General features: G+C 69.1%; 54 protein-coding genes (1 of these 54 cut by a window edge). 19 read left to right on the top strand and 35 right to left on the bottom strand.

The window, feature by feature from the left end; all coding sequences use genetic code 11:
* Nucleotides 1-678 carry the 3' portion of a hypothetical protein gene (locus B0I29_RS15550; protein ID WP_111649706.1) on the top strand. 102 nt of this gene lie to the left of the window's left edge, so the window shows 678 of its 780 coding nt (coding positions 103-780); its start codon lies off the left edge, out of view; it ends in the stop codon at nucleotides 676-678.
* Nucleotides 679-792: 114 nt separating this feature from the next.
* On the opposite strand, the gene B0I29_RS15545 is transcribed toward B0I29_RS15550, so the two are convergent.
* From B0I29_RS15545 to B0I29_RS15530, 4 genes are read right to left on the bottom strand one after another with little or no spacing between them, the layout of a single operon-like run.
* Nucleotides 793-1245: a DUF6023 family protein gene (locus B0I29_RS15545; protein WP_111649705.1), complete on the bottom strand. Its 453-nt coding sequence runs from the start codon at nucleotides 1243-1245 to the stop codon at nucleotides 793-795.
* Nucleotides 1242-2309 carry a type III polyketide synthase gene (locus B0I29_RS15540; RefSeq protein WP_111649704.1) on the bottom strand — a complete coding sequence of 356 codons (1068 nt, stop codon included), beginning with the start codon at nucleotides 2307-2309 and terminating at the stop codon, nucleotides 1242-1244. The genes B0I29_RS15545 and B0I29_RS15540 overlap by 4 nt, the downstream gene beginning before the upstream one ends.
* A complete protein-coding gene (locus tag B0I29_RS15535; RefSeq protein WP_111649703.1) occupies nucleotides 2303-3457 on the bottom strand; it encodes an acyl-CoA dehydrogenase family protein in 1155 nt (384 codons plus the stop codon). The genes B0I29_RS15540 and B0I29_RS15535 overlap by 7 nt, the downstream gene beginning before the upstream one ends.
* A complete protein-coding gene (locus B0I29_RS15530; protein ID WP_111649702.1) occupies nucleotides 3447-4157 on the bottom strand; it encodes a methyltransferase domain-containing protein in 711 nt (236 codons plus the stop codon). Before B0I29_RS15530 ends, B0I29_RS15535 begins: the two co-directional genes overlap by 11 nt.
* Nucleotides 4158-4204: 47 nt before the next feature.
* On the opposite strand from B0I29_RS15530, the gene B0I29_RS15525 reads away from it, so the two are divergent.
* From B0I29_RS15525 to disA, 4 genes are all read left to right on the top strand, one after another.
* A complete protein-coding gene (locus tag B0I29_RS15525) occupies nucleotides 4205-5035 on the top strand; it encodes a UbiA family prenyltransferase (protein WP_111649701.1) in 831 nt (276 codons plus the stop codon).
* Nucleotides 5036-5138: 103 nt separating this feature from the next.
* A complete protein-coding gene (locus B0I29_RS15520) occupies nucleotides 5139-5876 on the top strand; it encodes a hypothetical protein (protein ID WP_111649700.1) in 738 nt (245 codons plus the stop codon).
* Between the two features lie 35 nt (nucleotides 5877-5911).
* Nucleotides 5912-7336, top strand: coding sequence for a DNA repair protein RadA (radA, locus tag B0I29_RS15515; RefSeq protein ID WP_111649699.1), 1425 nt, complete (start codon nucleotides 5912-5914; stop codon nucleotides 7334-7336).
* A gap of 83 nt (nucleotides 7337-7419) precedes the next feature.
* Nucleotides 7420-8592 (top strand): DNA integrity scanning diadenylate cyclase DisA, encoded by a 1173-nt coding sequence (gene disA / locus B0I29_RS15510; RefSeq protein WP_111649698.1) that lies wholly within the window; start codon nucleotides 7420-7422, stop codon nucleotides 8590-8592.
* 42 nt (nucleotides 8593-8634) lie between these two features.
* On the opposite strand, the gene B0I29_RS15505 is transcribed toward disA, so the two are convergent.
* The 4 genes from B0I29_RS15505 to B0I29_RS15490 form a co-directional block, all read right to left on the bottom strand.
* Entirely contained in the window at nucleotides 8635-9147 is a 513-nt protein-coding gene (locus B0I29_RS15505; protein WP_111649697.1) for a 2'-5' RNA ligase family protein, read from the bottom strand.
* A gap of 5 nt (nucleotides 9148-9152) precedes the next feature.
* Entirely contained in the window at nucleotides 9153-9920 is a 768-nt protein-coding gene (locus B0I29_RS15500) for an adhesin (RefSeq protein WP_111649696.1), read from the bottom strand.
* An 82-nt stretch (nucleotides 9921-10002) separates the two neighbouring features.
* On the bottom strand, nucleotides 10003-10533 hold the full coding sequence (def, locus tag B0I29_RS15495) for a peptide deformylase (protein ID WP_111649695.1): 531 nt from the start codon (nucleotides 10531-10533) through the stop codon (nucleotides 10003-10005).
* Nucleotides 10530-11030 (bottom strand): glycine cleavage system transcriptional repressor, encoded by a 501-nt coding sequence (locus tag B0I29_RS15490; protein ID WP_111649694.1) that lies wholly within the window; start codon nucleotides 11028-11030, stop codon nucleotides 10530-10532. The genes def and B0I29_RS15490 overlap by 4 nt, the downstream gene beginning before the upstream one ends.
* A 20-nt stretch (nucleotides 11031-11050) precedes the next feature.
* Here B0I29_RS15490 and B0I29_RS15485 point away from each other — a divergent pair, with 20 nt between their 5' ends.
* Entirely contained in the window at nucleotides 11051-11950 is a 900-nt protein-coding gene (locus B0I29_RS15485; protein WP_111649693.1) for an HhH-GPD family protein, read from the top strand.
* Between the two features lie 65 nt (nucleotides 11951-12015).
* Here B0I29_RS15485 and B0I29_RS15480 read toward each other — a convergent pair whose 3' ends face one another.
* From B0I29_RS15480 to B0I29_RS15440, 9 genes are all read right to left on the bottom strand, one after another.
* The gene (locus B0I29_RS15480; protein WP_111649692.1) at nucleotides 12016-14538 is read right to left on the bottom strand and encodes an ATP-dependent Clp protease ATP-binding subunit; all 2523 of its coding nucleotides are present in this window, start codon (nucleotides 14536-14538) and stop codon (nucleotides 12016-12018) included.
* 330 nt (nucleotides 14539-14868) lie between these two features.
* Entirely contained in the window at nucleotides 14869-15225 is a 357-nt protein-coding gene (locus B0I29_RS15475) for a histone-like nucleoid-structuring protein Lsr2 (RefSeq protein ID WP_111649691.1), read from the bottom strand.
* Between the two features lie 103 nt (nucleotides 15226-15328).
* Nucleotides 15329-16837, bottom strand: coding sequence for a lysine--tRNA ligase (gene lysS, locus B0I29_RS15470; RefSeq protein WP_111649690.1), 1509 nt, complete (start codon nucleotides 16835-16837; stop codon nucleotides 15329-15331).
* 56 nt (nucleotides 16838-16893) lie between these two features.
* Nucleotides 16894-17652 carry a type III pantothenate kinase gene (locus tag B0I29_RS15465; protein ID WP_111649689.1) on the bottom strand — a complete coding sequence of 253 codons (759 nt, stop codon included), beginning with the start codon at nucleotides 17650-17652 and terminating at the stop codon, nucleotides 16894-16896.
* Nucleotides 17653-17708: 56 nt separating this feature from the next.
* Entirely contained in the window at nucleotides 17709-18566 is an 858-nt protein-coding gene (gene nadC / locus B0I29_RS15460) for a carboxylating nicotinate-nucleotide diphosphorylase (protein WP_111649688.1), read from the bottom strand.
* Nucleotides 18563-20209: an L-aspartate oxidase gene (locus B0I29_RS15455; protein WP_111649687.1), complete on the bottom strand. Its 1647-nt coding sequence runs from the start codon at nucleotides 20207-20209 to the stop codon at nucleotides 18563-18565. Before B0I29_RS15455 ends, nadC begins: the two co-directional genes overlap by 4 nt.
* A 62-nt stretch (nucleotides 20210-20271) precedes the next feature.
* Complete coding sequence (locus tag B0I29_RS15450) at nucleotides 20272-21198, bottom strand: septum formation family protein (RefSeq protein WP_111649686.1); 927 nt, start codon at nucleotides 21196-21198, stop codon at nucleotides 20272-20274.
* A gap of 89 nt (nucleotides 21199-21287) precedes the next feature.
* Nucleotides 21288-22133, bottom strand: coding sequence for a pantoate--beta-alanine ligase (panC, locus tag B0I29_RS15445; protein ID WP_111649685.1), 846 nt, complete (start codon nucleotides 22131-22133; stop codon nucleotides 21288-21290).
* Nucleotides 22130-22987 (bottom strand): Rossmann-like and DUF2520 domain-containing protein, encoded by an 858-nt coding sequence (locus tag B0I29_RS15440; RefSeq protein ID WP_111649684.1) that lies wholly within the window; start codon nucleotides 22985-22987, stop codon nucleotides 22130-22132. Before B0I29_RS15440 ends, panC begins: the two co-directional genes overlap by 4 nt.
* Before the next feature lie 138 nt (nucleotides 22988-23125).
* On the opposite strand from B0I29_RS15440, the gene B0I29_RS15435 reads away from it, so the two are divergent.
* Both B0I29_RS15435 and B0I29_RS15430 read left to right on the top strand, forming a co-directional pair.
* Nucleotides 23126-24106, top strand: coding sequence for an SAM-dependent methyltransferase (locus B0I29_RS15435; RefSeq protein WP_111649683.1), 981 nt, complete (start codon nucleotides 23126-23128; stop codon nucleotides 24104-24106).
* Nucleotides 24107-24123: 17 nt separating this feature from the next.
* Nucleotides 24124-25248, top strand: coding sequence for an NADH-quinone oxidoreductase subunit D (locus B0I29_RS15430; RefSeq protein WP_111649939.1), 1125 nt, complete (start codon nucleotides 24124-24126; stop codon nucleotides 25246-25248).
* Between the two features lie 75 nt (nucleotides 25249-25323).
* On the opposite strand, the gene B0I29_RS15425 is transcribed toward B0I29_RS15430, so the two are convergent.
* The 8 genes from B0I29_RS15425 to folP all read right to left on the bottom strand — a co-directional run bounded on the left by B0I29_RS15425 (nucleotide 25324) and on the right by folP (nucleotide 31623).
* A complete protein-coding gene (locus tag B0I29_RS15425; RefSeq protein ID WP_111649682.1) occupies nucleotides 25324-27042 on the bottom strand; it encodes a hypothetical protein in 1719 nt (572 codons plus the stop codon).
* Between the two features lie 122 nt (nucleotides 27043-27164).
* Complete coding sequence (locus tag B0I29_RS15420; protein WP_111649681.1) at nucleotides 27165-27656, bottom strand: hypothetical protein; 492 nt, start codon at nucleotides 27654-27656, stop codon at nucleotides 27165-27167.
* Nucleotides 27657-27700: 44 nt separating this feature from the next.
* Nucleotides 27701-27982: a hypothetical protein gene (locus tag B0I29_RS15415; RefSeq protein WP_111649680.1), complete on the bottom strand. Its 282-nt coding sequence runs from the start codon at nucleotides 27980-27982 to the stop codon at nucleotides 27701-27703.
* Nucleotides 27983-27996: 14 nt separating this feature from the next.
* Nucleotides 27997-29226, bottom strand: coding sequence for an ABC transporter permease (locus B0I29_RS15410; RefSeq protein WP_111649679.1), 1230 nt, complete (start codon nucleotides 29224-29226; stop codon nucleotides 27997-27999).
* A 126-nt stretch (nucleotides 29227-29352) separates the two neighbouring features.
* Nucleotides 29353-29871, bottom strand: a complete 519-nt coding sequence (locus B0I29_RS15405; RefSeq protein WP_111649678.1) for a DUF3180 domain-containing protein — start codon at nucleotides 29869-29871, stop codon at nucleotides 29353-29355.
* Nucleotides 29868-30395, bottom strand: a complete 528-nt coding sequence (gene folK / locus B0I29_RS15400) for a 2-amino-4-hydroxy-6-hydroxymethyldihydropteridine diphosphokinase (protein WP_111649677.1) — start codon at nucleotides 30393-30395, stop codon at nucleotides 29868-29870. Before folK ends, B0I29_RS15405 begins: the two co-directional genes overlap by 4 nt.
* Entirely contained in the window at nucleotides 30392-30784 is a 393-nt protein-coding gene (gene folB / locus B0I29_RS15395) for a dihydroneopterin aldolase (protein WP_111649676.1), read from the bottom strand. The genes folK and folB overlap by 4 nt, the downstream gene beginning before the upstream one ends.
* A complete protein-coding gene (gene folP / locus B0I29_RS15390) occupies nucleotides 30781-31623 on the bottom strand; it encodes a dihydropteroate synthase (protein ID WP_111649675.1) in 843 nt (280 codons plus the stop codon). Before folP ends, folB begins: the two co-directional genes overlap by 4 nt.
* Nucleotides 31624-31968: 345 nt before the next feature.
* On the opposite strand from folP, the gene B0I29_RS15385 reads away from it, so the two are divergent.
* From B0I29_RS15385 to B0I29_RS15355, 7 genes are all read left to right on the top strand, one after another.
* Nucleotides 31969-32232 (top strand): hypothetical protein, encoded by a 264-nt coding sequence (locus tag B0I29_RS15385; RefSeq protein WP_111649674.1) that lies wholly within the window; start codon nucleotides 31969-31971, stop codon nucleotides 32230-32232.
* Between the two features lies 1 nt (nucleotide 32233).
* Nucleotides 32234-32596 carry a hypothetical protein gene (locus B0I29_RS15380; RefSeq protein WP_111649673.1) on the top strand — a complete coding sequence of 121 codons (363 nt, stop codon included), beginning with the start codon at nucleotides 32234-32236 and terminating at the stop codon, nucleotides 32594-32596.
* 61 nt (nucleotides 32597-32657) lie between these two features.
* A complete protein-coding gene (locus tag B0I29_RS15375) occupies nucleotides 32658-36344 on the top strand; it encodes an ATP-binding protein (protein ID WP_111649672.1) in 3687 nt (1228 codons plus the stop codon).
* Between the two features lies 1 nt (nucleotide 36345).
* Nucleotides 36346-38307: a DMT family transporter gene (locus tag B0I29_RS15370; RefSeq protein ID WP_111649671.1), complete on the top strand. Its 1962-nt coding sequence runs from the start codon at nucleotides 36346-36348 to the stop codon at nucleotides 38305-38307.
* Nucleotides 38308-38311: 4 nt separating this feature from the next.
* Complete coding sequence (locus B0I29_RS15365) at nucleotides 38312-38857, top strand: hypothetical protein (protein ID WP_111649670.1); 546 nt, start codon at nucleotides 38312-38314, stop codon at nucleotides 38855-38857.
* Complete coding sequence (locus B0I29_RS15360; RefSeq protein ID WP_111649669.1) at nucleotides 38854-39969, top strand: M23 family metallopeptidase; 1116 nt, start codon at nucleotides 38854-38856, stop codon at nucleotides 39967-39969. Before B0I29_RS15365 ends, B0I29_RS15360 begins: the two co-directional genes overlap by 4 nt.
* A complete protein-coding gene (locus B0I29_RS15355; protein WP_111649668.1) occupies nucleotides 39966-40568 on the top strand; it encodes a hypothetical protein in 603 nt (200 codons plus the stop codon). The genes B0I29_RS15360 and B0I29_RS15355 overlap by 4 nt, the downstream gene beginning before the upstream one ends.
* A 571-nt stretch (nucleotides 40569-41139) precedes the next feature.
* Here the strand turns inward: B0I29_RS15355 and B0I29_RS15345 are convergent.
* From B0I29_RS15345 to B0I29_RS15330, 4 genes are read right to left on the bottom strand one after another with little or no spacing between them, the layout of a single operon-like run.
* Nucleotides 41140-41424, bottom strand: coding sequence for a hypothetical protein (locus B0I29_RS15345; RefSeq protein WP_111649667.1), 285 nt, complete (start codon nucleotides 41422-41424; stop codon nucleotides 41140-41142).
* A gap of 1 nt (nucleotide 41425) precedes the next feature.
* On the bottom strand, nucleotides 41426-42424 hold the full coding sequence (locus B0I29_RS15340) for a WXG100-like domain-containing protein (protein ID WP_111649666.1): 999 nt from the start codon (nucleotides 42422-42424) through the stop codon (nucleotides 41426-41428).
* Nucleotides 42421-42735 carry a hypothetical protein gene (locus B0I29_RS15335; RefSeq protein WP_146616797.1) on the bottom strand — a complete coding sequence of 105 codons (315 nt, stop codon included), beginning with the start codon at nucleotides 42733-42735 and terminating at the stop codon, nucleotides 42421-42423. Before B0I29_RS15335 ends, B0I29_RS15340 begins: the two co-directional genes overlap by 4 nt.
* A complete protein-coding gene (locus B0I29_RS15330; RefSeq protein WP_146616796.1) occupies nucleotides 42732-43028 on the bottom strand; it encodes a hypothetical protein in 297 nt (98 codons plus the stop codon). Before B0I29_RS15330 ends, B0I29_RS15335 begins: the two co-directional genes overlap by 4 nt.
* Before the next feature lie 168 nt (nucleotides 43029-43196).
* Here B0I29_RS15330 and B0I29_RS15325 point away from each other — a divergent pair, with 168 nt between their 5' ends.
* Genes B0I29_RS15325 through B0I29_RS15315 form a run of 3 tightly spaced genes read left to right on the top strand, consistent with a single transcriptional unit; the run spans nucleotide 43197 to nucleotide 46784 of the window.
* Nucleotides 43197-45824, top strand: a complete 2628-nt coding sequence (locus B0I29_RS15325; protein ID WP_111649663.1) for an FtsK/SpoIIIE domain-containing protein — start codon at nucleotides 43197-43199, stop codon at nucleotides 45822-45824.
* Nucleotides 45821-46507 (top strand): hypothetical protein, encoded by a 687-nt coding sequence (locus B0I29_RS15320; RefSeq protein ID WP_111649662.1) that lies wholly within the window; start codon nucleotides 45821-45823, stop codon nucleotides 46505-46507. The genes B0I29_RS15325 and B0I29_RS15320 overlap by 4 nt, the downstream gene beginning before the upstream one ends.
* 16 nt (nucleotides 46508-46523) lie before the next feature.
* Nucleotides 46524-46784, top strand: a complete 261-nt coding sequence (locus B0I29_RS15315; RefSeq protein ID WP_111649661.1) for a hypothetical protein — start codon at nucleotides 46524-46526, stop codon at nucleotides 46782-46784.
* On the opposite strand, the gene folE is transcribed toward B0I29_RS15315, so the two are convergent.
* The 6 genes from folE to dacB all read right to left on the bottom strand — a co-directional run bounded on the left by folE (nucleotide 46777) and on the right by dacB (nucleotide 53895).
* Nucleotides 46777-47418 (bottom strand): GTP cyclohydrolase I FolE, encoded by a 642-nt coding sequence (gene folE, locus B0I29_RS15310; RefSeq protein WP_111649660.1) that lies wholly within the window; start codon nucleotides 47416-47418, stop codon nucleotides 46777-46779. The genes B0I29_RS15315 and folE overlap by 8 nt on opposite strands.
* A 2-nt stretch (nucleotides 47419-47420) precedes the next feature.
* A complete protein-coding gene (gene ftsH, locus B0I29_RS15305; protein WP_111649659.1) occupies nucleotides 47421-49436 on the bottom strand; it encodes an ATP-dependent zinc metalloprotease FtsH in 2016 nt (671 codons plus the stop codon).
* A gap of 299 nt (nucleotides 49437-49735) precedes the next feature.
* A complete protein-coding gene (gene hpt, locus B0I29_RS15300) occupies nucleotides 49736-50311 on the bottom strand; it encodes a hypoxanthine phosphoribosyltransferase (protein WP_111649658.1) in 576 nt (191 codons plus the stop codon).
* A gap of 64 nt (nucleotides 50312-50375) precedes the next feature.
* Nucleotides 50376-51350 (bottom strand): tRNA lysidine(34) synthetase TilS, encoded by a 975-nt coding sequence (gene tilS / locus B0I29_RS15295; RefSeq protein WP_111649657.1) that lies wholly within the window; start codon nucleotides 51348-51350, stop codon nucleotides 50376-50378.
* Nucleotide 51351: 1 nt separating this feature from the next.
* On the bottom strand, nucleotides 51352-52392 hold the full coding sequence (locus B0I29_RS15290; RefSeq protein ID WP_111649656.1) for a zinc-dependent metalloprotease: 1041 nt from the start codon (nucleotides 52390-52392) through the stop codon (nucleotides 51352-51354).
* Nucleotides 52393-52452: 60 nt separating this feature from the next.
* Entirely contained in the window at nucleotides 52453-53895 is a 1443-nt protein-coding gene (gene dacB, locus B0I29_RS15285) for a D-alanyl-D-alanine carboxypeptidase/D-alanyl-D-alanine endopeptidase (RefSeq protein WP_111649655.1), read from the bottom strand.
* A gap of 1587 nt (nucleotides 53896-55482) precedes the next feature.
* On the opposite strand from dacB, the gene B0I29_RS15275 reads away from it, so the two are divergent.
* Nucleotides 55483-55992 carry an inorganic diphosphatase gene (locus tag B0I29_RS15275; RefSeq protein WP_111649653.1) on the top strand — a complete coding sequence of 170 codons (510 nt, stop codon included), beginning with the start codon at nucleotides 55483-55485 and terminating at the stop codon, nucleotides 55990-55992.
* Nucleotides 55993-56320: the final 328 nt, after the last annotated feature.

The raw sequence follows: 56320 nt of genomic DNA, 5'->3' as shown, positions 1-56320 counted from the left end.
GACCTTTCGGAGCTCTCCGAGGAGGTCGAGGCGGTCCGGGCCGAGCTGAACACGGCTGTGCCCCTCACCGGCTGGCAGCGGTTCGCCCGCCGCCCGGCGGTGCGCCGGCTGAGGCGTCTCGGCGCGCTGACCATCCGCACGCCTGCCTTGATCATTTCGATGGCCGTCCTGGTCACCGTGGCCAGTCTGTTCGCCTCGGCCTGGCCCGGCCCATCGCGCCAACCGGCCACTCAGCGCACGGCGAGCACGTCCGCGACACCGTCCGACAAGTTGCCGGCCTTGGATCTGATCGGGACAAACGGGCAGGCGGTCTCGATTCGTAACCGACTACCCGCGGTAATCATCCTGACCGACGGTTGCGCGTGCGAGAGCCTCGTCACGGACACCATCGCCTCGGTCAAATCGGACACCGCGGTCATCGCCGTCTCGTCCGCAGCGGCCTCGGTCGCGCCGAGCGCCGGTCTGACCTATCTGCCGCAGGCGCAGACCCCGCAGGCGGACGGCAAGTCGGTCAGCTTCCTGCGCGACCCGACGGGCGGTCTGCGGCGGCATTTCCAGATCGGCGCTCCGGACGGCACCGCGGCGGTCCTCATCGCCGACAAGTCCGGGAAGATCGTGCGGCTGCGGGACCGGATCGCGTCGGTCGAGGAGATCCGGCCCGACCTGGCCCGTCTGTAGCCAAACGGCAGAACGCGCGACAACCGCCAGCTCAGACAAATCGACCAAGGTCAACTTCAAGGTCAAGACACTGGGGTACGCGCAAAGCACCCGAGCCCCTAAAAGAGCAGACAGTCACCAGCTGAGCCGCTGAAGCGTGTACCGGAACACCACCGGCCCCGCCTCCTCCACGCTGATCCGCAGGTGGAGCTCGCTCGCCAGCCCGACGCTGAACACCTCAGGCGTCCGCGACCCCGAGCACCGCATCCCCCGGCCGGTCTCGTCGACGCCGAGGCTCACCCGGACCCGGCTGCCGTCCTCACCCGCGCAGACCACCGACACCAGGAACTCGCCGCCGCCGACCTCGGCGACCTCCTCGTGACCATCGCCGTCGGCAAGCGCCAAAGTGCCCGCCATCTGCTGATCCCCGGACTCGGGCAGCAGCTGCTCAGCGGCGAGCCGCCAGCCGAGCAGCCGCTCGTCGGCCGGCTCGCGCGGGGTGGCTCGCCACCACCACGCCGCGCCTGCGATCAGGATCATCGCCGTCAATAGGTGCAATACGGCCCCGCGGCCCCGTTCCGCGCTCACGCTCCGAGAGTAAGGCCCTCCAGAAGAGTGACATAGAGCGTGAGGCCAGGACCAAACGCAAGCATGACGATTCGCCGTGGTGGATCTTTCCGGCGGCGCAGGGCGTCGAGGACGAGAAGCACCGTCGGCGAGGAGCAGTTCCCATAGGAGGCCAGCACGCCCCGCGAGGCCGCCAGCGCCGCGTCGTCGAGCCCCAGCTGCTCCTGCACCACATCGAGGATCTTGGGACCACCCGGGTGGATCGCCCATCCGTCGACGTCGGTCACCCGGAGGCCACGCCGCGCCAGCACGTCGTCGACGAGTTTCCGGACGTGGGCCGCGAGCACCGCCGGTACCTGCGGCGACAGCCCCATCCGGAAACCGGCGTCGGTCACCTCCCACGTCATGTGGTCAGCCGTCGTGGTGTCGGTGACAGCGGCGACTTCAGTTACCGCGTACCCAAGACCGCCGGAGGCGGAAGGGGTGACCACGCACGCGGCCGCCGCGTCCGCGAAGAGCGCGTGCGAGACGATCTGTTGAATGTCGGTGCGGGTGCCTGGCGGCTGCAGGTGCAGGCTGGTCAGCTCCGCGCAGAGGAGCAGCGCCGGCTTGCCGCGGGCCACCACGAAGTCGCTGACCGTCCCGAGGCCCGGCAGAGCCGCGTAACAGCCCATGTGCCCGATGAAGAGCCGCTGCACGCTCGGCGACATGCCCATGTCCCGGGCCAGCAGGATGTCGAGTCCGGGCGTGGCGTAACCGGTGCAGGAGCAGACCGCGAAAAGGCCGAGCTCGTCCGCGGCGATGCCGGCGTCGGCGAGCGCCCGGCCGACCGCCGCCTTGCCGAGCGGGATGGCCTCGACCTGATAGCGGCGCATCCGGCGCTCGGTGGACCAGCCGGAGACGTCCTCCAGCAGTGGGCTGACCACGGCCTGCCGCGTACGCACACCAGAGTTCGTGAAGATCCGTTTCGCCAGAGCCCGGCGGGCGCCGGTGTAGTGCTGAGCGAAGTAGCCCTCCCAGAGGTCCTCCTGCACGGCCGAGGGCGGCAGAGCGATGCCGAGGCCGCTGAGCCACGCGCTCACCATCGCGGGGCCGCGCCGTCGGAGTCGGGGTCGCCGCCGAGCGCTTCCACGCCGAGCCAGTCGGCGCAGACGTCGCTGGTGGCCGGCTGCAGCGAGCCGGCGCGGGCATCCCGATAAAGCCGTTCCAGCGGATGACCGCGCCGCATCGCCGAGGTGCCGGCCGCTTCCAGCATCGACGCGGAGACCTCGGCCGCGGTCGTGCCGGCCAGCAGTTTCGCCCGCCAGACCCAGCGGTTCGTCTCGGTGTCGCCGGGCGCTTCGTCGACACGCCGGGCCGCTTCCCGGACCGCGAGGTGCGCGGCGGAGACGGCGGCGTCGGCCCGGCCGATCCGCGACCGGATCGACGGCAGATGGCCGAGCTCGCGGAGAACGACGTGATCGATGGCCGCGTCCACCGCGGCCCGCGCCACACCGACATAGACCGCGGCATACGAGGCCACCATCCAGTGCGGCGCCAGTTGCACGGCCACCAGCGCCAGCCCTTCCACGCCGCCGAGCAGCGCCGGCGCCGGGACGGTCACGTCGATGTGCAGGTCGTGCGAGCCGGTGGCGCGCATGCCCAGCGCGTCCCAGGTCTCCTCGACGCGCAGCCCGCTGCCGGCCGGGACCAGGAATTGCGAGACCTGGGTGGGATCGCTCGCGCTGCGAGCGGCCACCAGGTACGCGTCAGCGTGCCCAGCCCCCGAACAGAACGTCTTGGACCCGACGATCCGATAACCACCGTCCACGGCCTCGTAGGTGGTGGTCAGCTTCGACAGCCGGGAGCCGGCGCCGCGTTCGCTCATCGCCACCGCGTACCAGCTGCCGCCCGCCGCCGCCTTGAGGTGGTTGTCGCGGGCGTCCAGCGCGTCCTGCGGCAGGCCCAGCGCGCCGGCGAGGACGTCGCTGATCCCGCCCAGCGCGCCGGTCACCGAGGCGTGCATGTTGAAGACCAGCGCGGTGGCACCGTTGCCGCGGGCCAGTTCGTACGCGATCTCGGCGTACTCCGCGAAGCCGGCGCCCGCGCCACCGAGCCGGGACGGGACCATCAGCCCGAAGAACCCGGCGTCGCGCAGGTCGGCGAAGTCGTCGACGGGAAACGTGCCGTCGCGGTCGGTGGCGGCGGCACGAGCGGCGAACCGCGGTGCCAGCCGGCGAGCCTCATCGATCATGGCGCGTACCCACTCCCTGGTAGAGAACCGCGGTGGAGAAGGTCGGGACGATCTTTCCGGCGCTGGGATCGCGCTTCAGCACCAGCCAGCGGAACAGCCCGGAGAGCGTCGGACGCACCCCGCGGATCCGCAAGGTCACGCCGTGCCGGGCGAACTCGGACCTCAGGAGCGGCGGCGGCACGAACAGGGCCGGGTCGTGCAGGCCGACCGGCGCGATGCCGAGCCGTTCCCCGAGCGTCACCGTGATCAGCCGCGAGAGCGCGGTGTCGTTCACCGTGTCGATCACCACGAGACCACCCGGGCGCAGCACCCGGGACAGCTCGGCGACCGTGCCGGGCAGGTCGGTGACGTGTTCGAGGATCTCGCCGGCCACTACGACGTCGGCGCTCCCGGACGCCAGCGGCAGGGCGGTCACGTCACCGCTGACGGCAGCGACGCCCTCTCGCGCGGCGTGCGAAAGAGCCGGGCGGCCCAGGTCGACGCCGACGTGCCGGTAACCCTTGTCGCGGACGTGCGGCGCGAGCAGCCCGCCGCCGCAGCCGGCGTCGAGCAGGACCCGCCCGGGCCCGGCCGCATCCGGGATCAGTGCCGCGCGGGCAGCGGCCAGCCAGTGCAGCAACTCGAAGTCTCCGCCGGGTCGCCACCACTCGCCGGCCAGGTCGTCGTACTGACGGGGGTCATTGCGCTGCATCGACAGCATGCGATCGAGACTGGCACGGGTTCGGCAGATCCACCACACTGCCAGTCATGTCACGCGCCCTCGCCCTGCTCCGGGCGTCGCATCCGGAACCGGGCGGCGCCGTCACCCTGGCGATGGCCCTGCTCGCGCTCGGCGCCGGGCACCGCGGGTGGCGGCTGGTGGCGGTGGTGCTCGCGGTGGCGTTCACCCAGCTCGCGGTGGGGTGGGTCAACGACTGGCTGGATGCGGATCGGGACCGGTGGGCAGGGCGGCGGGACAAACCGGTGGCCGCTGGCGCTGTCTCCGCGCGTACCGTCGGGATCTTTGGTCTTGGCGCAGCGCTCGCGATCCCGCTGCCGGCGCTGGCGCTCGGCGCCGCGCCCATCGTCCTGATCTGTCTGGTCGGGGTGTTCGCCCTGCTCTACGACTGGCCGTTGAAGTCGACGCCGCTCTCGGTGGTGCCCTATCTGGTGGCGTTCGGGTTGCTGCCGGCGTTCGTGGTGGTGTCGCTGCCCGGCAATCCGGCGCCGCCCGCCTGGCTGATCGCGGCGGGCGCGCTGCTCGGCGGCGGCGCGCATTTCGCCAACGTGCTTCCGGACCTCGCCGACGACGCCGCGACCGGCGTGCGGGGCCTGCCGCACCGAATCGGCGCACGAGGTTCGCAAGTGGCCGCCGCGATGCTCCTTCTGGGTGCGACACTCACGCTGGTATTCGGACCACCCGGACGTCCGTCGTGGGCAGGCTGGGCGGCGGCCGCGGCCTCCGTCGTGGTCCTTCCCCTTGGTGTGTACGCGTCGAAGCGCGCGAACGGCCGGCCGGTGGCGCTGTTTCGCGCGGTGATGGTGGTGGCCCTGATCGACGTCGTGTTGCTGGTGCTCAGTGGATCTTCTTTTTGGTGACGCTGGATCTCCACAGGCACCGGATGGATGGGTCGGCGCACGCGGCCGATCGCCGCCCATTAGGCTGATCTAACACCTTGGTGTCTCTATTTGGAGGATCGTGATGCGTCCCCTGGGAACCCGTCGCGCCGGTCTGGTCGCGGGTGCAGCCACGGTCGCTGTGCTGGCGCTGGCCGGGTGTTCGGCCGGTCAGGTCGCCGAAACCGCACTGCTGGACACGCCCATCGGCGGCGTCGACTCGCAGACGGCGGACGGCAGCGTCTACATCCGCAACCTCCAGGTGGAGTACCCGGGGCTCAAGGGCTACAAGGCGGGTGCGAACGCTCCGCTGGAGCTGAGCCTCTACAACCAGACCGACGAAGAGGTCACCGTCTCGATCACGAGCCGCGCGATCGAGCAGAGCCAGGTCGTCTCGGCCAGCCAGGTCGGCGTGGTCAGCGGCGGTGCTCCGGCCGCCGGTGCTTCGTCGGCTCCCGCCGCCGCCGAGTCGGAGCACGCTTCCGAGGACCCGTCGGCACATGCTTCGGCGTCGGCTTCCGAGTCTGCCTCCGAGGTGCCGTCCAAGGCTGCTTCCGCCGCGCCTTCGGTCTCGCCGTCCGCGTCCGTCTCGGTGGCGCCGGCCCAGTTCAAGATCGGTGCGCAGGGTTCCGTCCTGTTCCGCCCGACCGACGTGGCGCAGCTGCAGGTCATCGGCCTCAGCGAGGAGCTGCTGCCGGGCGCCTCGGTCAACCTGGTCTTCGAGTTCAGCAACAACGCCGAGTCGCTTGAGCTCCAGGCGCCGGTCGCCAGCCCGCTGACCCCCGGTCCGCGCGAGGAAGGCAACACCGAAGAGGAGCACTGAGCGGGATTGTCGTACGCCTGGGCTAACTTGTCCGGGTGACAACCTCCCGCGCCTCGGCCAAGGCACCCCGGGCCGCATACGTCTGTGACGCATGCGGCCACCAGCCACCCAAGTGGATGGGGAAGTGCCCGGAGTGCGCCGAGTGGGGCTCGATCATCGAGTCCACCGTCTCCACGCCTCTGGTCTCCGGCCGCGTCGTCAGTTCCCGCATGCCGTCCGAGCCGGCCCGGCCGATCGCCCAGATCAGCGCCGCGCCGGCTCGTGCCGTTCCCACCGGCGTCAGCGAGCTCGACCGGGTCCTCGGCGGTGGCCTGGTCCCCGGTGCGGTGGTGCTGCTCGCCGGCGAGCCCGGTGTCGGCAAGTCCACCCTGCTGCTCGACGTGGCCCAGCAGTGGGCGGCCGGCGCCGGCACCCCGGCGCTGGTGGTCAGCGGTGAGGAGTCGGTGAGCCAGGTCCGGCTGCGGGCCGAGCGCCTCGGCGCCCTGCACGACAAGCTCTACCTCGCGGCCGAAAACGATTTGGGCACGGTGATCGGCCACCTCGACGCGGTCAAGCCCGGCATGCTCATCCTCGACTCGGTGCAGACCTTCGCCGCGCCCGGCACCGAGGGTGTGCCCGGCGGGGTGACCCAGGTCCGCGCGGTCACCGCCGCCCTCGTCTCGATCGCCAAGGAGCGCGGCATCGCCACGGTCCTGGTCGGCCACGTGACCAAGGACGGTCAGGTCGCCGGCCCCCGGGTCCTGGAGCACCTGGTCGACGTCGTCCTTCACTTCGAGGGCGACAAGCACTCGTCGCTGCGCCTGGTCCGCGGGGTGAAAAACCGGTTCGGCGCGGCCGACGAGGTGGGCTGCTTCGAGATGCACGAGGGTGGCATCAGCAGCCTGCCCGACCCGTCCGGCCTCTTCCTCACGCGTTACCTGGAGCCGGTCCCCGGCACCTGCGTCACGGTGGCGATGGAGGGCCGCCGCGCCCTCGTCACCGAGGTCCAGGCGCTGATCGGCGCCGAGGTGCAGGGTTCGCCCCGGCGCACGGTCTCCGGCCTCGACGGCGCCCGCCTCGCCATGGTGCTGGCCGTCCTGGAGCGCCGCACCAAGCAGCTCAAGCTCTCCAACCGCGAGGTCTTCGCGGCCACTGTCGGAGGCATCCGGCTCACCGAGCCCTCGGCCGACCTGGCGATGGCGCTCGCGGTCGCGTCCGGCGGTCTCGATCTGGCGATGCCACCGACCCTGGTGGCGATCGGCGAGGTCGGCCTGACCGGCGAGATCCGCCGGGTCGGTGCGGTCGGCCGGCGGCTGGCCGAGGCGGCCCGGCTCGGCTTCCGGGTCGCGCTGGTCCCACCGGGCTGCGGTCCCGACGCGACCGCCGGCGTGCCCAAGGGCATGCAGGTGATCGAGGTCGGCGACCTCCGCTCGGCGTTGCAGAGCGCGGCCAAAGCGGCCGCCGACCACGGTTCTCGGTGACCCACAGTGACGATTCATCACGCTACGGAGCATTCATCGAACCACGCCTCGTTGGCGTGGATGACAGTCCGTAGAATGTCCAGGTGCCGCTCGACCGCGATGGTTCCAAGCCCGCCGCCAGTGCAACGCCGCGCGTGGGCGTCAACGGCCGCGCTGTGACGCCACCAACCGGCCCCGGCCTCACCGGCGGCGCCAGCGATCCGCTGCGCGCCAACCTGGCCCTGATGGCACCCGGCACCGCACTGCGCGACGGCCTAGAGCGCATTCTGCGTGGCCGCACCGGCGCGCTGATCGTGCTGGGTTATGACTCGGTCGTCGAGAGCATCTGCACCGGCGGCTTCCCGCTCGACGTGGAGTTCTCCGCCACCCGCCTGCGCGAGCTGTGCAAGATGGACGGCGCGGTCGTGATGTCCAGCGACGGCACCCGCATCGTCCGGGCCGCCGTGCACCTGATGCCCGACCCGTCGATCCCCTCCGAGGAGTCCGGCACCCGGCACCGCACCGCCGAGCGGGTGGCGAAACAGTCTGCTTTCCCGGTCATCTCGGTGAGCCAGTCGATGCACATCATCGGCCTTTATGTGAATGGTCAGCGCCACGTCCTCGACGACTCGGCCGCCATCCTCTCCCGGGCCAACCAGGCGCTGGCCACCCTCGAGCGCTACAAACTGCGCCTCGACGAGGTCTCCGGCACCCTCTCCGCCCTGGAGATCGAGGACCTGGTGACCGTGCGGGACGCGGTTGCCGTGGTGCAGCGCCTCGAGATGGTCCGCCGGATCGCCGACGAGATCTCGGGTTACGTCGTGGAGCTCGGCACCGACGGCCGGCTGCTCGCCCTCCAGCTCGACGAGCTGATGGCCGGCGTCGACGCCGACCGCACCCTGGTCATCCGCGACTACCTGCCGGGTGGCCGTAAAGCCCGCACCCTCGACGAGGCCCTGGTCGAGCTCGACCTGCTCACCGCCACCGAGATGATCGACCTGGTCGCCGTGGCGAAAGCGATCGGTTACCCGGGCGCTTCGGACGCGCTGGACTCGGCCGTCTCCCCGCGCGGTTTCCGGCTGCTCGCCAAGGTCCCGCGTCTGCCGGCCCAGATCGTCGACCGCCTGGTCGATCATTTCGGCAGCCTGCAGCGCCTGCTGGGTGCCACGGTCGAGGATTTGCAGGCCGTCGAGGGCGTCGGCGATGCCCGTGCCCGCGGGGTCCGCGAGGGCCTGTCCAGGCTGGCCGAGGCGTCGATTCTCGAGCGTTATGTGTAGTGAAGTAACTCACTGGATTCACTGAGGGTGACGGGTGGGCGGTTACGCGTACCCATGGATGGGTTTGAAGATCTCGTTCGCGTGGTCGGCGATGCCGGCTCCGGTGACCGTTGCGGTGAGCGGGAGCATCTCCAGGCAGCGACGGATCGCCGGCCCCATCATCGGGTTGGGGACGCGCATGGAGATCGTGCAGTGCGGCACCCAGCGGCCGGGGCGGTACTGATCCCAGACCTCGACGCCGCCCGCGCTGAGGCGCTCGTGGACGGTGCGGTGGTGGGCGAGCAGTTCCTCGGTGACGGTGACGCCCAGCCAGAGGACGCGGCCGACGAACTGGCCGACGAAATCCATGCTGAGGGTGAGGCCGGGTACGCCTTCAACGGCCGCGACGACCGCCTCCGGGTCCATCCGATGTGCCGCGGCCAGGGAGACGTGCGGGCGGTGTTTCGTGTTCAGCGAGCCGAGGCTGGGGATGCCTTCGGCTTCGAGCGCCTGCCAGAGCGTGCGGATCCGGCGCGTCGCGTGGACGTCCAGATAGAGCTCAAGTGCCGCGACCAAAGTTGTCAGGCGGCGATGGTCACGACGACCGGGTCGCTGATCAGCTGGCCGAGGCGGCCGCGCAGTTCGTAATCGCCGGCTGCCGGGATCGGGCCGGAGGCGACGTTGTTGGCGCACTGGCTGGACTGGCGGCCGTTCCAGGTGACCATGTACTCGCGCTCGGCGCCCGGTGCGAACGCGCGGACGTCGCCGCCTGTCGCGGCGCTGCACTTGTCGGACGACCAGAATTTCTGGGCGCCCTGCTCGACGTAGAGCTCCTGCGGCTCGGCGCCGACGTCACGGGTGCAGGTACGCGTACCGATGTTCTTGATTTTCAAGCGGATCTCGAGGGGCACACCGCGCTTCACAGTGGTCGTCGCCGGAATCGGCGTCACCGAGATCTCGGAGTCCGCGCAGGCGCCGCCGTCGGCGGGCGCGACGGTTGCGGCGGTGGTGGCTCCGGCGACCGGAGGCGTCGTGGCCGCGGTCGTCGCACCGGGCAGCAGTTCGCCGTCGTCGTCGGCCGGGTCCCGGGTCAGCAGGTCCGCCGGGTCGGGCAGGGCCGGGCCGCCGGGCGGGGCACTGTCCAGGAACGAGGTTGCCGGCGACGGCGACGCGGTGTCCGGTGCCGGTGTCGGATATTGCGACGACGCGTTCTTGGTCTTCGTGTCCTTATCGTCCTCACCGGAGCACGACACGAACAGCACGATTACGCCGAGCAGCACCGCGCCCAGCACTACCGCACGCCGACGCCAATAGACGCCAGGTGAGAGGGGACCAACCGTCGCACGCATGATGCCGCTCACGGTAGACCTGTGCCGCCAGCGCCATGCGCGCGACGCGCCGGTTATGCGACACCAACTCGCGAACCGTTCGTTAGAGATAGACCTTGCGCTGGTAGATGGCGTGCGCACCGGCAACCCGATCGAGGAACAACCTGCCGCCGCAGTGATCGATCTCGTGTTGCAGCGCCCGGGCCTCGAACGCGTCGGTCGTGATGGTCACGGGCTCGCCGGTACCGGGTAGCAGCGCCTCGACCACGACGCGGGCGGCGCGTTTCACGTCGCCGGTCAGGTCCGGCACCGACATGCAGCCCTCCCGGCCCGGCCGCCACCTGCTCGCCTCAATGATCTTGGCGTTGCAGAGGACGAAGGTGCCGTTCGTGGTTACCGCTTTCGGGTGACCTGTCACGTCCACACAGAAGACCTGAACGCCGACGCCCACCTGCGGGGCGGCCAGCCCGACACACCCCGGCGAGACGCGCATCGTGCTGACCAGGTCGGCGGCCAGGGCCACGATCTCCGGGTCGGTCGGGTCGACTTCCTGGCCGATCGAGCTGAGCACGTTCGCGGGGGCGGTGACGACCGGGCGTACCCGGCCTTCCGGCCCGGTCCACTGCACGCTCACAGGATCTCCGACTCGGCCCGTCGCAGCGTCACGTCGACACCCAGCTCGGAACCCGCCACGGCGAGCTGCGCGGCGAGTTGATCGGCGGCGTTGTCCGGCAGGTCCACCTCGGCGACCAGCACGTAGAGCGGGCCGGTGAGCCGGGTCGTGAGGTCGGTGATGTTGCCGCCGGCGGAGGCGACGACGCGGGTGACGGCGGCGACGATGCCGAGGCGGTCGACACCGTGGACGCTGAGGATGTAGGGGTCTCCGGGGTTTCCTCCGGAATTGTCGGGCTCCACCTTGCGGACCGTGGCCACCAGCCCGGTCGGCTCCAAGGCCTGGGCGGCCTGCTCAACCGTCGACCCGTTGCAGATCAGGGTCATGGCGAAGTGCCCACGCAGACGGGTCATCGTCGAATCGGTGAGGTTGGCCCCGACTCCGGCGAGCGCCTCGGTGATGTCCGCGACGATGCCGGCCCGGTCCGGGCCGATGACGGTGATGGCAAGCTCCTGCACCCGCTTACAGTAAACGGGCTATGACTCTCGCCGACGCAGCCATCGCCTGGTACGACACAAATGCCCGAGATCTTCCGTGGCGGACGCCTTCGACCACCCCGTGGGGCGTACTCGTCAGTGAGGTGATGCTCCAGCAGACCCCGGTAATCCGCGTCGAACCGGCGTGGCGTTCCTGGATGACCCGCTGGCCCAACCCCGCGGCACTCGCCGCCGACCCCGCCTCCGAGGCGATCCGCATGTGGGGCCGGCTCGGATATCCCCGCCGCGCCATGCGCCTGCACGCCTGCGCCGGAGCGATCGTGGAACGCCACGGCGGCCGGGTGCCCGACGACCTCGACCAGCTGCTCGCGCTGCCGGGCGTGGGGACGTACACCGCCCGCGCGGTGGCGACTTTCGCTTACGGCCAGCGCCACCCGGTCGTGGACACCAACGTACGCCGAGTCGTCTCCCGCGCCGTCGAAGGCAAACCCGACGCCGGCCCGGCGACGACCACCGCCGACCTGGTGGCGATGGCGTCACTGCTCCCCGAGGACGTGCCGCGGGCCGCCCGGGCGAGCATCGCGTTCATGGAACTGGGCGCGATCGTCTGCACGGCCCGATCCCCGAAATGCGTCGACTGCCCATTCCACGACGTCTGCGCCTGGCGCCTGTCCGGCACCCCGCTGCCGGCCGGCCCGAGCCGCAAACCCCAGCGTTACGCCGGCACCGACCGCCAGGTCCGAGGCCTGATCCTGGAAGTGCTGCGGCACACCACGGGCCCGGTCCCCCGCCAACGCCTGGACCAGGTCTGGACCGACGAGATCCAGCGCACCCGAGCCCTGACCGGCCTCCTGGAAGACGGCCTGGTCGAACCGCTGGGCCCGGACAACTTCGTCCTGGCCGGCGACACCCCACGGGCCGAGGTTCAGCAGCTCTTCTGAAGCGCAAAAAACGGCCCGGCCGCGGAAACTCCGCAGCCGGGCCGTCTCAAAGGCCGAAACTAAAATCACTCCTCGGTGGCAGGCGCCCCGAGGTCAGCCGGCACAGCGTCCGGCACCGACACTCCACGCTCAGCCCCACGGAACACCAGCTTCGACTTCTCGAACTGGGCCGGGTCGCCCTCGCAGTCCACCACGACGATCTGGCCGGGGCGCAGCTCGTTGAAGAGGATCTGCTCGGACAGCGTGTCCTCCAGCTCGCGCTGGATGGTGCGGCGCAGCGGGCGGGCGCCGAGGACCGGGTCGAAGCCCTTGGCCGCCAGGTACCGCTTCGCGTTGTCGGTCAGCTCGAGACCCATGTCCTTGTTCTTCAGCTGGCCCTCGATGCGAGCCGTGAAGATGTCCACGATGTGCAGGATTTCCTTTTCCCGCAGCTGGTGGAAGACGATGGTGTCGTCGATACGGTTCAGGAACTCCGGGCGGAAGTGCTGCTTCAGCTCGTCGTTGACCTTGATCTTCATCCGCTCGTACGAAGACTCCTCGGCCTCGGAGGCCTGGAAGCCCAGCGAAACCGCCTTCGCCACGTCGCGCGTGCCGAGGTTCGTCGTGAGGATGATGACCGTGTTCTTGAAGTCGACGATCCGGCCCTGGCCGTCGGTCAGGCGACCGTCTTCCAGGATCTGGAGCAGCGTGTTGAAGACGTCCGGGTGGGCCTTCTCGATCTCGTCGAAGAGGACCACGGAGAACGGCTTGCGACGGACCTTCTCGGTGAGCTGGCCGCCCTCGTCGTAACCGACGTAGCCGGGAGGGGCACCGACGAGACGGGACACCGTGTACCGGTCGTGGAACTCGGACATGTCGAGCTGGATCAGCGCGTCCTCGGAACCGAAGAGGAACTCGGCGAGCGCCTTGGACAGCTCGGTCTTACCGACACCGGACGGGCCGGCGAAGATGAACGAGCCGGAGGGGCGCTTCGGGTCCTTCAGGCCGGCACGCGTACGCCGGATCGCCTTGGAGACCGCCTGAACCGCGTCCTCCTGGCCGATGACCCGCTTGTGCAGCTCATCTTCCATGCGGAGCAGACGAGAGGTCTCTTCCTCGGTCAGCTTGTAGACCGGGATGCCGGTCCAGTTGCCCAGGACCTCGGCGATCTGCTCGTCGTCGACCTCGGACACCACGTCCAGGTCGCCGGCCTTCCACTCCTTCTCCCGCTGCGCTTTCTGGTTGAGGAGGGTCTTCTCCTTGTCGCGCAGCTGGGCGGCGCGCTCGAAGTCCTGCGCGTCGATCGCGGACTCCTTGTCGCGACGCACCTGGGCGATGCGCTCGTCGAAGTCACGGAGGTCCGGCGGCGCGGTCATCCGGCGGATGCGCATCCGTGCGCCGGCCTCGTCGATCAGGTCGATCGCCTTGTCCGGGAGGAAGCGGTCCGAAATGTACCGGTCGGCCAGCGTCGCGGCCGCGACCAGGGCCGCGTCGGTGATGCTGATCCGGTGGTGCGCCTCGTAACGGTCGCGCAGACCCTTGAGGATCTCGATGGTGTGCGCCAGGGACGGCTCGCCGACCTGGATCGGCTGGAAGCGGCGCTCAAGGGCCGCGTCCTTCTCCAGGTGCTTGCGGTACTCGTCCAGCGTGGTCGCACCGATGGTCTGGAGCTCACCGCGTGCCAGCATCGGCTTGAGGATCGATGCGGCGTCGATCGCGCCCTCGGCGGCGCCGGCGCCGACCAGGGTGTGGATCTCGTCGATGAACAGGATGATGTCGCCGCGGGTGCGGATCTCCTTGAGAACCTTCTTCAGGCGCTCCTCGAAATCACCGCGGTAACGGGAACCGGCCACCAGAGCGCCCAGGTCCAGGGTGTACAGCTGCTTGTCCTTCAGCGTCTCGGGCACCTCGCCCTTGATGATGGACTGCGCCAGACCCTCGACCACGGCGGTCTTGCCGACACCCGGCTCGCCGATCAGCACCGGGTTGTTCTTGGTGCGGCGGGAGAGCACCTGCATGACCCGCTCGATTTCTTTCTCCCGGCCGATGACCGGGTCGAGCTTGCCCTCGCGGGCGGCCTGCGTCAGGTTGCGGCCGAACTGGTCGAGAACCAGCGACGTGGACGGTGCGGCCTCGCCGGTCGCGGCGCCGGCGGCTGCCGGCTCCTTGCCCTGGTAACCCGAGAGCAGCTGGATGACCTGCTGGCGGACCCTGTTCAGGTCGGCGCCGAGCTTGACCAGCACCTGGGCGGCGACGCCCTCGCCCTCGCGGATGAGGCCGAGCAGGATGTGCTCGGTGCCGATGTAGTTGTGGCCGAGCTGAAGCGCCTCGCGCAGCGAGAGCTCCAGAACCTTCTTGGCCCGCGGCGTGAACGGAATGTGCCCGCTCGGCGCCTGCTGGCCCTGGCCGATGATTTCCTCGACCTGCTGCCGGACTCCCTCAAGCGAAATGCCGAGGCTCTCCAGAGCCTTTGCGGCAACGCCTTCGCCCTCGTGGATCAGACCTAGCAGGATGTGTTCGGTTCCGATGTAGTTGTGGTTGAGCATCCGGGCCTCTTCTTGGGCCAGGACGACAACCCGTCGCGCTCGGTCGGTGAACCGCTCGAACATGCCCTCGTGCTCCTCACGTGCCGTGCGCCAATGAACTGGCGGGGCCAGCGCGCGGGCATCGGTGATACCCGTGCTGTGACTACTCTATCGCCGCTGACGGGCTCTGCTGGGCGCTCACAGCCCTTCGGAACGATCCGCGACGTTGATTTAGCCAACTTCGCACGCTCAACGGCTGTTCCCCCACCCGAACGTGTACGCGTACAGCGAAATCGCGACGATCCACAGCCTGTGGAAAACTCACCCTCCGCCTGTGGATAACTTGGGGACAAACACGGAGAGGGCGCACCCCCACCGGGGATGCGCCCTCATCGCCGAGGGACCAGAAATCGGTCAGGCCCGGCCGGGGCCTTTCGCGTGGAACTCCTCCACGATCTCCTGCGGGATCCGGCCCCGGTCGGAGATGTCCTTCCCCGCCTTCTTGGCCCACTCGCGGATCGCCTTGTTCTGCTCGCGGTCGGCAGTGGCGCCGCCACGCCCGCGTGCCGCCCGGCCACCGACGACCACGCCACCGCGGGCGACCCGGCTGCCCGCGTTGAGGTAGGGCTCGAAGACCTCCCGCAATTTCGCGGCGTTCTTCTCTGACAGGTCGATCTCATACTGAATGCCGTCGAGCGCAAACTTCACGGTCTCGTCGGCGTCGCCGTTGTCGAGGTCATCGACCAGCTTGTGAATGATCTGCTTGGCCACGCGCCGTTATCCTCCCGAACACAGGTTCTCTCCCCAGCAATGGGAAGACAATAACGCCAGGGGCGTATCGGCCGTCAATGGCGGGGGCAATAATGCCGAGCGACTACTCCGGCCGGACCAAGGGGAAGAGGATCGTTTCCCGAATGCCAAGGCCGGTGAGCGCCATCAACAGCCGGTCGATTCCCATTCCCATGCCACCGGTCGGCGGCATTCCGTACTCCATGGCACGCAGGAAATCCTCGTCGAGCTGCATCGCCTCGGCGTCGCCGCCGGCCGCGAGCAGCGACTGCGCGTGCAGTCGTTCGCGCTGTACGACCGGGTCGACCAGTTCCGAGTACGCCGTAGCGAGCTCGAATCCGCCGATGTAAAGGTCCCACTTCTCGGTCAGACCCGGGGTGGTCCGGTGCGCCGCGGTGAGCGGTGCCGTCTCCTCCGGGTAGTCGCGGACGAATGTGGGCGCCTGCAACTTGTGTTGCACGAGGTGCTCGAAAAGTTCCTCGGCGAGCTTGCCCGCGATCCACTTCGGATCCACCGAGAGCTGCACCTTTTCCGCGTACCCCTGCAGTGTGGCCAGGTCGGTGCCGACCGTGACCTCCTCGCCGAGCGCGTCGGAGATCGCGCCGAAGAGGGTGATCTCCGCCCACTCGCCGCCCAGGTCGACCTCGGTGCCGTCGGTGTGGGTGACCACGTGCGATCCGGAGACGGCGACCGCGGCCTCCTGAATCCAGTGACGCACCTGCTCCTGCATCACGTTGTAGTCCGCATACGCCTGGTACGCCTCGAGCATGGCGAACTCCGGAGAGTGCGTGGAGTCCATGCCCTCATTCCGGAAGTTGCGGTTGATCTCGAAGACGCGCTCGATGCCACCGACCACGGCACGCTTCAAAAACAGTTCCGGCGCGATCCGCAGATAAAGATCGGTATCCAAAGCGTTGCTGTGAGTCACAAACGGGCGGGCCGCCGCGCCCCCGTGCAGCAACTGCAACATGGGTGTTTCAACCTCGAGGAAATTGCGGCGGAACAGTGACTCGCGCAGGCTCCGGACCACGGTCGAGCGAGTACGAACGACGTCACGCGCCTGCGGCCGGACGATGAGATCCACATAACGCTGCCGAACCCGGGTTTCCTCGGAAAGCGGCTTGTGAGCGACCGGAAGCGGACGCAACGCCTTGGCGCTCATGGTCCAGGAATCCGCGAGCACGGAAAGCTCACCACGACGGCTGGTGATCACTTCACCGGTGACCGCGACCAGGTCGCCGAGATCGACGATCCGCTTCCACTCCTCAAGCGCCTCGGCGCCGACCTTGTCCAGCGAGAGCATCGCCTGGAGCTCGGTGCCGTCGCCGGCGCGCAGGGTGGCGAAGCAGAGCTTGCCGCCGTTCCGCACGAAGATCAGCCGGCCGGTGACCGACACGGTGTCGCCGCTGGCGGTGTCGGTGGGCAGCTCGGCGTACTTCGCGCGGATCTCCGCGAGCTCGGCGGTCCGGGGGACGTTCACCGGGTACGGCGGGACGCCCTCGGCCAGCAGCCGGTCCCGCTTCGCCCGGCGGACCCGCATCTGCTCGGGTACGTCCTCGGCGGGGTCGACAACTGGCGTGTTCTGCTCGGTCACGGCTCGACTTCCTGGTAGCTACTGGTCAGGACCTGAGAAAGCGTACTCAGAGCCCCTCAAACGTTCCGCTCATATACCATCCGCAGCCCGATCAGCGTGATCATCGGCTCGTGGGCGGTGAGCGTGTGGCACTCGTCTTTCACGAGCCAGGCCAGCCCGCCGGTGGCGATCACCGCGTTGACCGGGCCGATCTCCTCGATCATCCGCTCGACGATCCGGTCCACCTGACCGGCGAAACCGAAATAGAGCCCGGCCTGGAGGCATTCCACGGTGTTCTTGCCGATCACCGATTTCGGCTTGGTCGGCTCCACCTTGCGCAGCTGGGCCGCGCGGGCCGCGAGCGCGTCGAACGAGATCTCGATGCCGGGTGCGAACGCGCCGCCGAGGAACTCACCTTTCGCACTGATCAGGTCGAAGTTCGTGGTGGTGCCGAAGTCGACCACGATCGACGGTCCGCCATAGAGCGCGTGCGCCGCGAGCGTGTTGACCACCCGGTCGGAGCCGACCTCCTTGGGATTGTCGATGGCGAGCTGCACACCGGTTTTCACCCCCGGCTCGACGACGACGCTCGGCACCTCGCCGTAGTACCGCTTCAGCATGGTGCGCAGGTTGCGCAGCGCGGCCGGCACGGTCGAGCACGCGGCCACCCCGGTGATCTCCACGGCGTCCCCGGCGAGCAGGCCGCGGAACATCAGGCCCAGCTCGTCGGCGGTCGACGCCGCGTCGGTCTTGATCCGCCAGTTGTGCACAAGCTTGTCGCCGTCGAAGGTGGCCAGCACGGTGTTGGTGTTACCGATGTCAATACAAAGCAGCACGATCTCGGCCCCTAAGAATCAAAATCAAGACCCCTATTTTGTACGGGGTGAGCGTCTCAGCGAGGCCGCAGGTCCAGCGCGATGTCCAGAATCGGCGAGGAGTGGGTGAGCCCGCCGACTGACAGGTAGTCCACTCCGGTCGCGGCGTAGGCCGCAGCGGTCTCCAGAGTCAGGTTCCCGGTCGCCTCGAGCTCGGTCTGCTCACCGACGGCGGCGACCACCTGGACGAGCTGTTCCGGCCGCATGTTGTCGCAGAGCAGGAACGTGGCACCAGCCGCGACGGCCTCCTTGGCCTCGTCCAGGGTGGTCACCTCGACCTGCACCGCCACGTCCGGGAACGCCTCGCGCACCAGCTGGTACGCCGCCGTGATGCTGCCGGCCGCCAGCTTGTGGTTGTCCTTGATCATGGCGACGTCGTAGAGGCCCATCCGCTTGTTGGTGCCACCACCGACCCGGACCGCGTACTTCTCCAGGACCCGCAGGCCCGGCGTGGTCTTGCGGGTGTCCAGAACCGTCGCCTTGGTGCCTTCGAGCTGGTCGGCCCACTTGCGGGTGTGCGTGGCCACCCCGGACATCCGGCTGATCAGGTTCAGCGCGGTGCGCTCGGCGGTCAGCAGGGAACGGGTCGGTCCGGTGATCCGGGCGAGCACGTCGCCGCGGCGTACCCGGTCGCCGTCGCTCGCGACCTGTTCGAAGGTCGCCGTCCCGGAGGAGGTGACAGCGAAGACCTCGGCCGCCACCAGCAGCCCGGCCACCACGCCGTCGGCCCGGGCGACCAGCTCGGCCGTGCCGGTCTGCCCGATCGGGATGGTCGCCTCGCTGGTCACGTCGCGCGGCGGGTCACCGAGGTCCTCGCCCAGCGCGGTGAAGACGATCCGCTGCAGCTCGACGAGATCAATTCCAGGGGTGCTCACGCCATCTCCTCGAACTTCTGGGTCAACAGACCGTCGGTACCGATCGCGTCCAGCAGGTGGCCGCGCCACTCGTCGGCAGCGGTCGGGTGATCCTCACGCCAGTGGCAGCCGCGTGTCTCCCGGCGCGTCTGCGCGTTGGCGACCAGCACCGACGCGACGGTGAGCAGGTTCGTCGCCTCCCAGGCCGCGGTGTTCGGCCGGGAACGGTGCTCGGCGAGGCGGCTCAGCTCCTTGGCCGCCCCGGCGAGCGAGTCGGCGGAGCGCAGCACGCCGGCGCCCCGGGTCATCGCCCGCTGCAGCTCGGCGCGGATCGCCGGGTCGGCCACCCAGCCCGGTCCGGCGCTGTCGCTGACCGGCTCGGCCTGTGCCGGCGGCTCGGTGCCGATGTCGTCGGCGATCCGCTTCGCGAAGACCAGGCCTTCCAGCAGCGAATTGCTGGCCAGCCGGTTGGCGCCGTGCACGCCGGTGCAGGCCACCTCACCGCAGGCGTACAGCCCGGGGATGCTGGTGCGGCCGTGCAGGTCGGTACGGACGCCGCCGGAGGCGTAGTGGGCGGCCGGCGCGACCGGGATCAGCTCGGTGGCTGGGTCGATGCCGGCCGACCGGGTGGACGCCATGATGGTCGGGAACCGGTGCTCCAGGAACTCCTTGCCGAGGTGCCGGGCGTCCAGATAGACGTGGTCGGCCCCGGTGGACCGCAGCACCCGGTAGATGCCCTTGGCGACCACATCACGCGGCGCCAGCTCGGCCAGCTCGTGCTGACCCACCATGAATCGCGTACCGGTCTCGTCGACCAGGTACGCCCCCTCGCCCCGCAGCGCCTCGGAGATCAGCGGCCGCTGGACCGAGTTGACCGTGCCGGAGACGAACGACGTCGGGTGGAACTGCACGAACTCGATGTCGGTCACCTCGGCGCCGGCCCGCAGCGCGAGCGCCACCCCGTCACCGGTGGAGACCGACGGGTTCGTGGTGGACGAGTAGATCTGTCCCATCCCGCCGGTGGCCAGCACCACGGCCCGGGCCAGGATCGCGCCGACACCGTCCTCACTGCCCTCGCCGAGCACGTGCAGGGTGAGACCGCAGGCCCGGCCGTCGGCGGCGCGCAGCAGGTCGAGCACGAGGGCGTGCTCGACCAGGCGGATCCACGGGTCCCGGTGCACGGCCTCGTGCAGGGCGCGCTGCACCTCGGCGCCGGTCGCGTCCCCGCCGGCGTGCACGATCCGGTCGGCGCGGTGCCCGCCCTCGCGGGTCAGCATCAGCGAGCCGTCCGGGTTGCGGTCGAACTCGGCGCCCCGGCGGATCAGCTCCCGGATCCGGGCCGGGCCCTCCTCGACCAGGACGCGGACCGCTTCCGGGTCGCAGAGGCCGACGCCGGCGATCTCCGTGTCGTACGCGTGCGCCTGCGGGGTGTCCAGCGGATCCAGCACGGCGGCGATCCCGCCCTGTGCCCAGCGGGTGGAGCCGTCGTCGATGTTCACCTTGGTCACGACGGTGACGTGCAGGCCCTGCTCGCGCAGGTGCAGCGCGGCGGTGAGGCCGGCGATCCCGGAACCGACCACGACGACGTCGGTGGTCTCGGTCCAGCCCGGTTCGGCAGCGGCGACCCGGCGAGGCAGCGCCGGTAGATCCGCGAGAGGTGACATGTGTCCCAGTACACTCCGCCCGCTCGGATCAGTCGCGGCGGGGGCACCTTCAGTGGTCACGGTTACTTGTACTGGACGGGCAGAGCCTTCGTCCCCTTGCCCTTGAGCGAGCCGGTCAGCTCGGCGCCGTCGAGCCACAGGTAACAGCGGACGTTGTGATCACCCTGCGCCCACACCTCGGCGTTGCCGGGCAGCGAGACCACACCGGTCCGATACCGCAGGTCGGCGTCGTCGGGCACGGCCGCGTACTTCGCCACCAGGGTCCGGCAGCCGTCGTGGAACTCGTCCCAGTTCGTGTCGCCCTTGGGGTACGTCGCGGTGGCCGGAGCGTCCCAGACCCCGACGAACTCGGAGTTGTGCGTCTCCTCGCAGTCGGCGGCCGGCATCGTGTCGATGGCGCCGGCGCCGTCCAGCCCGATGGCGTAACAGGTGAGTTCGAGTCCGGAGGTGTCCGATGCCAGGGCGCCACGCAGGCTGCCCTTGCGCTGCACCAGCGCGCCGTCGTCCTCGATCGAGTCCAGTTCGACCAGCTCACAGCGGTACCAGCGGGATCCGCCGGTCCAGGCAGCCGGTGAGGGGTTCGTGACACCGATCCAGAGCCGGGCCTCGCGCCACGGTCCGCCGACGTACTCGGTGGCCTTCGCGTCGCAGGTCCGATAGGCGGCCCGGCCTCCGGTGGTGGTGCCGGCCGGCGGGGTCTCGGTCTCGGCGGCCGCCTCGGTGTACTCGCCGATGAACACGGTCTCGGTGCGATGCGCCACCGAGCAGTCCGCCTCCTCATAGGTGGACCGCGGGCCGGAGACGGCGAAGTTGGCGAGGTGACACGTCTCGGCGACCGGCAGGAAGCTGGTCGCCGGAGCCATCGCGCCCCAGTTGTTGATCAGGTCGCCGTCGACGTTGCCGCTGCCGCCACAGCCCGCGGCGAGCAGCACGGCCGCGCTCAACGCGGCCATCCCGGACCGTCGCCGGCCACGCCGCCGGTGTCGCATGAACCTGCCTCCCACAACGCCGCCGGTGTCCGATTTATCGATCGTATGACGATCTGTACGGATACCGGCGACGTTCGGGAAAGTTCGCGTTACAAAGGCGCCCCTGTACCCGGTGTCAGCTGGAGTGCGACGTTGTCGATCAGGCGGGTGCTGCCGACCTTCGCGGCCACCAGCAGGCGAGCGGCACCCGACTCGGGCGCGGCACCCAGATCTGTTCCGGTCAGCGCGAGGTAGTCAACGCGTACCCCTGGCTCCTCCGCCAAGATCTTGTGGGCGACGGCCAGGACCGAGTCGGGGTCGCTCCGCGCCGCGCCCTCGCGCAGAGCGCGAGAGAGCGCGAGCGCGGACCGTCGCTGGTCCGGCGAGAGGAATCGGTTCCGGCTCGAAAGAGCAAGACCATCAATCTCCCGTACGGTCGGAACGCCCACGATCTCGACGCCCATATCCAGGTCACGGGCCATCCGGCGGATCAGGGCGAGCTGCTGGAAATCCTTCTCGCCGAAGTACGCGACATTGGCGCGCGTCAGCATCAGCAGCTTCTGGACCACGGTGAGCATGCCGGAGAAATGGCCCGGCCGGCTCTCGCCTTCGAGGATCTCGCCGAGCGGTCCCGGATGCATCGTGATCGACGGCGCGCCACCGGGGTAGACGTCGTCGCGGCTCGGTGCGAAAACGACAGTGACGCCCTCGTCCCGGCAGGCCGCGAGATCGTCGTCGAGGGTGCGCGGGTACTTCTCGAAGTCCTCGTTCGGCCCGAACTGCAGCGGGTTCACGAAGATCGTCACCACCACGAACGCGGACCGCTCGCGCGCCACCCGCATCAGCTGCCGGTGGCCCTCGTGCAGCGCCCCCATGGTCATCACCACCGCGATCTCACCCGGAGCCTTCGCGAGCTCAGCGGCGAGCGCGGCACGGGAGTGTACGAGAACGGTCACGCGGGACTACCCACCTTCGCTCGGTAGAGGATCTCGAGAAGTGCTTCGGCGTCGTGCGGACGCAGCCGGCCGGAAGCGATCGCCCGATCCGCGGTACGCCGGGCCATCGCCAGATAGGCCGGGATCGCCTCGGCGGGCATCCGGCCCAGGTGCTTGGCGACCGTGCCGGCGTCACCCCGGGAGACCGGGCCGGTCAGCGCGGCGTCACCCATCCGCAGGGCGTTGTCGAGGGCCGCGGTCAGCAGCGGCTCCAGCACCCGGCCGGGCTGCTCGACACCTGCCGCGCGCAGCAGGTCGGCGGCCTCGTTCACGAGCGTGACCAGATGGTTCGCGCCGTGCGCCAGCGCCGCGTGATAGAGCGGCCGGGAGTCCTCGGCCACCCACTCCGGCACGCCGCCCAGGTCGGCGACCAGCCGGGTGGCGAACGCCCGGTCCGGGGTCGTCACACCCCAGGCGATGCCGGGCAGCCGGTCCAGGTCGGAGTCCGCGCCGGTGAAGGTCATCGCGGGGTGCAGGGCCATGCCGTTCACATCGCCCAGAACGGCGAGTCCGTGAGCACCGGACGTGTGCGCGACGACCTGGCCGGGACGCAGCGCGCCGGTCGAGTCCAGGCCGGCCACCACGGCGGCCAGGGCATCGTCGGGAACGGCCAGCAGCAACAGATCGGAGGCGGCGCGGGCGACGTCGTCGGCCGGCAGGATCGCGGCGTCCGGAAGCAGGCGGGCCACACGTTCCCGGGAAGCGGCGGAGACCGCCGCGGCGGCGACAACCCGGTGCCCGGCCGCGCTCAGCGCCGCACCGAGTACGGCGCCCACCCGGCCGGCGCCGATGACGCCGACGGTCAAAGCGTTCATCTCTGGATCCAGTCCTCAGCTCGGGGTACCGGTCGAGCGCCAGTATGCGCCGAATTAACACGCCCGTAGCAACAGCGTGTGGCAAACCGCACCGGGCTCATATCGGCCACGCCGCCGGTCGGATTTAGGCTGAGCAGCATGTCCATCGGCTGGCGGCCGGCGATGCGGTCGGCTCTTTACGGAAGTGATGGCTTCTTCGTCCGCGCCGGAAGCGGCCCGGCCGACCACTTCCGCACCAGCGTGCACGCGTCCCCGCTGTTCGCCGGAGCGCTGCTGCGGATCGTCGAGCGGCTCGACGAAGCCCTCGGCCGGCCCACGACGTTCGACCTGGTCGACGTCGGCGCCGGGCGCGGCGAGCTGCTCACCGTCCTGCTCGCGCTGATGCCGTCCGATCTGGCCGCCCGGGTACGCCCGACCGGCGTGGAGATGGCACCCCGGCCGGACAGGCTGGATCCGCGGATCCGCTGGCGTACCGGCGTGCCGGACAGCGTGACCGGCCTGCTGATCGCCACCGAGTGGCTGGACAACGTCCCGCTCGACGTCGTGGAGACCGACGAGCACGGCGACCCGCGCAAGGTGCTTGTGGACCGGCGGACCGGCGCCGAGACGCTGGGCGGCCCGGCCGACGCGGCCGACCGCTTCTGGCTGAACCGCTGGTGGCCCGGCCCCGGCCGGATCGAGATCGGCTGGCCCCGGGACGCCGCCTGGGCCGACGCCGTGGGTTCGGTGCGCCGCGGGGCCGCGCTCTGTGTCGATTACGGTCACCAGCGCTCCGAGCGGCCGCCCCTCGGCACGCTCACCGGTTATCGGGACGGGCGTCAGGTGCCACCTGTCCCGGACGGCAGTTGCGACGTCACGGCGCACGTCGCGATGGATTCGGTGGCGGGTGCGGCCGGTTACGCGTACCAAATGGTCCGTCAGCGCGAAGCGCTGAAAGCGCTCGGGATCGACGGCGGGCGACCACCGCTGGAGCTTGCCCGCACGGACCCGGCGGCGTACATCCGCGCTCTCTCCGCCGCGGGCAGCGCCGCCGAGCTGATCGATCCGTCCGGACTCGGCGCCCATTGGTGGTTGTGGCACGAGATAGGTCTGAAGGTTCGTGGGAGCATCTTTGCGTGAGCGATGACCTGCGGGAGATGACGGTCGGGACCGGCGCCGGGCTCGACACGGCCGACATGGTCCTCAACATCGGGCCGCAACATCCGTCAACGCACGGTGTGCTGCGGCTCAAGCTCAAACTGGACGGCGAGCGGGTCGTCGAGTGCGAGCCGATCGTCGGATACATGCACCGCGGCGCGGAGAAACTGTTCGAGGTCCGCGACTACCGGCAGATCATCATGCTGGCGAACCGGCACGACTGGCTCTCCGCGTTCTCCAACGAGCTCGGCGTCGCCCTCGCCGTCGAACGACTCATGGGCATCGAGGTGCCGGAACGCGCCACCTGGCTGCGGATGGCGCTCGCCGAGCTGAACCGGGCGCTCAACCACCTGATGTTCCTCGGCTCCTACCCCCTGGAGATCGGCGCGATCACGCCGATGTTCTACGCGTTCCGGGAACGGGAAACCCTCCAGGCGGTGATGGAGGAGGTCTCCGGCGGCCGGATCCACTACATGTTCAACCGGGTGGGCGGTCTCAAGGAAGAAGTGCCGGCCGGCTGGACCAAGCGGGTCCGCGAGGCCGTCGCCGCGGTCCGCCGGCGGCTGCCCGACCTCGACCGGCTGATCCGCAAGAACGACATCTTCATGGCCCGGACCGTCGGCGTCGGCGTCCTCACGGCCGCCGACGCAGCCGCCTACGGCGCCTCCGGACCGGTCGCGCGCGCCAGCGGTCTGGATTTTGATGTACGCCGGGACGAGCCCTACCTCTACTACGACCAGCTGGAATTCCCGGTGGTGACCAGGCAGGCCGGCGACTGCCACTCCCGGTTCGAGGTGCTGCTCGACCAGACGTACGTCTCCCTGGATCTCGTGGAGGCCTGCCTGGACCGGGTCGACCGGATCGGCGGCCCGGTCAACGTGCGCCTGCCCAAGGTGGTCAAGGCACCCGAGGGCCATACGTACGCGTGGACCGAGAACCCGCTCGGGGTGAACGGTTATTACCTGGTGTCCCGCGGCGAGAAAACCCCGTGGAGGCTGAAGCTGCGCACGGCGTCGTACGCGAATGTGCAGGCGCTGGCGACGCTGATCCCGGGCTGCCTGGTCCCCGATCTGATCGCGATCCTCGGCTCGATGTTCTTCGTAGTCGGCGACATCGACAAATAGGGGCGGGGAGCGCACGCAGGGGGTGTGTCGAGCCCCTAGGTCGGCACACCCGCTCGATCTTGGGCCGCTGCAGGGTCAGCGGTCGTTGTTGTAGCCGCCGTAGGAGGCGAAGTCGTCGAGGGTGCCTACGTTCGTGTCGTTCGCGGACGGGCGGTGGCGGCGGGCCTTGTATTCGCCGGACGGCTGGTCCTCGTAGCCCTGATCCGGGTATCCCTGGTCCGGATAGGAAGGGTCCTGGTACGACGGGTCCTGGTACGACGGGTCCTGATAGCCCTGGCTGTCGTACCCCTGGCTGTCGTATCCCTGGTCCTCGTAATCCCGGCCGTCGTAACCCTGGCCGTCGTACGCCTGCTCGTCGTAGCCGGTCTGGCTGCCGTACTCGTTCGCCCCGGCGTAACCGCTGGCGGCGCCGAAGTCGTCGTTCGGGGATTCCGGGCGGCCGTACTGGGTTCCGGGGCGGACAGCGGCCGCCGCACGAGGCGGGCCGGACGGCGGAATCGGACCGGACGACAGGGGACCGCCCTGCGGCAGCGGACCCGACGAGTGCGGCCCCTGCGGAATCGGCCCGGACTGCATGGGCCCTGACTGCATTGGCCCGGACTGCATCGGGCTGGCCTGCATCGGACCGGGCGGGACTGAGACGGCGGCGCGCGGTGGGCCGGGCGGCACCGAAGCCGCTGCCCGGGGGCCTCCGGGGCCGGGCGGTACGGAAGCGGCCGCCCGAGGGCCTCCGGGGCCCGGCGGCGGGACAGCGGCGCCACCACGGGGGCGCGGAACCGGGCCGGGCGGCATCGTGTTCGGTCCAGGACCTGGCCCGTTCATCGGACCGCCGTGCGAAGAAGCCCCACCCATCGGGCCGCCGTGCGATGGAGCTCCGCTCATCGGAGCACCCGGCATGCGCTGTCCCGGGATGGGAGCGCCCGGAGCCCCTGACATCGGAACGCTGGGCATGCGCGGTCCTGGGACAGGAGCGCCCTGGGGCGGGCCGGCTACTGCTGCCGAACGGACCACCGAGGCGGACCCGGACGGCACCGACGCCGAACCGGAAGGCACCGAGGCCGAAGCGCGACCGGCGGGCGCGCCGCCGGGCATCCGGGCCGGGGAGACCGGACCAGCCGACCCCGCCGCCGGTCCACGGGAACCGTATTCGTTCTGCTCGTAACCGTCGGCATAACCCTGGCCGTCGCTGTAACCCTGCCCCTGGCCGTCCGCATAGCCCTGGCCATCGTCATAGCCCTGAGCGCCGTCATAGCCCTGAGCGCCCTCGTAACCCTGGGAACCGTCGTAACTCTCATAAGGCTGAGCACCGTCGTACGACTGCCCATCGTCATAAGACTGGGCGCCGCCGCCGTAAACCGGCCCAGCCTCAGACTCGTACCCGGAATTGTCATATCCCGACTGCGGAGCGTAACCGGCATCCGCTGGCGCAACCGCGACCTGAGCTCGGCCGCCCGGATTGCGCGGCTGCAGCGGCGGGCGAGGTGCCTCCGAGACCGCCGGCGCCGCCGCATAGGCGGCGAATTCGGACCGCATCTGCTTGCGGAGGTTCTCCACCTCCTGGGCGACGCGGTCCTCGACATCCATCCTGAGCAGCACCGGATCAGCGCGGATCAGCACAGACGCGCCGACCAGCACCACGCTCACGGCGATCAGCAGCAGCGCGAAACGGATCGAGGTGTTGCCGCCACCGATCAGTACCACTGCGGCCGCCAGCGGCGCGAGGACCACTCCGCCCCAGAGGAGGCCACGGAGCAGCTTCGCGCTGGGTCCCGCTTGCGGGTCGCGTTCCGGCATGGGCGCAGATGTTACCGAGAGTGCGCCCCAGTGAAAACGGCCGAGCGCTCGAACGGCACAAATGACCCATGACCACCGGGCGGTCCGGCTGGTTTCCGTTTGGCGGAAGCCAGCCGGAAGTACTACCTGGTGCCGCGCCAGCCGCCGAGGGTGGCGAGACCGATGATCCAGCCGACGAAGAGGCCGTAGCTGGCGCCGGAACCGGCCGCCTGGAACGCGCCGAGCAGCGACGGGTTGCTGAGGAAGAGGGTGGCGAGGAGCGCGGCGAAACCGCCCGCGAAGATGTACGAGGCCCAGCCGGCGAAGAACTGGCTGATCGTGCCACGGGCCCGGGCCAGCTGAGAGCCGGGCAGCAGGTAGAGGAAGAGCGCGGTCAGCACCACTAGCAGGATCGCCTTGAGGTCGCCGACGATCACGTCGCGCAGCGAGTCGTCGGTGTCGAAGCTCCAGTGCGGCCAGGCGAGCAGCCGGAGCCACCAGCCGCCGGCCGTGTCAGGGTTGGTGTTCTCCAGAGCCCAGTCGCTGTACCAGGGGCTACCGAAGACGAGGACGAGTATCAGCGCGGCGAGTGTGCCCGCACCCGGTGCGGTCTTGTAACGATTCCCGAGAGCCATGGCCCCGCTATTCCCAGCGGGGCCAGGCTCTCAAACGATGAACGTCACTTGCTCAGGTAGTCGATGAATGCGGCCCGCAGCAGCGGTTCTGCCTCGCCGAGGTCGCGGCCCTCGAACTCACGCCAGAGCGCGACCGCCTCGTCGACGGTCGGCCCGATCGAGTTGAGTGCGCCGTCCAGCGAGGCGGCCTCATCGGCGTCCGGCAGGTGCCGCAGCACCGACCAGTAGAACTTGACGTCGTGGCGTTCCCGGGCGAGGGCGAAAGCCCGTTCCCTCAGCACCTCGGTAGGCAGGGCGTCCAGTTCAGCAAAGGTCGGCGAGGTCATGATTCAAAGCATAGTCAGCGCGTTTGACCCCAGGGGCCGTCGTCCCAGCGGTCTGCGGGTGCCGGCTGCGGGTTGCCGGGCTGGTTCCAGGTTTCCGGCCGGTCCGGCGACCAGGTGCCGTTGCTGGCAGCGGCGTTCCACTCCTCGCCGGTGCCGGCCGGAAGCGGCCGGCCGTACGTCTCGACGAGCCGGGTGACGATCAGGCCGGCGGCGAAAACGCTCGCGGCGATCGCGAAGAGCGCGATGTCGAGCTCACGGAGGTCCTCGTAATCGAGGAAGAGCGTCATGGCGGTCACCGCGAACAGCGTGCCGAAGATCCCGCCGCGCCGCCCGTACGCGCTCGTGCCGCCGAGCAGGGCCAGGCCGAGGCCGATGCCGGTCCACTCCAGGCCGGTGCCGGGCACGACCGGGTCGGCCGAGCCGGCGGCCAGGATCGTGCCGGCGCCGACCGCGAAGAGCGTGGAGAGCAGCAGCGCGATGACCACCGGCACCGCGGTCTTGGCGCTGCCACGGCGGGCCGCGTCACCGTACGGCCGGAAGCCGCCGACCCAGCGCCGGATCGGGCCGATCGCGCCGAGGCCGCCGCCGAGCAGGGCCAGCAGCGCGAAAGCGCCGAAGAGGAGGAAGGCCTGCCCGGTCGGGTCCCAGTCGCCCTGCACCACGACCGGCGCCACGCGCAACTGGGAGTAGACGATGACGCCGAGCGCGGCAGCAAGCGTCGCGGCCCAGCCGGGCACGTGCAGCGTGACGACGACGACCGCCACGATCAACGCGCCGGCCGCGCCGATGATCAGCGCCGGGACCAGTGCCTGAAGCAGTCCCTTGTCACTGTTCTCAGCGAACTGGAAAGCGGCGGCCAGCGCGATCGGGCCGATCGCGAGGTTCGGTACGCCGGCCCGGAGGCTGAGCCCCGCGCCGAGAGTGAGCAGACCGATCGCGGCGCCGGTGACCAGCAGGGAGTCGAGGGCGGGACGCTGGAGCGCGGCCGAGTCCTCGCGGAAGAGCAGGAAACCGATGACCCCGGTGGCGACCAGCAGCACCACTTCCCAGCCGAGGTGGACGCCGAGACGGTCGCGGCCGTCCTCCTCCACCGCGGGGAACGAGCCGGTGGTCACCGGTGCGCGCAGCGACTGGTCGAGCGTGTTGCCGGCCGTGTCGTCGTACTGCACCCGGCGCCGGTAGGCGGCAGGGTCCGTCTCGGTCTGGTTGGTTTGTTGGCGGAACGTGGTCTCGTCGTAAGACATGTCCGCGCCTCCTTACGCCTCCGCGAGCGGTTCGAGGCGCACGCTACTCCGGCCTGAAGCCGCCCGCCGCAAAGCATACGGATACGACATGGCCTCAGTTCAGAGCACATGTCGCGTTGATGGATGTCAACGCCGCTCGGTCGGCCGCCCGGAGTCGTCGTCCTCGCGATCGGGCTGTTCCGGCACCCGGCAGGACCGCTCGAGCCAGAGGGCCGCGCCGATCAGCGCGAGCCCGGCGATGAGGCCGCCGGCGGTGGCCGGGATGTCGTCGCGGGCCGCCTTGGTCGGCTCCAGCAGCAGCCAGGTGAGCAGACCGGCGGAAAAGCCCGCGAAGATCGCGCCGACCAGAGAGGACGCTTTCGCCAGCGCGACGTACCGCGCCACGGCGAGCGGCTCGACCGGCAGCGCACCGGGCTTGCGCTGGATGCGCGCGCTGGTGTTCTGCGCGAGCATCGCCTCGGCGACCGCGAGGACCGCCAGGATCAGCGCCGGCGTCCACGGCAGCGAGGGCAGACGCGAGTAGGAGAAGCTGAGCAGCAGCCAGCCCACGGCAGCGGCGGCCAGGCCGGCCACCACGAGAACCGAGATGCTCGTCGGCCGCAGGGACGGGTCGGGACGACGTCCGTCTTGGGGGTTGGCGCTCACTCCATCGACTCTAGCGATAGATCCGGGCGCGGGCTCATCGCGGCGAGGTCGGCCGTGGTCTCCGGCGTGTCCAGCAGGGCCGCGATCGGGCCGTGGCCGGGCAGCACGGCGTCCGGCCGCAGATCGAGCCACGGCCGCAGCACGAAGGCGCGCAGGTGGGCGCGCGGGTGCGGAAGCGTCAGCTCGGCGTCGTCACTGATCACCGGCGTGCCGTCGTCCTGCCGTACCGCGATCACGTCGACGTCGAGCGTGCGCGGCCCGAATCGCCGCTCCGGGTCACGGATCCGGCCTTCGGCCCTCTCGCACGCCTGTGCCCGCTCCAGCCAGTCGCGCGCGGTCGCGCTCCGATCGTTCACGATCAACACCACATTGAGGTACGCGGGCTGCGCCGTGTCTCCCCATGGAGGTGTCTCGTAGACGCCGGAGATCGCCGTGACGTGCGAATCGAGCTGGTTCACGGCGGCGAGCAGGTGTGCCCGACGATCGCCGAGGTTGCTGCCCAGCGAGAGGACGGCCTCGGTCACGAACGGCTCCGGCCGGTTTCGCTCTGCTCCGGGCGGCTCCGGCCCAGGGTGACGCTGACGTCGGCGAACTCGTGCGGGATTGGCGCCTGCGGCTTGTGCACCGTCACCTCGGCGGCCAGCACCCGCTCGTCGGCGAGGCAGACGTCGAGCAGCCGGTCGGCGAGTCGTTCCAGGAGGTTGACCGGCTCGCCGGTGAGCACCTCGACCAGCCGGCCGGCCAGTTCGCCGTAGTGGACGGTGTCGGCCACGTCGTCGGAACGTGCGGCCGGGCCGAGATCGAGGTCGAGACGCACGTCGACGACGAAGTCCTGCCCCTGCTCCCGCTCGAAGTCGTAGACGCCGTGGTTGCCCCGTGCGCGCAGTCCGGTCAGCGTGATCCGCCCGGTCATTTGTCCTCCGTACGCGTACCCAAGAATTTTGGTGAGCCGGTGGCGCGCCAGACCGCGAGCGCGTCCGCGGTCGCGCTCACGTCGTGGACCCTGACCCCCCACGCGCCGGAAGCGACAGCCAGTAAAGAGGTGGCGAGAGTGGCCGCCTCGCGGCCACCGACCGGACGGGGTGTGCCGTCCGGGCCGGCGAGCAGGCGGCCGAGGTAGGTCTTGCGGCTGGCCGCGAAGAGAACCGGGAAGCCGAGGCCGGTCAGCTCGCCGAGGTGCGCGGAGAGCGCCCAGTTGTGCTCGGGGAGCTTCGCGAAGCCGAGACCCGGGTCGAGGATGATCCGGCTCGGGTCGACGCCGGCCGCGATCGCGTCGTCGGCGCGTTCCCGCAGCTCGTCGCGGACCTCGGCCACCACATCGGAGTAGAGCGCGAGCTTCTGCATCTCGCGGGAGTGGCCGCGCCAGTGCATCAGGATCCAGGGGCAGCCGGCGGCGGCGGCGACCGAGGCCATCCGCGGGTCGGCGAGCCCGCCGGAGACGTCGTTGATCACCACAGCACCGGCTTCGAGAGCCGCCTCGGCGACCGCGGCGCGCGAGGTGTCGACACTGACCGGTACGCCCTCGGCGAACAAGCTCCGGATCACCGGAACGACGCGAGCGATCTCGGTCGGCGCGTCCACACGCTCCGCTCCGGGCCGGGTCGACTCGCCACCGACGTCGATGACGTGCGCTCCTTCGCGAAAAAGGCACATGCCGTGTTGAACCGCGGCGTCGATGTCGGTGTATCTCCCACCGTCAGAGAAAGAGTCCGGCGTGACGTTGAGGACGCCCATCACTACCGGGTGATCCATACGGAGCAGTTCAGCACCTGTGAGCTGCGCGTCCAGCGGCGAAGTCGGCACAACAAGAGGGTACGGGGCAGCAGGTTTTCGAACAGGTGTACGATGCCACGTGACTGAAATTCACGCGCTCCTTCACCTTGGGTAACGAAACGGGCGCTTGTTGCTCGCAAGTACGAGCCGTACTCTTCGGATCTGGGCATCATGAAGTGACCGAAGAGAGCAGACGAGCATGGCAGTGCCCGAACGGCTCACTCGACGTGGTGAGCGCGAGGTAGCACCATATGGGCGTTGCCGTACGGCTTCACAACTGCAGCGTGTCCGTACCCCCCTTACCGGACACGGGGAGGTTTACCGATGATCGCCACCGAGCTCACCATCCTGGCGGCTGAGCCATCAGGCAGCATCAACACCGAAGGAATCGTCACCTTCTTCGCGAGCAACATCGCACCGATCCTGCTAGCGGTGCTCGGAGTGATCTTCATCGGCCGCGCCAGCCGCGGCGAGATCTCGAAGGTCCTCACCAGCTCGGCGATCGCGATCGTGGGCCTGGCGTTCATCGCCGGCGCGGCCACGCTCTTCTTCGTCGGCGAATCGATCATCAAGCTGATCTTCAACTGAGATGCGGCTCCGGACCGACGACGACATCTACCGGGCACGCCTGGTCTATCTGGGCCCGCCCGGGTACACCCTGCCCATCCATCTGCCGTACGCGCAGTACGGGATGTTCGTCGCGCTGGTGCCGCTCTTCATGTTTCTCCACTACCTGATCACGCTCGACTTCGACCCGTTCCCGGCCTGGGAGATCGCCCTGGCCATGGTCACGACGTCGTACGTGTTCCGGCATGTCGACCCGGACCGGCCGGCCCGGGTCGTCATCCGCACCGCGCTCACCGACTGGCGCCGCACCCGCGAGCCTGCCGTGGAGCAACGCGATCCGAGACTTGTCGCCACTCGCATCCGCGTCCGGGAGGAGTTGGTATGACCAGTTGGAGTGTTTGCGAACTACCGGCTGTCGCCGCCGCACGCACCACAAGGGTCGGCGCATGACCGGAACTCCTCCGCACGGGCATCCCCGCGCGGACGCCTCGCCCGCGAACAGGCAGAGTAACGGTGTGCACCCGGACAATTACTCCTCGCCCGATTCACTGGACAACTCCGAGGAGCTCGTTGCCGCACCCGGGCACGGCGGCGTCGGTGTCTTCCAGGCGCCGCAGCCGGTCCGGCCGCGCAGCACCGGGGTCGACACCACCATGGACATCGACTCGCCCTTCCTCGACCTGTTCGGCGGCACAGCCACACCGGCGCGCACCGGGAGTACCCGTCCGAGTGATCTTTATGCGGAACCGCTGGATTCCGATCCGGACCGTGGCTTCGGGTTCAACGACCGGGCGGCCACTCCGGTTGCCCCACAGGCCGAACCACTGCCGGCCGTAGATCCACACCCGCCGGTCGCCCACCCGCCCGTCGACCGGCCGTCTTTCGATCGGCCGCCGGTTGACCGGCCGCCGGTTGTTGATCGGCCGCCCGTCACACCGGCTGAAGCTCGGCCGTCTGTGGCGGCGCCTGCCGCCATCCCGCTTCCGCCGGCCGTGACGCCGGAGCCGCATGCCGCGATTTCGCTGCCGGCCGCCGAGACGTCGGCCGCGCCCGTCGTAGGCGATACGCCGGGGTGGGGTGGCTCGCCCTTCACCAGGGCGCCGGCCGGTCCCGAGCCCGACTACTACTCCGAGCCCGAGCCGGCCTCGCAGCCGTTCCCGCCGTCGTTCGACCAGTCGTTCGACCAATCGCCGTTCGACGAATCGCCGCTTGACCAGGCGTCGCTCGACCAGTCGTTCGGGCCACCTTTCGCGCAGGAGCCCACCCGGGCCGAGCCGGTGCCGGACGAGTTCGACTTCAGCGAGTTCGACAACTGGCCGCCGGCCACCGGGTCCGCTGCTGCTCCGGCGGCCGTCACGCCCGCGCCGGAGGTGCCGCGTCCCGCGGCTGTGGAGGCGGTTCCCAGCCCGGCTTTCTGGCAGGCGACCCCTCGGGCTCAGGCGGCGAGCGCTTTACCCGTACCCGTCCCTGAGAAGGCGCCTGCCCGCCGCCCGGAGAAATCTCCCGCGAAGCGGGAGAAAACGGCGAAGCCGGTCAGGCAACGCAAGGATGAGAAGGCAGCGGCGCTGCGGCCGCAGAAGCTGAAGTTCAGCGACCGCGACCCGGCGATGGAGCTGGCGATCAGTGAGATCGCCGGGCATCTGACCTTCACCCAGAGCACCGTGACGGCGTGGTACTACCTGCCCGAGGTGCGCTGGGCCTTCCGGCCCGACGCGGAACGCGAGGCGCTGCTCAGCGCCATCTCCGAGCAGTACGCGGGACTGGCCGGCTTCCGGCTGCACCTGCGCCGCACCACCCGGCCCTTCCCGGCGGACGAGTGGGCCCGCACTGTCGACTCCTTCACCGCGAAGCCGTTGCCCGACGTGCACGGCGGCACCTCGTGGTCCGACCACCTGGTCGCGGCGCAGCGCCACCTGCTGTCGGTCAACCACGCTGAGGGGCAGACGTTCCTCGGCGTCACGTTCGCGCGCCGCTCACTCGGCGACACGTTCTCCGAGCGCATCCTGCGGATGTTCGGCAAGGGCACCTCCGACGGCGAGCGCCGCAAGCTGGGCCGGACCGTCGAGCAGTTCGACGAGGTGCTCAACGCGTTCGGCATGCGCGGCCGCCGGGTCACGCCGCAGGAGCTGGAGTGGCTGCTCTACCGCTCGGTGGCGCTCGGCATGGCGCCGCCCGGGCTGCTCTCCCCCGTCACCAACGGGCACTGGGAAACCGGCGACCTGCTCGCGCTCACCGAGCAGGTCGAGCGCTACCGCACGCCGTACGGTTCGACGGTCAAGCTGGTCAACCGGATGACCGGCGAGGAACGGCACGTCGCCGTCCTCTCCGTCGGCCGGATGGAGCCGTTGGAGATCCCGGAGAAACACGAGCCGTGGATGCACTTCCACGAGCGCCTGCCGTGGCCGATGGAGCTCTCCTCGCGGATCGACATCCTCGGCTCGAACAGCTCCTTCAAGAACCTCGAACACCGGCTCCGGATGATTCGCTCGCAGCAGCTGGATTACGCCGAGCACGGCATCGACGCCCCGCCCGAGCTGGAACGCCTCGCCAAGCGCGCCCTCGTGATCGGCGACGAGATGACCACCGGCCTGCCGGTCGAGTCGGCCCGTGCGCACGGCTGGCACCGGCTCGCGGTCAGCGGCGCCACCCGCGAGGAGTGCTTGGAACGCGCACGGCGGCTCATCCAGCTCTACTCCCGGGAACTGCGGATCTCCCTGCAGCACCCGAAAAGCCAGGACCAGCTCGCTCGCGAGTTCATCCCCGGCGAGCCGATCGCCAACACCGGTTATGTACGCCGGATGCCGGTGAAGCTGCTCGCGGCGGCCCTGCCACAGGCCGCTTCCAACGTCGGCGACCGGCGGGGTGACCTGATCGGGCGTACCGCGGGAACCTGCCGCCGGCCGGTCTTCCTCGACCTGCACTTCCCGATGGAGGTGCGGGAACGCTCCGGCCTCGGCGTGTTCGTCGCCGAGCCCGGAGGTGGCAAGTCGACGCTGATGGGCGCGCTCGGATACCTGAACGCACGCCGTGGCGTCCAGGTGACCCTGCTCGACCCGTCCGGGCCGCTCGCCCGGCTGTGCCAGATGCCGGAGTTGCGGCCTTATAGCCGCGTCTTGAACCTCACCGGCTCGGAACAGGGAACTCTGGCGCCATACGCGCTGATCCCCACGCCGATCCGTTCCGAGTTCCCGACCGGGCCGTCCGGCGACCGCGAATTCGAGATCGCCGTCTCCAACGCCCGGGCCGAACGCCGCATGCTCGTCCAGGACATCTGCTCGATGCTGGTGCCGCCGCAGGTCGCCAAGGAAGCGTCCACCGCGACGCTGCTGCGGCACGCCGTCCGGCAGGTGCCCGCTGAGGAGACCTCAACGCTTGACGACGTTGTGCGTACGCTCCAAAGCTTGGACGACGACGAGGGCAAGGAACTCGCGAACCTGCTCCTCGACACCGCCGAGATGCCGCTGGCGCTGCTCTTCTTCGGCCACCCGCCGCCCCACCTGCTCGGCGCCGACGCGGCCCTCACCGTCATCACCATGGCCGGCCTGCGCCTACCCGACCTCAAGATCGAGCGGGAGTACTGGTCAGCCGAGGAGTCCCTGGCCCTGCCGATGCTGCACACCGCACACCGGCTCGCCGTCCGCCGCTGCTACGGCGGATCCATGTCGTCCCGCAAGATGGTCGGCCTCGACGAGGCGCACTTCATGGAAGGCTGGCGCTCCGGCCGATCCTTCCTGGTCCGCCTCGCCCGCGACTCCCGCAAGTGGAACCTCGCGGCCCTGGTCGCCTCACAGAACCCGCGGGACATCCTCGGCCTGGACGTCCAAAACCTCGTCTCCACCGTCTTCGTCGGCCGGATCGCCGAAGACCAGGAGATCGCCTCCGAAGCACTCCGGCTCCTGCGGGTGCCGGTCCATGACGGGTACGAAGCGACACTCGCCTCGCTCTCCCAGGTGGACACCTCGTCCCAGCACCGGCTGGGCTTCCGCGAGTTCGTGATGCGGGACGTGGACGGGCGGGTCCAAAAGGTCAGAGTCGACGTGTCATACGTCGAAGGGCTGCTTGAACATCTGGACACGACACCGGGGGCGGCACCCCAAGTGGCGCTTCCGCTCCCGTCCGACCTGGAGGTTTGAGATGGTGCGGCGGGGGTTGGCGCTGGTAACGGCGATGATTGTCGTCGCGGTGGCATCGATCGCTTGGGCAGTGGCGGCACCGCAGAGCGCATTCGCGGCGCCGGCTAAGGCACCGGGCGGTCTTTGCAGCACGGAGGAATGGCAGCAAGATCTTTCTGGTTGCGTTAACCGACTCACCGAGGTCACCGGAACGCGGGCTGAATGTTTAACCCCTCCCACACCCAGCACTCCAGATTCCGGGCTGGCTGGTTGGTTCGCGGAACGCCCTGCGTCTTCGACGCAGCCTGGCCCTCAGGGCATTTACAGCCAATACGGGTACGCAGGTTACAGCTACACCACCTACGACCTAGACAGCGGCTGTGCCTCAACTCTTGTCGACCCTGATTACAAGTTTGAGACGACGATAGCCAACGGCGAATTCATGATTGCAACCGCCGTTATTGGTGCGTCGAATGCCCTTCGCGAACGGGCATGGGATCCGACAGAACTCTGGGGATGGGCAAACCCACTCGTAGACCAAGCAACCAAAGCTGTCTACGAGAAAGTATTTAGCGTATTCGGCGTAATAACGTTGGCAGTTATCGGCCTCTACCTTCTATGGCGCTCTCAGCAAGCCGACATGGGGGCCGCCACGACAACAGCTGGCTGGGCAATTCTGATCATGGTTGTTGTAACCGCGATCGCTGCCTGGCCAGTCCGGTCCGCCAACATTGCGGACCAAAGCCTCATTACGACACTAGGTGTTGTTCATGACGCAGTGGGTCCTCGCGCAGTCGACACACCCGCCGAGCAGTGCGACGATCCCACGCCGGGGGCATGCGACGACAACCGACCGCCTGCTGTACGAGCAAGCGATACCGCCACGGAAACCATGCTCTACCGAAACTGGCTTCGGGGGATCCTCGGCTCAGCCGATAGCGAGACCGCACAGAAATACGGTCGCGCGCTTTATGACGCCCGCTCGCTTACGTGGGATGAGGCTCAGAAGATCCGGGATAACCCGGAAACCCGTGAAGGGACCCTGAACGCAAAGCGGGATCAGTGGAAGAAGGTTGCCGAACAGATCAAGGCGGAAGATCCGGAAGCGTACGAGTACCTACAAGGCATTAACGGAATGGATCGCATCGGCGCCGGATTTATCGCAGTCCTGGCAGCAGTCATGTTCGCAATGTTTGACCTCACTGCCTCGATTCTCGTACTTCTTGGATTTCTGATCTTCCGCTGGGCTGTCATCGCCGCCCCAATCCTGGGGACGATTGGCCTCCTACGTCCCGCAAGCTCCGGCATCCGACGACTCGGCAATGCCGTCGTTGCTGCGGTATTCAACATTGCCATTTTTGGAACTGGCGCCGCCATCTACCTCTTTGCTGTAGACCTAATTATGAATACGGCGAGCCTGGCCGGATGGCTCCAGGTCGTCTTGGTCTGGCTCACCGGTGTTGTCGGCTGGCTGCTTCTTCGGCCCTACCGACGCATCACCCAGCTCGGCGGCAAGGACGGCGCCGCAGCGATCGCATCCGGTGGTTCTTGGCATCGACGCTTCTTCCGCGATGTCCGCGAGGCAGCCAAGCTTGAGGTTGCCGAAGGCGGCGGGACCCGCGAACCGACTTTCGGCAAGGATGGACGTCCCGTCTATGTCGAGCAGCGGAACATGCGGCCGGAAGCCCGCTTGGAAGACCCGTCGCACTCTGCAGCGACACAACACGAGATCGCAGGCGGACCCAGCACATCACCGGGCGTCGTAAAACGGCCGGACGGTAGCGAAAGCGTGCGGGACGAGGGTGTCTCCACCGAGCCGGCGCGACACAACCAACCGGCGCAGGCACGCTCGCGCTCGAATTCGGAGTGGGCCGAGCCGGAGGTCGCGGAGCGGCCCGCCTCTTACGCGATCTACCGACCGGAGACCGGTTCGACGACCCAAGAGCCGGCCAGTAGCCCGCGGATACGCTCCGAGGCTCGGTGAGAACGTGGCTGGGCTGATCGAACGCTCCCTCACCGGAATCTTCCGGTCTCGGTGGGGCGTAGCCATCGTGCTTGTCGGCATTGTGTTAGCGGTTGTGGGTATTGGTCGTCTGTTTTCGGATGGACAGACAGCCTCACCAACTCTGAACAGTGATAGCCCGGTACCCGCGATCAGCGCGGATCCGGCTGAAGACGACAGCGTTGTCTCTTCCGAGCCGACGCCGACGCCAAAAACCAGCCCTGGGCGGGCGCAGCCCGAGGCCGTCGCTTATGCGTTCGCCTCAGCGTGGGTGAATCACGGATCAGTCAGCGCGGAGAAATGGCGTGACCGTCTGCTGCCGAACTCCACGAAAGATCTCTCGAACCAGCTCAAGGGCGTCGACCCCGCAGGTGTGCCGGCCGAACGTGTGATCGGCCGGCCTGAGCTGGTGGCGGTCAACGAGACCATGGTGAACGCGATTGTCACCATGGACACTGGAAAGCTGAGCCTCCGGCTGGTCTCACCGGAGGGACACTGGCTGGTCGATGGCATCGACTGGGAGTCGGCGTGAGAGTTCCGCGGCCTCGCAAGATTGTCCTGCTGATCTCCCTGGTCGTGACGTTCGTTCTGCTCTGCTGCGGCGGCACCGTGACAGCTCTGCTACTTGGCGGCGTCGGCGACGATGAGCAGAGCGGCCTGAACTCGGCGTTCGGCTGCGGCAAAGGCGGGCCTGTCGACCCGGATTCGAAGCTGCCGCGGATTAGGCCTTACGGCGCTACTCAGATCCGCAATGCCGCCACGATCATCAACGTTGGCGCTGATCTTCAGATGCCGCCTCGGGCCTGGGTGATCGCGGTGGCTACCGCTATGCAGGAGTCACGGCTTGTCAGCCTCGGGCACCTTGGCGCGCGCAACGACCATGACTCGCAGGGTCTCTTTCAGCAGCGGCCGAGTTCTGGCTGGGGTACGCCGGAGCAGGTGCGGGATCCGGTGTACGCGAGCACCAAATTCTACGAGAAGCTGAAGACGGTTGAGGGCTGGGAGACCATGCCGCTTACTCGGGCGGCGCAGTCAGTGCAGATCAGCGCTTACCCGGACGCCTATGCCAAGCATGAGCCCATCGCTACCCAGATCGTCAACATGCTCGCCGATGGTGCTGCCGCGGCGGCCGGTAGTTCGGTCACGATGATCTGCGCGGCGTCCGGTCAGATCGCGGCCTCAGGCTGGACGATTCCCCTTCGAGCCGGCGTTGGCTCCGGCTTCCGCAGTCCGGAGCGTCCGAACCACCAGGGCGTCGACCTGAGCGTGGACAAGTACACACCGATCGCAGCGGTCGCCAGCGGTGTCGTCTCGATGGTGAAGTGCGATGAGGATTTCAGGGGACGCAAGAGCTGCAATGTGGATGGTTATCCCGGCAAGGGCGGATGCGGTTGGATGGTCGAGATCCAGCACGCCGGGAACGTCATGACGCGTTACTGTCACATGGTGCAGAAGCCCTTCGTTCGGGAGAACCAGCAGGTCGCGGCCGGTGATGTGATCGGCCGGGTCGGCTCCAGCGGCAACTCGTCCGGGCCACACCTGCACTTCGAGGTTCATCTGAACAACGACCGCTCCAGCTCCGGCGCCATTGATCCGGTGCGTTTCATGCGTGAGCAGGGAGCGGCGCTGGGCGGCGAGGGATGAGCGACGGATTCCCGGACCCGTTTGCCATGAATGCGGAATGGGCTTTGGACGCGCCTCGCCCTGTTATCCCTACGCCGGCCACCATGGGTGGGCAGTTGCGTGGGAAACGGGTCGTGATCGGTTCACCGGGGCTCGGCTGGCGGGGTGATTTGCGCGCCGACGAGAAAGTTGTTCAGGGCAGCCGGACTTATGTTCCGGTGATGGCGGAGTCGGAGTGGTACCGCGCCGAGGCCGAACAGACAGAAGTATTCGCCGCGCTCGTGCCGGTCGATCGGGTCTGGGTCGAGGAATATGGAGTGGCTGGCACTACGTCGTCCTCACGACCTAAAGAACCGCAAATGGTCTCCCTCGACGAGCCGCCCCGGCGTCCGCCGGTTGCGGCCACCGAGGCTGATTTCCTCACCGGCCGCCGCGTCGCTCGGCTGCTCGAGGACGGTGGCGAGCAGCGGGATGTCCGCGCGGTGACCGAGCTCTACACCAGCGACAACGGCGAGATCTGCGCACGTATCAGCGAGGAACTCGGCTGGTATCGCTGGGGCTGGGACGGCCGTACACCCCGAACACTCGAGGTCCCGGCAAGTCTCCTTTGGCTTGAATAGCTTACAAGATCTTAGTAGCGCCACATACGCGCCATCCGTCATCGTCTATTACGACGAATGACCATGGCTCCGTTCGCCTACTAACGGAAGTTCCTTTCGAAAATCCGGCGATCGTAAGCTCTGTCGAAACGCTCTTACGGTCACCCGCGTCGGGCGATACGGAGAGCGAGCTCCAACTGACGGACACATTTACATCGAATTTTTCTTCCCTGTCCAAAATCTCGGAGCGCAGGGCCGCTAGCTGCTCAACATTCAAGCCGGCCTTGCAGGTATAGAGTGCCGTTTCTTGCTCGTCTTGGCTCTCAAGATATGCGCGCAAGAAATTGTCGACGACTGCGTCTGGGGCCGTTCGCTCGATCTCCGTAGCGTCGTCGTACAAAACGAAGAAGATGCCGGCTCCGCCCAAGCACAACAACCCCATAACCCCGGCCGTCAGCGCCAGCAGCAACCTAGCCCTCCGGCTCCTCAGCCGCCCGCTCTTCAACCCCGTCCCACCCGGCCGGCTTCCGTCAGATGTCACCACGGTCCCGGCCTCCCACCCTCAGACGGACCCGATCGCATACCCGCGACACTAATCCACCCCCAGAACATGGAAGTCCACAGCGAACCCCCAAAACCTCTGGATCTCCACAATGGCGTCCTTCACCACGGCCAGCTCCTGCGCCGACAGAGCCACCGAGTCGTCCCACACCGGCTCGGCGGGCAGGTAGAACCCGTAAGAAGAGAGCCCTCGATCGACCGCCACGTGCAGAACGTGGCCGGCGAACTCCACCCGCATGGTCTCCCGGTCGACCCCGAGCAGCAGGACCCCGGAATCAGTCCGCGCCGCCTGGCTGCGTACCTCGTGAACTGCCATCTCACGCTCCGACCGGGTCGATGGTGGTGAGCCGGGTGGTCGCCGGGTTCTCGAACAGTGCCCGGCGCTCCACAGCGTTCCAGATGCCGTCGGCGCGCGGGTTGTGGGCGAACGCGGTTACCTCGCCGACCGCGGTTGACGCGTACCTCTCGGAGAGCCGGCTCCAGATGTCCCTGGCCTGCGTCTGGCGTACGGGTGACCCGTCCTCGAAGAGCCGCAGTTCGTCGAAGCCGGCGCCGCCCGGGGTTTTCTCCAGCGTCACTGACGTCACCCCGTCCGTGTTCTTCTCGGCGAATACCCGCATCGGCGTACCGTCACCGGCTCGTCCGGAGTAGAAAGTGGCGCCATTCGCCGGGCTGCGTACGTCGGCCTGCTCGACCTGGCGCATGAGCCGGTGGAATTCGGAGTTCTGTCCGAAGTGCCGGGCGAGCTGTCCGGCGTTGCGGGCGACGGCCTCGCCGCCGGCGTGCTGGAGCAGGTCCGCCGCACGGGTGAACATCTGCGCGATCTCGCCTTCGACCATCTGCAGCGAGCGGTGGATGAGCTCACGACAGGCGAGCCGGGTGGCGGCGACGAAGACGGGTACTTCGGCGAGCGTGGCGCCGGCGGTGACGAACGCGGTGGCGACGGCCTGGCCGACCTGGAACGACAGGATGGTCAGCTGGGCGATGTACGCGGTCTTGAGCGCGACGGTCACGCCCGCCATGGCGATCAGCCCGGCGCCGATCAGCTCGACGGCGGTTGCCGCGTCGGTGAGGCGCCGGCCGGGGCCTTCGCCGCCGTTCCACCATTGTTCGAACGCCTCGACGGAGGCGCCCTCGTTCTCCATCCAGACCCGGCGGGCGGCGGCGTCAGCCTCGGCCAGGTGTGCCCGCAGCCGGGTGCCGTGTTCGATCCAGGCGAGCCCGTCGGCGTGCAGCCGGTCCTCGTCGGCCTGCGGCCAGCTCAGACCGATCCATTCCAGAGGCTCGACCAAAGCGAGTGGCAGCTCGATGGTCATGTCACACCGGCCGAGATCTCAAAAGCGGAGGCCTGATCGGCCTCGGCCACCGCACGCGCCTGCAGGGTCAGGCTGAGTGCCGCGTCACCCATCTGCTGTACGTACGACCCGAGCGCACCAAGCGCATGACCGAGCACCGCCTGGTACGCGACAGCGAACGTGCTGCCGCTCTCGTCGTCTCCCCACGGGTTCCCGGATCCGGCGACGGTGTTCTCCAGCACGGCCACGTCGTCGGCCATCCGCTGGGCGACGCCGGCGAGGGCGCTGCCCGCGGACGCCACGATCTCGGTATCAAAAGCAAGAACGATCATGGCCGGTCCGCCCGCCGGCAGATGTCGTACAGCGCGGTGGAGATCTCGGCGAACCGCCGCTCGGCCATCGCGGAGGCGTCCGCGACCTGCTCCTCGAAGGCCTCGCCACAAGCGAATGGCAAGCTGAGCTGAGCCGACGAGAACGCCGCCATCAGCCCGTCCCGCAGTTCGGAGACAGGCAGCGAAGTCACTCGTGGGTCGAGGGCCAGATCCCAGAGCCGTCCGTCCTCGGCCAGCTCGACCCGGATCCACCCACCGGCCGCCTCGCCCGTAACGACGTAGTTCGCGTCCACTGCCGCCTCCAGATGCACGTGACCCTGTGCAGGTGGATACCCCAACACCACGCTGCGAGTTCAAACGCGCACACAAAGCAAAGGCCAAAACCCGGCACGAAAACTGCGACCGGGTACGCAACGCGGCACTCGTCCGGGCCTGGGATAGGTTTTAACCGCGGACAGGAGGTGGTGGCAGTGGCTGATTCGACTCTGCGGGTCCGGCAGGCCGCTGCTTTGCACCGGCAAGCCGTGGCGACAGTGGACGCGGCCGCTGCGGCGATGGAGGCATACGCTCCCGCCGCGGCCGACCCACGGGAACAGCACCGGATAGCCGATCGCCTGCGCACGTTGGCGTCCCGGCTGGTGCCCGGCTGGCTCGGCGTGACGCTGGACGCGATGACGCCGCGAGGACCACTGGGCGGCGAGCGGATTCCGCAGTTCGTCCGGGTCGGCATCGCCCAGCCGCTGGACGACGTCCGTTTCCCGGCCGTGGTGCCGCTGCTCGGCACCGGCCATCTGACGATCGACGCGACCGCCACCGACCCGCGGGTGTTCGCCCTGCTGCGGTCGCTGCTGGTCCGCCTGCTCGCTTCGGCCCCGGCCGGCTCGCTGCTGGTCCGCGCGGTCGACGGTGTCGGCGGCGGTTCGGTCTTCGCGCCGTTCGAGGAGCTCGCCGACGCCGGCCTGATGTCGCCGCCGGCCACCGACCGCCAGGGCCTGCGAGACGTGCTGTCCGAAGCGGAGAAGTGGCTTCGCCCGGCACGAAGCAAAAGAAGCGACAGGGGCGAGCGGGGCGACAGCACCCGGCGCTCCCAGCGCGACCGGATGATGCTCGTGGTCATCGCCAGCCTGCCGGAACTGACCGAGGGCGAGGAACTGCGCCGGATCGCGGCCCTGGCCCAGCAGGGTCCGGATTCCGGGCTGCATCTGATCGTGGCCGGCTGGCCGCCTCCCCCGCTGACCGCGGAGACATCGCAGGCGCCGCTGCCACGGACCACCCCGATTTCGGTACGCAACCCGTTCGCGATCATCGGCGACCCGCCGGGCGGAACATTCGGGTCGATTCCCAGTGCGCTGTGGCTGAACGCGCCGGTCTTCCTCGACGAGGAGCCGCCGGCCCGCCTGATCGACGCGGTCTGCCAGGAGCTCGCGGCCGATTCGGCGGAGGCATCCCGGGTGACGCTCGCCGACCTGCTGCCGGAGTCGTCCGAGCAACTGTGGAGCGGTGACGCGGCGGCCGGCCTGGAGACCGTGGTGGGTCGCCACGGCGACGTGCCGCTGGTGCTGCGGTTCAACGACCTGACCCCGCACTGGATGGTCGGTGGCCGTTCCGGAGCCGGCAAGACGGCTTTCCTGATCAACGTTCTGTACGGCCTCGGCGCCCGGTACAGCCCCGACGAGCTCGCTCTCTACCTGCTCGACTTCAAGGAGGGCGTCTCCTTCGCCGAGTTCGTGCCGACGCAGCGGGATCGCACCTGGCTGCCGCACGCCCGGGCGGTCGGCGTCGAGTCCGACAGGGAGTACGGCCTGGCCGTCCTGCGTGAACTGGACGCTGAGATGGGCCGGCGCTCTCTCGCGTACAAAAGGGCTGGGGTTTCGCGTTTCACCGATCTGCGGATGGTGGCGGCCGAGGAAGGCCGCAGCCAGCCGCTGCCGCGCGTGCTGTGTGTGATCGACGAGTTCCAGGTGCTGCTGGCGGGCAACGATCCGACGGCCGCCGAGGCGGTGACGCTGCTGGAGTCGCTGGCGCGCAAGGGAAGGTCCTACGGCATCCACCTGGTGCTGGCGAGCCAGACCGTGCTCGGCGTCGAGGCGCTGTACGCGAAACGCGACTCGATCTTCGGCCAGTTCCCGGTGCGGATCGCGCTGCCGGGCGGCGGTGACGTGCTGGAGCCGACGAACGACTCGGCGGCCGGCCTGCCGCTGGGCAGTGCCGTGGTGAACACGGCCGGTGGCCTGGGCGGGCCACGTGGCGCGACCCGCGGCCACGAGCGTGTGGTCCGGTTCCCCGATCCGCACGCCGACCAGGACCTGCTGAGCGATCTGCGGCACCGCCTGTGGGGTGCGCGCGACCAGGAGGCGCAGCCACCGAAGGTGTTCGCCGGTTACGCGCACCAGCACCTCGCCGACGACCCGACGTACCGTGCGGCGCTGACCGGCCGGTCCTCGCGCCCGACCGCGCTGCTCGGCCGTGTGATCGACGTGAGCCTCTCCACGGCCGCGTTCCCATTGGACTCCTCGCCCGGGCGGCATCTGGCGATCCTCGGCTCGTACAGCGGCGGCGCGGAGGTGCTGGACGCTGCGGCACGCAGTGTGGCGGCGTGCCACGCCCCGCGCTCCACCCGGTTCGTGATCGCCTCGCTGGTGGCCGAGGGCGACGACCTGGCGACCGCGCTGGCCACCGAGATCGGTCACCGGCAGGAAGTGGTGGTGGTCGACGCGGCCGGCCTCGCCGCCGAGCTGGACGCCGAACGCCCCGGTTACCGCGTGGTGTTCGGGATGGACGCGGCACCTCCGGGCAGCCTGAGCGGTCTGCGGCAGCTGTTGCGCGAGGGCCCGAGCCGCGGCGCGCACCTGCTCTCCTGGTGGCGCGGCGTGCGCCGGTTCAGCGAGGAGATCGGCGGCAGCATGGGCCGCGAGGACGTGGCCGGCCTGCTCTTCCTGAACGTGCCGCAGAGCGACGTGACGATGATGCTGAGCCGTCCGGTGGACTGGCACCCCCGGCCGAACAGGGTTCTGCTGCACGACCGGCACACCGACCGCACCGTGACCGTGGTCCCGTTCCTCGCTCCCGAGGAGGGTGACGCCCCATGACCGAGCAGGCCGAACAGGCCGAGCAGCGCGGTTTGGTGCCGGCACAGGCCGCACCCCCGCAGGACGACCCGTGGGCGGACTACCTCGCTGCCGCCCGCGATCTGGACGCCGTCCGCCGGGCCGCAAGCTCGATGGCGGGCGAGCACGCCGAGACGGTCACGGCCGCACGACAAGAGCTTTCTTCGGTACGCGCGAGGCTCTCCCCGCAACGAGCACGGTTGACACGTGATTTCGGCGTACCCGATCTGGATCTGACGCCGCAGCCGGAAGACCAGGCTGTGGCAATGGCGAAGGTGGCCGGCGGGCCGGCCGCTGTGCTTGCCGCGCTGCGCGAAGCGCGCGTGACGGCGGACGCCGCGGATCATGCTTTCATCGGTCCGGCGCCGACTGGCCCGCATCGGCCCTACGGTCGCAACCTGCTGGTCTACGGGCCGTTCGCGGCCGTGGTGCTGCTGGTGCAGGTGATTCTGTTCCTGCTGGTCGGCTCGCCGCCGGATTACGCGCTGTGGTGCGCGCTGAGCATGCCGCTGCTGGCGTTCGGGCTGGGCTGGGCCACGATCGGCTTCGTCTACGAGGACGAGGGTGTGAAAGTCGACCGCACCCCGGTGCTCGGCGTGATCGTGTGCCTCGTGCCGGTGCTGCTGACCTGCGCCGGCCAGGGACTACAGGCGCTCTTCAACTAAGAGATGGGCAGGAGCCATGGCTAGCGTCGAAGAGGTCAAGGTCAACGTCGCCGCCTCGGTGGAGGGCGCTCAGCGGGCCGTCGCCGGCATCCAGCAGGCGTCGGATCAGCTGGATCAGTCGCTGGTGCTGCTGCGGATGACGGCGGTGGGATCGTTCCACCCGGCCGCGGCCACCGCCATCGCCAATCTCGAGCAGGCGAAAAGCAGACTGGAAGAAGCGGTCGCGCTGACCGTGTCCGCGATGGACTCGGCCAACACGTTCCGCAGCCTCATCTAGCGTTTATCAAGGCCATCGCCTCGGCGCGGACCTTGCCGTCGGTCTGGAACGCGCCACGCACCGCTGAGGTGACAGTGCGCGCGCCGACCTTGCGGATGCCGCGCATCTCCATGCAGAGGTGCTCGCACTCCAGGACCACGATGGCGCCGCGGGCACCGAGCTTCTGCATCAGCAGATCGGCAATCTGCGACGTGAGCCGTTCCTGGACCTGCGGGCGGCGGGCGAAGACCTCGACAAGCCGGGCCAGTTTCGACAGGCCGGTGATGCGCCCGTCGGTGCCCGGGATGTAACCGATGTGCGCCACGCCCTTGAACGGCAGCAGGTGGTGCTCGCACATGCTCTGCACCTCGATGTCGCGGACCAGGACGAGTTCCTCGTGGTCCGCTTCGAACGTGGTGGTGAGCACGGACGCCGGGTCGACCCGGAGGCCAGCGAAGAGCTCCGCGTAAGCGCGGGCGACCCGGGCGGGAGTGCGTTCGAGACCGTTACGGTCCGGATCCTCGCCGATCGCGATGAGGATCTCCCGGATCGCTTTCTCGATCCGCCCGAGGTCGACGGCCTGCTCGACCGGGGTTCCGGTGAGCTTGCCGTCGACCAGACGGGCGGCGAGGTAGTCGAGTTCGTCGTGCGCGATGGCTAGTTGCTGCCTTCCGAACCATTCGCGTTCGGGTTGGTACCGACCGCGATCTGACCGTCTGCCTCGGCCTGAGCCTTCAGCTTCTCCCGCTCGGCGGGAGTTAGCACCGGCGGAGCCTCGGAGGGAAGTCGCTTGCCGAAGCCGTTGAACGGCGACATCGGCGGGCGTTTCGCCACCCGGGCGCAGATCCGGTTCATGTCGTCCTGGGTGATGGTCTCTTTCTCCATCAGTTCCAGGACCATGTTGTCCAGGACGTCCCGGTACTCGACCAGGATCTCCCAGGCCTCGTCGTGTGCGAGCTCGATGAGCGCGCGCACCTCCGCGTCGATGTCGGCGGCGACCGAGTCGGAGTAGTCCTTCTCGTGGCCCATGTTGCGGCCCATGAAGGGTTCGTCACCACTCGTGCCGTACTTCACCGCGCCCAGCTTGGAGCTCATGCCGTACTGCGTGACCATGGCACGGGCCAGGGCGGACGCCTTTTCGATGTCGTTGCCGGCGCCGGTGGTGGGCTCGTGGAAGACGAGCTCCTCGGCGGCCCGGCCACCCAGCGCGTACGCCAGGGTGTCGATCATCTCGGCGCGCGTCTGGGTGTACTTGTCCTCGGTCGGCAGGACCAGGGTGTGCCCGAGCGAGCGGCCACGAGGAAGGATCGTCACCTTGTGCACCGGCGCGGAGTGCGGCAGTGCGTACGCCACCAGGGCGTGTCCGCCCTCGTGGTACGCGGTGATCTTCTTTTCCTTGTCGCTCATCGCCCGGGTCCGGCGCTCGGGGCCGGCGATGACCCGGTCGATCGCCTCTTCGAGGAACTCGTTGGAGATCGCGCGCTTCTCGTTACGAGCGGTCAGCAACGCGGACTCGTTGATCACGTTGGCCAGGTCGGCGCCGGAGAAACCGGGCGTGCGGCGGGCCACCGCGTCGAGGTCGACGTCGGGCGTGAACGGCTTGCCCTTGGCGTGCACCCGCAGGATGGCCTTGCGACCCTCCATGTCCGGGTTATCCACCGGGATCTGCCTGTCGAAACGGCCCGGGCGCAGCAGCGCCGGGTCGAGGATGTCGGGCCGGTTGGTGGCCGCGATCAGGATGACTCCACCCTTGGTGTCGAAGCCGTCCATCTCGACGAGCAGCTGGTTGAGCGTCTGCTCGCGCTCGTCGTGACCGCCACCCATGCCGGCGCCGCGGTGCCGGCCGACGGCGTCGATCTCGTCGACGAAGACGATCGCCGGAGCGTTCGACTTGGCCTGCTCGAAGAGGTCGCGGACCCGGCTCGCGCCGACACCCACGAACATCTCCACGAAGTCCGAACCGGAGATCGAGTAGAACGGCACCCCGGCCTCGCCGGCGACGGCGCGGGCCAGCAGCGTCTTACCGGTACCGGGCGAGCCGAAGAGCAGGACGCCCTTCGGGATCTTCGCGCCGAGAGCCTGGTATTTCGCCGGGTTCTGCAGGAAGTCCTTGATCTCGTGCAGCTCCTGGACAGCCTCGTCGGCGCCCGCCACGTCGGCGAACGTCGTCTTCGGCGTGTCCTTGGTGATCATCTTCGCTTTGGACTTGCCGAAGTTGAGCACCCGCGAGCCGCCACCCTGCATCTGCGACATGAACAGCAGCAGCAGGATCACGAGGATCGCGATCGGGAGAAGGTTGATCAGCAGACTCAGCAGGATGTTGTCGCCGGAGACCTTGGCGTCGACCGTCCCGGTGATGCGTCCGGCGGCTTTCGCCTGCTGGATGTCATCCCAGATCTGCTCGGTCACCCCGTACGGGTACTGAGTCTCGATCTTGTCGGTGGTCTTGCCATCGAATCGCTCGGGCGCGGCCAGCTCGATCTGGAGCGTCTGCTCCTTGTCCTTCTGGACGACCTTCTCGATGCCGGGCTGGTTGAGTCGCTCAAGGGCGACCGAAGTATCAACCCGCTGGTAGCTGGGACCACTGGTGAAGAATGAGCTCAGCGCGACTACGCCGATGATCACCAGAATGATCCAGACCACCGGGCGGCGGAAGAAACGCGTACGTTCCATACTGTTGTCGGGCGCCAAGCGCCCGGACCCTCCTGATCGGCCGTCCTGGTCACCTCAACGTCACCGCCCTCAGGCGGCCGCCGGGTTTCCGATCACCTTTTGTAGTGGCGGTGAATCGGGCCCGGCCCCTCCGGCATATGTGACACCACGCCATTGGTCACTCGACCGTACACCGTAGGTGCCGATTGCGAACCCGTGAGCCCGGAGGGGCACCCCGCTGTACCCGCCGGTAAGCATGGGCGGTATCGGTTCAAAACCGCCCATAACGACGCTTACTGTGAACACGCTGGGAAAGCGGTTCAGCTACGGGCGTACACCTCAGGCTTAAGCACCCCGACGTACGGCATCTCCCGGTAACGCTCCGCGAAGTCCAGGCCGTACCCGACCACGAACTCGTTGGGGATGTCGAAGCCGACGTACTTGGTCGGGACCTGCACCTTGACCGCGTCCGGCTTACGGAAGAGCGCCACCACCTCGACGCTCGCCGGGGAGCGCGACTCCAGGTACTTCATCAGCCAGGAGAGCGTCAGCCCGGAGTCCACGATGTCCTCGACGACGAGCACGTGCCGATCGGTGATGTCCCGGTCCAGGTCCTTCAGGATGCGCACGACACCCGAGGAGGTCGTCCCCTGCCCGTACGACGAGACGGCCATGAACTCCATCTCGGTCGAGGGACCTTGCCGGCCGAGCGAACGGGCGAAGTCGGCCATGAACATGACCGCGCCCTTCAGCACGCAGACCAGGAGGATGCCGTCCTTGACGTCCGCGTGATCCGCGGCGACCTGTTTGGCCAGCTCATCGATCTTTTCTCGGATCTGTTCCTCCGAGATGATCACGTGGTCGATGTCGGTGTCGTACCAAGAACCATCAGCCATGGCCTTAGCCTGCCCCATGGAGGTTACCGATAGTCGAACGGGGCCGGATTCCGTTCTGCTTGTCTCACTTGATATGGGTCGGAACCACCCGAACGAGGTGATCGGACCGGCGGGCCACGGCGATGCCGTCAGGCAGGAACACCGGGCCCTGACCGTGCCAGTCTGCCACCAGGGCGTCCATCGCCACCACGTGCTTGTACGCCAGCGCGCCACCGGGCGCGCCCAGCTCCCGCGCCCACCGGTGCAGCACCCGCCCGCGGACCGCGCCGGAGAGCCCGGCCAGCCCCGCGACCGACAGGCCCTCGGGAGCGCGAACCACTTCCAGCGCGTCGCCGGCCAGCTCGTCCAGCGCCTCGTTGTCCGCCGCCACCAGCGAGGCGGTACGCGCCAGATTGTTCACCACGGCCGGGCCGAGCGCGTCGACCAGCGCCGGCAGCACGGTGCCGCGGACACGCGATCGGGCGTACGCCGGATCGGTGTTGTGCGGGTCCTCCCAGGGCGCCAGGCCAAGGGCCGCGCACGCCTTGCGGGTGTCCGCCCGGGCCACGTCGAGCAGCGGGCGCCGGAACACCCCGCGCCGCCCCGGCATCCCGGACAGCCCGCGCGGGCCGGCACCACGGGCGAGCGCCAGCAGCACGGTCTCCGCCTGGTCGTCGCGGGTATGCCCGAGCAGCACCGCGGCCGCGTCCAGCTCGGTGGCGGCAGTGGTGAGAGCTTCGTATCGGGCGGTACGCGCGGCCGCCTCCGGCCCACCGGTCAGGCCGGCGACCATAACGGTCTCGATGCGCACCGGATCGAACCCGGCATCACGCGCCCAGGCGGCCACCGAGCGGGCCCGGCGATCCGAGCCCTCCTGCAGGCCGTGGTCGACCGTGACGAGACCGACCCGGTCAAAACTGAACCGGGCCGCCGAGGCGAGCGCGAGCGAGTCGGCCCCGCCCGAGCAGGCCACCAGGATCAGCGCGTCACCGGGCAGGTCGGCCAGGCCGCGGCGAACCGCGGTTCGCACCGCGGCGACCGGAGCCGGGATCCGGGCCATGTCAGCCGTGCACCCGGGCGACGTACGCGTCCGGGTCGGCCAGCTCCTCCAGCCGCGGCAGGGTCAGCGGCGACTCGAAGGCCTTGTTGAACCCGGCCATCCCGACCCGCTCCACCACGCCGTGCACGAACTTGCGGCCCTCGGCGTACTGACGCATCTTCACGTCGAGGCCGAGCAGGCGGCGAATGGCCTTGTCCAGGGAACTGCCGCTCTCCCGGCGCCGGTTGAACTTGGCCCGGATCGAGTCGACGGTCGGGATGACCTCGGGGCCGACCCCGTCCATCACGAACTCGGCGTGCCCCTCAAGCAGCGTCATCAGCGCGGTCAGCCGGTCCAGCACGGCGCTCTGCGCGGGCGTCTGCACGATGTCCAGCATCGAGACCCGGCTGTCCGGGTCGCGGACCGCGTCGGAGAGGGTGGCGACACCCCGGCGCAGCCGCTCCAGGATGTGCTCGCCGCCCTGCGACGCGTCGACGAACGCCTGCACCTCGCCGAGGAAGTAACCACGCATCCACGGCACCGCGGTGAACTGGGTGCGGTGTGTCACCTCGTGCAGGCAGACCCAGAGCCGGAAGTCGCGGGGGTCGGCCTCGATGCGGCGCTCCACCTCGACGATGTTCGGCGCGTTCAGCAGGAGCTGGCCGGGCTCGCCGGAGAAGACCTCGTACTGCCCGAGGACGCGACCGGAGAGGTACGCCAGGATCGTGCCCGCCTGCACCCCGGTGACCCGGGAGCCGATCGCGTCGGCGAGCGGGCCGGGCGGGTTGTCACCGGCGACCCGGCTCACCAGCGGGCCGATCACCCGCTGGAGGCCGGCGATGTTCACCTTGGCCCAGTCACGCCGGTCGACCACACGGACCGGTGGGACCTCCACCTGCGAGGTCAACCCGGTGTAGGCCGCCACGTGCCCGGCGGCCTCCTCGGTGAGCGCCCGCAGCTCGGAGACGACCTGTGTGGCCTCCTCGAGCGAGACCGCGGGCCCGGTCTTGGAGAGCGCGCCCGCGGTGGCGGCGGCCAGATCCCAGTCAACGAACTGCGCCATGCAGCCCACCGTACCCGTGCGGATCCAGGTCGCACTCCGGTGAAACCCCGGGTCTGTCGGTCAGCAGCCGCACGCCACCAATCGTGCGGCGATCTTGTCGAGCCCGGCACGAGCCGCGATCGCACTCGCCCCGCCGACCGCCATGATCGCGAAGACCAGCACCCGGCCGTCCTTGGTGATCAACACCCCGGCCAGGGTGTTCACCCCGCTCAGCGTCCCGGTCTTGGCCCGGACGATGCCCTGCGCCGACTGGTTCGGGCTCGGCGTCACGAACCGGGTCCGCAGCGTGCCGGACCAGCCCGCGACCGGCAGGCCGTTGAAGAGCGCGCTCAGATCGGCGTTCGAGCCGTTCGCCGCCAGCGCCAGGGTCTGCACCAGCATGTTCGGGCTGATCCCGTTGTTCCGGGAGAGGCCGCTGCCGTCGTACAGATTGGCCTCCTCGGCCGGAAGGCCGAGCTCCTTCAGCTTCTCGATCATCGCCTCGGCGGTGCTGTCGAAGCTGGCCACCTTTCCGGCGGCGAGCGGAACCTGCCGCGCGACCGCCTCGGCCAGCACGTTGTCGCTCTGCTGGAGCATCCAGTCGACGATCTGCACGAGCGGCGGCGAGTCGACTTTGCCCAGCTCCTTGCCGGGCGTCCAGCCGGTCTCCGCGGGCGCCGACGCGTCCGGCGCGGCACTGGCCGCGGCACCGGTCTCGGCGAGCTTCGGCGCTGTTCCGGCCTTCACCGACGCGGTCACACCGAGGTATTCCGCGAACAGCTTGCCGGCCGCGTTCGCCGGGTTGGAGTACCGCGGGTCGCCACCGAAGTCGTTGTGCACCGGCTCGATCCGGCCACCGTTCGTCATGAACGGCTGGATCCGCGCCACCTGCCCGTCGCCGATGTCACTCGAACCCCATCCGGTCGCCGTCTCCGGACCCTCATAGAGCGACATATCCACGTAGACCCGGGTCGCCGCCGTGCCACCGAGCGCGTTCTTGACCAGCTCAGCGAGCTTGTCTAGCCGCGCCGCACCGGGGAAGAGCTGGTTCTTGTCCACCGACATCGTCGGATCGCCCGCCCCGATGATCACGACCTCACCGGGGTTCTCCCCGGCCACCACGCGGGTGGTCAGCCGATACGCCGGCCCCCGGGCGGCCAGCGCGGCCGCCGCGGTCAGCAGCTTCGTCGTCGACGCCGGAGTGGTCGGCACTTCGGCGTTCTTCGCGTACAGCGACGTCGACGTGGCAGCGTCCAGCACCGAAACGTGCACCGAATTGCCCAGCACGCTCGAATTCACCAGCGGGTCGAGCGCCTCCTCCACCGCCGCGGTGTCCGGCGTCGCCCCTCCGGCCTCGGCCGCGGCCAGCACCGGCGTAGGCGTCGGGTCCGGCGAGGGCGGCGCCACGCTCGGCGAGCTCTCCGCCTCGGCGCCGAGCCATCCATCCACCGGCCCAGGCCGCACCACCAGACCCACTGCCGCCACCAGCGCCAGAAGGATCACAACCGAAAGAACAGAAACCATTTTGGTACGGGATTTACGCCCAGGAACCGCCTCGACCAAGCGATCACCGTCGCTGGTTGCGGCCGCTGCGCCGCCGCCGGGAGGACGCGCGTCTCCGCTCTCCCGCTTCCCGGCCTCAGGAGCGGGCGAGACCGGCCGGGTCGTGTTCAGTGGCACGGAGGCCCGCCCGTAGCTGCCGCCCGAGGTCGGCTTCACCTCAGGAACACCGGCGGCCTCAGCCCCACCGTTCCCGCCATTGCCGCCATGCCCGCCATTCCCGCGGTTTCCGGCAGGGGCACCGGGGGAGCTGGGGGCACCGGGGGCACCGGGGGCACCGGGAGCACCGGGAGCGCCGGGAGCGCCGGAAACGGCAGCGCCGGCCGCAACGTTCCGCACTCCGGGGAACTGCGCCGTCGCGTCCGCATCTCGCCGCGGAGCAGCGCCAGGAGGAATCTGAGCGCCCTGCCGCACGCCAGGGAACTGAGCCGTGGCGTCGCTCGGCCGCACCCCGGCGTCAGGCTGCGCGGCAGCCTCCGCGGGCCGAGGCGGACCGGACCCCCACGGGCTACGCGGCGAATTCCACGATCCGACCGGCCCGGGACCGCTGGGCGGATATTCCCCGCTCCCCCCGGTCGGCTCGCCCTGCGCGGTGGGCGGCGGGTTCGCCCAAGACGGCTCGGCCGTCACAGGGCTGGCCCAGCTCGGCTGCTCGGTAGGCATCGCAGCCTGCTGGCCAGGCGCGTTCCCACCAGCAGGCGGCCGCGACCAATCCACCGGCGGAACAGAACCCTGCCCAGCCGACGGCGAAACCGCCGCGCGACCCGGACTGGCCTGCGGCGCTGCGGGTTGCGGCGTCGCTGGCTGCGGTGACACCGGCTGCGGAGTAACGGGCAGCGGCGCCACAGGCGGTGATGCCGGAGGCGGCGTCACCGAACCGCGCCCGGGCTGCGGCGCCGAAGGCGACAAAGGCACCAGAGGCGGCGAAGCGGGCGGCGGCGTCACCGACGCACGACCAGGACCGGACTGCGGCACCGAAGGCGGCACAGGGCTCTGCCCCGGAGCAGGCGGCGGCACGCTCGCACGCCCCGGAACCTGCTGGGTACTCCCCGCCCACCCATAACTGGCCGACGGGTCCGAGATCGGCGAACCGGGCCACGGCACCGTGCCCGGCACACTCGCCCGTCCCGGAGTCCCGGGCGGCTGCCGCCCGGCCGAAGACTGGCCCCCAGGGGCCGAATCTTGCTGCCAAGGAAAAGGCTGTCGATGTGATTCGGGCGACGACGGCACCCCGGCACGCCCAGCAACCTGCTGCGCCGGGTTCACCTGCCCGGATTCGCCCTGGTCAGGCCCGGGCACGCCGGACCGTCCAGTGGCCGCTTTACCCTGATCGGCACCGGATTGCGAACTCGACACGCCGTCATTGACCGCGTCGTCATGTGAATCTTGCCTCGTCACACGCCCCTCCTCGCCCGTGGCGTCAGACTTAGGGGAGACTAGCGACATCCGGCACACCGTTGCGCGCGGATCCTGCGGGCCCCTGTTCCATGCCTCGCTTCCCCGCCCGGCGAACCGGTCTCATCACGCGGGCAAGCAAAAGGGGAGCGAATAATGGATTTCGACGTCTTGGTTGAGATCCCCAAGGGGCAGCGCAACAAGTACGAGGTCGACCACAAAACAGGTCGTATCCGGCTCGACCGGACCCTCTTCACCGCGACACAGTATCCCGCGGACTACGGCTTCATCGAGGGCACCTTGGGCCAGGACGGCGACCCGCTGGACGCCCTGGTGCTGATCCAGGAGCCGACTTTCCCGGGCTGTCTGGTTCGTGCCCGCGCGATCGGCATGTTCCGGATGTCCGACGAGAAGGGCCGCGACGACAAGGTTCTCTGCGTGCCGTTCGAGGACCCGCGCCAGGAGCACCTGCGGGACATTCACCACCTGGGCGAGTTCGACCGGATGGAGATCCAGCACTTCTTCACGGTCTATAAGGACCTGGAGCCGGGCAAGTCGGTCGAGGGCGCGACCTGGGTCGGCCGCATCGAGGCCGAGAACGAGATCCGCGCGTCCTTCAAGCGCGCCGAGGCCGCCGAGGCCGAGGGCGACGGCGAGCACCACTGACAAACCGCTCCCGCCTCAACCGCTGACGACCGCACCTGCGTGCCCCAACGCCCGCAGGTGCGGTCGCATGCCACCAACATCCACTCCGGCCGCCCCTCACCGCTGCTTCAACAGCAGCGAGACAGCAGCGACCCTGCTGGTCAATTGAGGAAGCCGTCTCCCGGGGGATCAGTGCCGTCGAACTGTGGGCGGGTGTGTTCTGTCGCCGAAGGTCTCATCGTCGCGGGGTGCGAGCCGATGCTCCTATGGATGTCAAGTGGTGGGTGGGGTGTGGTTGGTGGTGATGATTTGGTAGATCTCGCGTGCTATGTAGCGTTTGAGGCAACGG

The organism is Actinoplanes lutulentus, assembly GCF_003259845.1.
GTDB lineage: Bacteria > Actinomycetota > Actinomycetes > Mycobacteriales > Micromonosporaceae > Actinoplanes > Actinoplanes lutulentus.
Note: the sequence above shows the minus strand (reverse complement) of the source record. Positions and strands in the feature narration are given on the sequence as shown.

Bases quoted from the DNA above. Each gene is read 5' to 3' on its own strand.
- folP (WP_111649675.1), bottom strand. From the start codon at position 31,623: ATGGATCACCCGGTAGTGATGGGCGTCCTCAACGTCACGCCGGACTCT.
- B0I29_RS15430 (WP_111649939.1), top strand. From the start codon at position 24,124: ATGACGGTCGGGACCGGCGCCGGGCTCGACACGGCCGACATGGTCCTC.
- B0I29_RS15535 (WP_111649703.1), bottom strand. From the start codon at position 3,457: ATGATCGATGAGGCTCGCCGGCTGGCACCGCGGTTCGCCGCTCGTGCC.
- B0I29_RS15540 (WP_111649704.1), bottom strand. From the start codon at position 2,309: ATGGTGAGCGCGTGGCTCAGCGGCCTCGGCATCGCTCTGCCGCCCTCG.
- B0I29_RS15290 (WP_111649656.1), bottom strand. From the start codon at position 52,392: ATGGCGCAGTTCGTTGACTGGGATCTGGCCGCCGCCACCGCGGGCGCG.
- hpt (WP_111649658.1), bottom strand. From the start codon at position 50,311: ATGGCTGATGGTTCTTGGTACGACACCGACATCGACCACGTGATCATC.
- B0I29_RS15450 (WP_111649686.1), bottom strand. From the start codon at position 21,198: ATGCGACACCGGCGGCGTGGCCGGCGACGGTCCGGGATGGCCGCGTTG.
- dacB (WP_111649655.1), bottom strand. From the start codon at position 53,895: ATGGTTTCTGTTCTTTCGGTTGTGATCCTTCTGGCGCTGGTGGCGGCA.
- B0I29_RS15370 (WP_111649671.1), top strand. From the start codon at position 36,346: ATGGTGCGGCGGGGGTTGGCGCTGGTAACGGCGATGATTGTCGTCGCG.
- B0I29_RS15440 (WP_111649684.1), bottom strand. From the start codon at position 22,987: ATGAACGCTTTGACCGTCGGCGTCATCGGCGCCGGCCGGGTGGGCGCC.
- B0I29_RS15385 (WP_111649674.1), top strand. From the start codon at position 31,969: ATGATCGCCACCGAGCTCACCATCCTGGCGGCTGAGCCATCAGGCAGC.
- B0I29_RS15380 (WP_111649673.1), top strand. From the start codon at position 32,234: ATGCGGCTCCGGACCGACGACGACATCTACCGGGCACGCCTGGTCTAT.
- B0I29_RS15375 (WP_111649672.1), top strand. From the start codon at position 32,658: ATGACCGGAACTCCTCCGCACGGGCATCCCCGCGCGGACGCCTCGCCC.
- B0I29_RS15320 (WP_111649662.1), top strand. From the start codon at position 45,821: ATGACCGAGCAGGCCGAACAGGCCGAGCAGCGCGGTTTGGTGCCGGCA.
- B0I29_RS15355 (WP_111649668.1), top strand. From the start codon at position 39,966: ATGAGCGACGGATTCCCGGACCCGTTTGCCATGAATGCGGAATGGGCT.
- B0I29_RS15525 (WP_111649701.1), top strand. From the start codon at position 4,205: ATGTCACGCGCCCTCGCCCTGCTCCGGGCGTCGCATCCGGAACCGGGC.
- B0I29_RS15415 (WP_111649680.1), bottom strand. From the start codon at position 27,982: ATGACCTCGCCGACCTTTGCTGAACTGGACGCCCTGCCTACCGAGGTG.
- B0I29_RS15480 (WP_111649692.1), bottom strand. From the start codon at position 14,538: ATGTTCGAGCGGTTCACCGACCGAGCGCGACGGGTTGTCGTCCTGGCC.
- tilS (WP_111649657.1), bottom strand. From the start codon at position 51,350: ATGGCCCGGATCCCGGCTCCGGTCGCCGCGGTGCGAACCGCGGTTCGC.
- B0I29_RS15275 (WP_111649653.1), top strand. From the start codon at position 55,483: ATGGATTTCGACGTCTTGGTTGAGATCCCCAAGGGGCAGCGCAACAAG.
- B0I29_RS15455 (WP_111649687.1), bottom strand. From the start codon at position 20,209: ATGTCACCTCTCGCGGATCTACCGGCGCTGCCTCGCCGGGTCGCCGCT.
- B0I29_RS15315 (WP_111649661.1), top strand. From the start codon at position 46,524: ATGGCTAGCGTCGAAGAGGTCAAGGTCAACGTCGCCGCCTCGGTGGAG.
- B0I29_RS15340 (WP_111649666.1), bottom strand. From the start codon at position 42,424: ATGACCATCGAGCTGCCACTCGCTTTGGTCGAGCCTCTGGAATGGATC.
- B0I29_RS15500 (WP_111649696.1), bottom strand. From the start codon at position 9,920: ATGCGTGCGACGGTTGGTCCCCTCTCACCTGGCGTCTATTGGCGTCGG.
- B0I29_RS15410 (WP_111649679.1), bottom strand. From the start codon at position 29,226: ATGTCTTACGACGAGACCACGTTCCGCCAACAAACCAACCAGACCGAG.
- B0I29_RS15420 (WP_111649681.1), bottom strand. From the start codon at position 27,656: ATGGCTCTCGGGAATCGTTACAAGACCGCACCGGGTGCGGGCACACTC.
- B0I29_RS15520 (WP_111649700.1), top strand. From the start codon at position 5,139: ATGCGTCCCCTGGGAACCCGTCGCGCCGGTCTGGTCGCGGGTGCAGCC.
- B0I29_RS15435 (WP_111649683.1), top strand. From the start codon at position 23,126: ATGTCCATCGGCTGGCGGCCGGCGATGCGGTCGGCTCTTTACGGAAGT.
- B0I29_RS15530 (WP_111649702.1), bottom strand. From the start codon at position 4,157: ATGCTGTCGATGCAGCGCAATGACCCCCGTCAGTACGACGACCTGGCC.
- B0I29_RS15485 (WP_111649693.1), top strand. From the start codon at position 11,051: ATGACTCTCGCCGACGCAGCCATCGCCTGGTACGACACAAATGCCCGA.
- folB (WP_111649676.1), bottom strand. From the start codon at position 30,784: ATGACCGGGCGGATCACGCTGACCGGACTGCGCGCACGGGGCAACCAC.
- B0I29_RS15335 (WP_146616797.1), bottom strand. From the start codon at position 42,735: ATGATCGTTCTTGCTTTTGATACCGAGATCGTGGCGTCCGCGGGCAGC.
- ftsH (WP_111649659.1), bottom strand. From the start codon at position 49,436: ATGGAACGTACGCGTTTCTTCCGCCGCCCGGTGGTCTGGATCATTCTG.
- B0I29_RS15345 (WP_111649667.1), bottom strand. From the start codon at position 41,424: ATGGCAGTTCACGAGGTACGCAGCCAGGCGGCGCGGACTGATTCCGGG.
- B0I29_RS15425 (WP_111649682.1), bottom strand. From the start codon at position 27,042: ATGCCGGAACGCGACCCGCAAGCGGGACCCAGCGCGAAGCTGCTCCGT.